The sequence below is a fragment of the Listeria cornellensis FSL F6-0969 genome, from assembly GCF_000525855.1.
Taxonomy (GTDB): domain Bacteria; phylum Bacillota; class Bacilli; order Lactobacillales; family Listeriaceae; genus Listeria_A; species Listeria_A cornellensis.
Map to the genome: position 1 here is coordinate 1 of NZ_AODE01000042.1, position 57,671 is coordinate 57,671.

The following is a 57,671-nucleotide window of genomic DNA, read 5'->3' on the forward strand; positions in this document are numbered from 1 at the left end:
CTAGAGCACGCGACAGGAGATATTGTGACATTCGGCGATGATGATTGTTGGTATGCTCACGACACCTTCCAGCATGTGGTAGAAGCCTTTCAGAGGGGGAAAGAAGTTATTAGCTTGACAATGTATGATCCAGAACAGCAGAAATTTGGTCGAGCGCAAAAAATAAAGACTAGTCGTTATTTAACAAAACGCGAGCTAATGAGCCGTTCTTCGATTGAAGTTTTTGTGAAGCGGGCGTGTTTGGAGAAGAATGAGGCTGGTCCAGCTATCCGTTTTGATGAAGCGTTTGGGCTCGGTGCAACCTATGTCTCTGGTGAGGAAAATATCTTTTTGGTCGATTTGTTTCGGCAGGGATATCGGACGTATTTTCACCCGGAATGGTTGGTGTATCATGCTGTACAACCAAGAATAACAAGACTCACCAAAGCGCAAATATTGAGTAAAGGCCCGCTATTCAAGCGAATGTACAGTACACCGATAGCATTTTTACTCGTATCGCTATTTTATATCAAAAAGAAGCAAAAAAACTTATTCTGGGAAGTCCTAAAAGCAACGTGGGCTTACCAACCAAGAGGTGAACGTTAACGTGTATCAATGGATTTATAAACAAGGCGTTAAGCGGCGTAACCCACTGTTACCAGCAGCGGAACAATTTCTACAGGAAACCGACACATGGTCGCGAGTAGAACTGGAAGTCTATCAGTTGGAAAAATTACAAGAACTTGTACACTGGGCCTATGAAAACTCCGCTTATTACAAAAAACTGTTCGACGAGACTGGTATTCATCCCGACGATATTAAAACATTAGAAGACCTCAAAATAATTCCCCCGATTACAAAAAAGATATTACTAGAAGAAAATGAAGCTATTCACGCAATGGCTGATTTTGACCGTTTAATCTTTTCAGAAACATCTGGCAGTACGGGATCACCGCTCATCTTTTACCGCAATTTAGAGTGGGATGCGAGACACCGCGCGGCAATTCATCGTGGTTATGATTGGTATGGCATTAAACCCTGGCATCGTAATGGCTATTTCTGGGGCTACAATCTCGACGTGAAGAAGCACTGGAAATTAAAAATGATGGACAAATTGGTGAACCGATTCCGCATTTTTTCCTATGAAACGAAGGATATCAATGCTTTTATAAAAAAATTAGAACGAGCCGATTACCTAGAAGGGTATTCCTCGATGATTTACCACATCGCACAGAAAATTGAACGAGAAAAACTACCAATACGTGCAGATCTAAAAATGATTAAGGGTACTTCTGAGAAAATTTTTGACTCATACCAGCCGACAGTAGAAAAAGTGTTTGGGCGTAAAATTATTAGTGAGTATGGCGCAACCGAGACAGGAATTATCGCATTCGAATGCCCAGATGGGAATATGCATATGACGATGGAAAACGTTATTGTAGAGGTGATCGACGGAGAAATTTACGTGACGAATCTGTTTTCTAAATCATTTCCGATTATCCGGTACGCACTAGGTGATTATGTCGAATTAGATACAGAAACCCAGTGTTCTTGCGGACGCGAGCATACGATTGTGAAATCAGTCATTGGACGCATTGGCAAAGAAATTGTGGGCGAGCAAGAAACGTATCCGAGTTTCATCTTTTATTACATTTTCAAAAACCTTGTGATGGATGGCGGAGAAGCGATCGCTTATCAAGTATTGCAACATAAGAAAGGACACCTTGAGTTTCGAATTGAACCTCATTTGAGTGAGCAGACACGAAGACGCTTAGAAGCTGAGATCGTGAAATATTTTACGACAGACGTGACCTATGAGATAAGCGAAGGCGCCACATTTTATCGTGATGGCGGAAAATTAAAAGACTTTGTTTCGTTCATAGAAACAGTGTAGGAAAGGAGCGCGTCATGACAGCGGCAAAAGTATCAATTATTATTCCAATTTATAACATTGAAAAATACGTGGAGCGTTGCCTGGATTCAATTCTAGCACAGAGTTATCAAAACTTTGAGGTACTTGCTGTAGATGATGGCTCAACAGATCATAGTGGGATGCTATTGAAACGTTACGTGGACCAAGATACACGTGTTTCAATCATCCAAAAGCCGAATGGCGGACAAGCTAGCGCTAGAAACTTGGCACTGACACAAGCAAGTGGTGATTACATTTTGATGATTGACGGTGACGATTATATTTTGCCAAATCTGCTTGAAAAATGTGTCGCAGAATTAGAAAAAGGTGCCGATATGGTCGTATTTGATTATCTATCGCTTGATAAAAAGAAGCAGAAACACTACGTGAGTGTTGGAAGTTCACCGATTACAGCAAGCACTGCACCGTGGAATAAAATGTATGCCGCACATCTATGGAAAGACACCTTTTTCCCAGAAGGTTATTGGTACGAAGATTTAGGTGTGGTTCCCTTTCTACTTTTAAAATCTCAAAAAACTTGCAAAATTAACGAAGCATTCTATGTATACGATCAATCACGAGAAGATTCCCAGACGAATACAATTAGCTTAGCGCGCTACCTCGATATTTTAGCTGTTCTTGACTACTTGAAACAACAAGTTGGAAGGTTGCCAGAAGCGCATACAACTATGATTTCTGGCATGTATTTGGAGCAATTGGGCTACGTGATGACATTAAATAAAAGTCGAAATATCCAAAATAAAAAAGAACGGCAGGCATTTCTAAAAAAAAATGCAGCAAGAGCTAGAAAAAGCATGCCCCAACTGGTACAGCATCACACATAAACCAGAAAATGCAAAATTGAAAATCATGCGTCGAATGGCAATGCGCTCTTATTTTAAAGGTCATTTCTCGCTAGGGGACATGTTTTATATATGGCCGAAAAAACTAAAAGAGATCGGAGCTAGAGAATGAAATTAATCATGAACTGCTTGCTTGCCTTATTCCGTTTATTCCCGGTAAAGAATATCATGCTTCTCGAAAGTATGTCTGGATTTCAAGATAACTCAAAAGCACTTTTTGAAGAGATGATGCTGCAGAAAATAAACGAGAAATACAAAATGATTTGGTTTGTAGCCGATCTAGATATGGTAAAAAATCAAGACTATCCAAATGTTCGCTTTATGAAAAAATCAGGCATCACAAGAAAATCATTGCGATACCTCTATTACAACTGCGTCGCGAAATACTGTTTTTATACACATGAAGTACTAGGATATCGTACAGATGATAAGCAAATCCGCTTTTTCCTCACACACGGTACACCTTTAAAGGACAGTCGCGGATGCTTTGGGCCAACAGAAAATCACACGTACATTTTGGCCACGTCTGATTTTGCAGCGGAACTACGCGCAACATCATTGCTTGGCGGTGCCGAGAAAATGCAAGTGCTAGGCTTCCCGCGCAATGACAAGATGTTTCGCGAAGACACAGGGACAGAAAAATTCCTCGCGAAGAATGAATATAAGAAGCTAATTGTCTGGTTACCAACGTTTAAACATATAAATAACAGTGATCGTGTTGATTTTGCAAGAGATAGCGACCAAGATATATCACTGATGAGCCCCACTTTTTTCAAGACATTAAATGAAAAATTAGCAGCGACAGAGACACTGCTAATCATCAAATTCCATCCAAATCAAGACCTTCGATTCGTGTCCTTCTACGATTTATCGCATATTGTCACGCTATCCAACCAGAAAATGCTGCAAGAACGCATCGATTTATATGCCTTGCTCGGAAAGTCGGATGCGCTAATCACGGATTTCTCCTCGGTCTATTTTGACTACTTACTGCTGAATAAACCGATTGGATTTGAACTGGCAGACATGAATAACTACAACTCAGGGCGCGGTTTTCTCGTCGATGAACCGCTAGACTATATGCCTGGTGCTAAAATTTATGACGAAACAGGATTCTTACAATTCATCCATCAAATTGCGCGAAACGAAGACGATCACGTACTCGAACGCGCCAAGTTATGCACGAAAATGAATCACCATCACGATAATAAATCAGCTAAACGAATCTTGAAATTCTTGAAATTGGACGGTGAGCACACATGAAAAAATATAAACTAGGCTATACATCCGGTGTTTTCGATCTTTTCCACATCGGTCACCTCAACATTTTAAAAAAAAGCGAAAGCGCAGTGTGACCACTTAATCGTAGCGGTGAGCACAGATGAACTCGTTCAGAGCTATAAAAATAAAACACCAGTCATCCCGCACGCCGAACGAATGGAAATCGTAAAATCTATCACGTTCGTCGATGAAGTTGTGGCACAAACGAACCGCGATAAAGTCGCCGCGATGGAAAAACACCAATTTGATGTTATGTTTGTTGGTTCCGATTGGAAAGGCAACGTATTATTCACCGAAACCGAACGAATTTTTAACGAAAATGGTGTCGAGGTCGTCTATTTTCCCTACACGAGCAACACGTCTTCCACTTTGCTAACCGAAGTTCTCACTAAAATAGCCCAGCCAAATTAAAACATGGAGATGAGTTAAAATACATGAGTAGTAAATATAAAAAATTATTTCAAAATACCGTCCTGTTCTCGATTGGGAGTATGGGAAGCAAGTTTATCAGTTTACTACTTGTCGTGGTTTTCACTCATCATTTAAACCCACAAGAATATGGTGAAGTAGAACTTATATCGGTCATTATCAACCTCTGTTTACCATTTGTAACACTCTCAATTTATGATGCTGTTTTGCGATTTGTGATGAAAGACAACGAGAATAAAGGGAGCGTTTTGCTGAATGGGCTTGCGATATGCGCCGTCGTTGGGCTCACTTTTATAGCCGGAAGTGTGGTCGGTATTTTCTTTTTCGGATTAGAAATAAATACACTCGTGATTGCCGCGATTATTTTTGCCCAGTCAATTAACCTTGTGTTTGCCCAATATGCACGCGGGACAGGCCGCATCAAATTGTATGTCGTCAACGGGTTGCTTACAGCTATTCTGATTTTCGGCATCGTTAGCGTTTTGCTGGTTTACTTCCATGTAGGCATCATGGGTTATTTTATCGGTATGGTGATTTCTTTCTCCATCAGTAACGTCATTCTGTTTTGCTTCAGTGGAAACATCGCTGAAACGCTTGCAAAAGCACCATGGGATCGCGAGTTGATGAAACGCATGCTACTGTATAGTCTGCCACTTATCCCGAATACCCTCATGTTTTGGGTTATGGATACGTCCGACCGCCTGCTGATTCAATCTTTCCTCGGGCTTGCTGCAAATGGCTACTACGCTGTTGCTAATAAAATTCCAGTCATTCTAAATACACTCAGTTCCATTTTTATGCAAGCTTGGCAACTAACGGCGATTGAAGAAGGCGAGCAAAAAGATCGAGATCGTTTTTATTCGAGTGTGTTCAACGCGCTTTCCTCCTTCATGATCATCATCAGCGCCTTGATTCTATGCGTTTTAAAATGGGGGTTTGGCATCGGGCTTGGAAGCGAATTTTACGAAGCGTGGAAGTTTGTTCCAATTCAATTGTTTGCCGTTATTTTCGCCAGTTTTTCAAGTTTCCTCGGTGTGATTTACGCGGTACAAATGAGAACCAATCAAGTATTCATCACATCTTTTGTTGGGGGGGCACTAAACATCGGGCTCAATCTCTTGCTCATCCCACGAATCGGTCTATACGGCGCGGCAATTGCGACTACCATTAGTTTTCTCTCTGTCTGGATTGTGCGCTTACTACAAACGAGAAAATACGTCAAAATACGCATCAATTTCCTAACCCTTATTTCCGCATTAGCCGTACTCGCAATTCAAGCGCTATTCTTATATCAAACCAGAGTTCCAGACCTACTTACAAACACACTAGCCGTGAGCGCGATATTCCTAATCAATCTCCGAAATATCCAATTTATGATGCAAAATTTATTAACAAAAAAAACGAAGAAAGAGTGATGTAGCATGAGTTTAAAAACAGTTTTAGTGACAGGTGGCGCAGGTTTTATTGGAGGACATTTGGTCGAACGATTACTGGAAAAATATCATGTCGTCGTGATGGACAACCTAAGCACAGGAAAAATATCCAATTTACCACAACATCCCCAGTTAGATTTTGTATTTGGCGATGTCAGTAAGGAAGAAGATGTTACGCGTGTTTTTGAAGCCTCTACCTTCACCTACGTATACCATTTAGCAGCCATTGCGAGCGTTGCCGCATCCATCGAGAAGCCGTTAGAGACCCATCAAACGAATATGGACGGGACAATCCATCTACTAAACGCCGCCAAAAAACAAACCGATACTATTCAAAAATTTGTTTTCGCATCATCGGCTGCAGTGTATGGTAGTGAACCAACCCTTCCAAAACGAGAAAACTCGGTCATTGCGCCTATCACACCGTACGGCATTGATAAACTAGCCTCTGAAAGCTATGTTATCTCCTACAGTCACCTATTCGGGCTCAAAACAAGTGCGGCTCGATTCTTCAACGTTTACGGACCACGACAAAACCCAGCATCACCCTATTCAGGAGTTCTTTCCATTTTGACAAATTGCATCCAGCGAGTGGTGGCAGGGGATGAAACAGCAACATTTACTTTATACGGCGATGGCTCACAAGTCCGCGATTTTGTGTACGTAGACGATATTGTGAACGGCTTGATTTTACTAGCAGAATCAGTAGAAAGCGAATCCGAAGTATTTAATATTGCCTCCGATGAAAGCCATACACTCCTTGAAGTCATCGCGATGTATGAAGCTATTGTAGACAAAAAGCTCCCGTTAACGTATAAAAATGCAAGAGCAGGGGATATTCATAAATCCTACGCTGATATCAACAAAATAAAAGCGATCGGTTACAAGCCAACAAACACATTAAAAATGGGATTGAGCAAGTATAATCAGCATGAAATGGAGCAAGCTAAACAACCTATTGGTATGTCTTAAATTGACAAATAGAATAAATCAAATAATAAAAAGGCCCCTCGGTAGAAATTAGTGATTTCACTAAAATACTACCGCAGGGGTATTTGCACGAATGCTATCAATTATTTGATAGAGTAAATTTTATAGACCCATTATGTGTTTTGCAGCGCCAGTTAAGATTTGACCATCGCTTGTTTTGTACTCCATAATCACACCGTCACCTTTTTGGAATTCGGCTTTGGAAATTATATACTTTTGTGTTCCAGCTTCTGTCGGAGCTCCTATTACGCCGATTGTTTTTATGATTTGACCACGTTGATTCATGATTTCTAAATGCATTGTTGCATCTTTGTAAACCTCAGTTAGTGCGTAAGTGATAATATAGTTTTCACCAGAGGCAGTAAATTTTAGAGTGGTAAATGCGTTAGAAAAATCAGGGAGTTCTGGTGTTTCTGGCTCTAGCGGAATACTTGGCACAGTTGAAGGCTCTGTCTTGGGGTTAATAATATGCTGAGCTAGACCTGTTAAAACTTGACCATCTTTTGTTCTGTACTCTACAATGATACCATCATTTTTTTGGAATTCAGCTTTTGAAATCGTATATTTCTGTGTTCCAGTTTCTGTTGGAGCACCAATTTCACCGATTGTTTTTATAATTTGACCACGTTGATTCATGATTTCTAAATGCACTGTTGCACCTTCATAAATCTTGTTTAGTGTGTACGTCACAATATAGTCATCATCCAACGTGGTAACGTTTAAGTCTAATGCGCTAGAGAAATCAGGTAGGGCTGGTGTTTCTGGAATACTTGGCAATACAGGTTGGGGGGTTAATAATATGCATAGCTAAACCTGATAGTTTATTTTTTCCCTCTCTATATTCAACAATAATACCATCACCTTTTTTAAACGCTGATTGAGCGATTACAAATGTGTATGTTCCCTTTTTTTTGAGGCTTGTTAATTGCACCAATCGATTTTATCTGCTGTCCTCTTTGATTTATAATATTCAGGTGGACTGTTCCTGAAGGGGTAACATTTGCGAGCGTGTAACTAACTACATAGTTGTCACCACTTGTGGCAATATCTAAATCTGTTAAATAAGATAATTGAGATGCTTCTACCTTCGTGCTTGTAGAATCAATTGTCCCAAGTAATGGTGCTGCTGAAAATGCAAACACAGTGGCACCTGCTGCTAAACTTAATTGTAACTTTTTTTTAATCGACATATAAAAAACTCCTTCTATCATTTTATTATGTACGTGAGAATAAATAACGCATATATTGCCTCACTTATTCTCATGTACTCTAACTAGTATAAGTTAGATTTTTCAAGAACATGTTCTCTATTTTGTCGTTTACACATAAAAAGGGTTACATATTGGTGAATATGTTGCTGATTTTCGCTTCATTTGATCAATAGAATAGCAAGACAAAAAAGCATACGGTTCGTAATCCCGATCATTGGGAAAATGAATCGTATGCTTTTCGTGTATTCAACCTTTCTTATCCGACAACAACAACGCCAACCGCAACTTAAGCGAAAAATCTGCATGTGTAATCGGATGATCCAGGAACGCCGCACATTTCGCAATTCTGTACTTCACCGTATTCCGATGAATATAAAGCTGTTTCGCCGTCTCCGTAATCTCACACTGACAACTCAAATACACCTGCAACGTCCGCCGTAACTCCTGATGCATCTCATTTTGCGGGTAGGCCAGCGTCTTCAAGGTAAACAAACAAAAAATGCTGAATCTGCTCCACCGGAATAAACTGCATCAACTCCATAATACCCTTCGACTCATAAAAATGCACAAACGAGTGGTAGTGGTCCTTCTCACTTTGCCGATACGTATCCACAGCCTCCATGTAAGAATAGTGAATCGAAGCCGTCTCATACACCTCGTTCCCCGCCGCAAACGAAATCGAAATCGGGAACAGCCGATCAAGCGCCATCTGAATCGCCACCAATCGCTCCTTCAACTCCGCCTCGTGTTGCTGCAACAAAATAATAAACTTATCCTCCGTCGGGTGCGGAAATATCAACGCATTCTCAAAATTCCGATGCAATTCTCGCTCCAACCACTCATACGTCAGCGAATAAATCTCTTCCTGCAACGTCAAATTCTTCAGCGCCATCGAACTCTCATCAATCCCCGCCACCAAACACCGATAATAATCCGATGGCAACAACCCATAACCTTTACCATAATCCAGCAAGTTCCGCGTATATTCCGCGTCATCCTCACCTTTTTGCAACAACTTCGTGAAAAACTTCCCGCGCAAAGTCCGGTTACTTTCCGCCAATTTCTGATTCTTATAAATCGTAAACGAAATAATCGTGTTCGCCTGCTCAATCGCGAGCTGCGAGAACGGATAGGGGATCTGATCTGCCTTCAAAATAACTAGAAAATAAGGATAATACGTCGTCACTTTCACCGGAAAAACCGAAATTAATAACGTATCATTTTCCAGCAAAAACGTCATTTCACTCGAAAGCTCCGGCGTCTTTTTCAATTTCTCATGAATATCATCCAGCGTCGTCGCATAACTCGGCTGTTTAAAATGCTGTGTGCTCGCCACAACCTCCAAAAACGGATTAATCAACACCACCGGCCGTTTCAAAATTCCACCCAAATTCTGAATCAGCGACTGTAGCGATGCGCCCTTAATCATCATTTTCGAAAACTTCTGCTGAATATCAATCGCATAATGGAATTTCTCCGTCTGATGATCCCAAATATAAGACAACAACTGGTGCGAAATCGTTCCCAGCGTCACCGTGAGTGGAATCCGCAAAATCGGAAACTTCAACCGGTTCGCCGTCGCGATTACCATCGGATCTAATTTATCAATAAAGCGCCCCAACTTAATCCCGAGCCCTGCAGCCGGCAAACGATGCAAATCTTCAATCAATTTACAAAGCGCTTCCGGATCATTCTGAAAAGCCATCGCAGTTGTGAGCAAAAACGTATTTTTAGGTAAATAAGCAACAATATCAGGCGTCTCCGAAATCTCAATTGTATCGACCATATTTTCCAAGTCGGCCTCCGCATTGATCACTTCAATATTAGAAAACCTTGGCGTTAGTAACAGTTCAGACATCGTTGTCATTGTAAAAACCCCTTCCATTGGCAGGACGAACAAGCATCGGGCCACACCAAAGTTTAGTTCCCTCAATTGTACTATAGAAAGGCTCCGTTTGTCGTTAAAAAATATTGTTTACTATGGACAAAACACAACATCCTTTTCGTGCTAGTTGGCTAATGTTTCCCATTTAGAATTATCTTAAAATAAAAGCAGAAGCATAGCTATTGTGGCGGTCGGTCAATGGAGAGTGTATGATGAATTCCCAAGTAATGTTGTGAATAAATATACATAAACGACCAGCTGCTCTTTTTTAATAACGAAGGAGGAACATAATATGGTAAAAGAACTACAAGCATCGATCCGAACAATCATGACTCCAGGCCCAGTAGAGGCTGAACCACGCGTATTAAGAGCAATGAGCACGCCAATTTTAGGGCAGTACGATCCAGAGTTTTTCGAGATGATGAACGACGTAACGAACCTTTTAAAAAATGCCATTCCAAACAGAAAACGAGTGGGCGCTCGCCGTTGATGGCACAGCCCGCGCAGGACTTGAAGCAGCCGTTTGTGGCATCATCGAACCTGGCGACAAAGTACTCGTACCATCATTTGGCCGTTTTGGCTATTTGATGGCGGAACTCGCGCAACGTGCAGGAGCGCAAGTCAAAATCGTTGAGCAAGAATGGGGCTCGATTTTTGACCCGAAAACGGTTATTAACGAAATCAAAGCTTACAATCCAAAAATGCTAATCATGGTTCACGGCGAAACGTCCACAGGTCAAATGCAAGACTTAAAGGAAATCGGGTTATTCTGTAAGGAAAACGATGTCCTATTCATGGTTGATGCGGTCGCAACTTTCACCGGCGCTGACTTCCAAACAGACGCGTGGGGAGTAGACATCGCCGTTGCCGGAACGCAGAAATGTCTCAGCGTCCCAACAGGAATGGCACCAGTCACTTACAACGCAAAAGTCGAGAAAATCCTCGCATCCCGTTATCAAGTCGAACTTGGCCTAACAAAAGACGTCCGAAATGACCGTTTTATTTCAAGCAACTACCTAGACCTTAGCCAAATTCAACAATACTGGGGACCAAAACATATCAATCATCATACTGAAATGACATCGATGATTTATGCGCTACGTGAAGGTTTACGAATCGTTCACGAAGAAGGCCTGGAAAACCGTTTTGCCCGTCATCGTAAGCACGAAAAAGCGATGATGACTGGTCTAAACGCGATGGGCTTAACGCTGTTCGGCGATATGTCTAGCAAAATGCCGACCGTAACCTGCGTGAATATCCCAGAAGGCCTTGACGGAGAAGCCGTTCGCGCGACACTACTCCACCATTACGGCGTCGAAATCGCTAGCTCATTCGGTTCCCTTGCTGGCAAGATTTGGCGCATCGGAAACATGGGCTTCAGTAGCCGCAAAGAGAACGTCCTGCATACACTGAACGCATTAGAAGCCTCCATCACATTCCATGGTGGCAAAATCGCAAAAGGCGAAGCAGCACAAGCCGCGTTAAAATTTTATAGCGAGAATTGAATAATGTGAAGAATCCCTTACTTGAGAGAGTGGGGATTTTTTTGCGTTGTGGTCATATGCTGCATATACATGATTTAGACATATTTTAAATGAGTGTATAAGGTCGTTCAACTCAAGAGCATTGGTAAATAAAATCACATTGTAAATAAAAGAGAGTTTTACAGACTATATATCCAATATCAGCCATTTTTGCTATTGTGTAGCGAATTCCACTCTAATATAATTGGAAATAGATAGAAAAATAGCATAGAGGAGTGAAGGTATGAACAAAAATCACAAATGGCTTAAAATCACAATGTGCAGTTTGACGTTGTCGTTGGTTGCCACACCACTTTCCGTTTTTGGAGCAGAGAAGGAAGCACAAACTGGAGAAGTTCTAAACACAACTGAATCTAAAAAAGTAAACGCAGAGAAGTTAACAACCCCCCGACCCATCCGAAAAAAAAGTCTTTTCGAGAATGGTTTCCTGCTGATTTTGATCTTGCTCTTGCGGCTGCCCAAGCACTAGATTCCTATACGACATGGGATGTGAGCTACGAGGAGTTATGTACTATCACTGGGTTACATATTTTGACAGACGGTAATATAGATTTTGAAGGGATTGAGAATTTACCTAATTTGGAGTCGATTGATTTTAGTGGAAGTACAGGTATCACTGATCTGAGTTCTTTAGAGAAAATACCAGGGTTATACGGTTTGGATTTAGATGGCTGTGGGATAACTTCACTCGATTTTTTGAAGTATCTTCCTAAATTAGAATATCTCAATATCGGAAATAATGCCATTCAAGATCTAAGCCTTTTAAAAGAAGTACCAGAACTAATTTTTTTGGATTTTCAAAATATCCAAACAACTGATTTTTCACCGATAGGAGATTTGACGAAATTATCTTGGCTATTGGGTGATAAAAATCAAATGACAACGCTGGATTTTATGAAAGGATTATCGCAATTAGAGTATGTCTCATTGAATCGAAATAAGATTGAAGATTTGACCCCGTTGAAAGGGCATGTGAAATTGGATTACCTTCTGTTGGAGGATAATCAGATAACAGATGTGACACCTCTGAGCGACTTGCCGAAGTTACGAAATTTGAATCTATTAAGGAATCAAATAACAGACATAATGCCCTTAGCGGCACTGGCATCACTGGAAAGACTAGAGGTAGGGCTAAACCAGATTACATCTGTAGGCTCGCTAACAAGTCTCAATAAGCTGAAATACTTAGGTGTTGGTGCAAATAAACTCACTGATGCTAGTTTCGTCAATGTATTGCCAGATAATGTGGAAATATGGGTGCAGAATAATGAGATTACAAATATAAGTAATGTAGCTCGGTTTGCAGAACGGCAGAATTTGAATATACAAAGTCAATATATAACACTCTCTACGCAGTACTCGAACCAAGAGGGGATGCTGAAAGTTCATAATCCAATTATAGATGACAGGAACATGAGTGTAACCAATATCAAACCATGGTCTCACCCTAATGTTCCAAGTTATTATGATGCCATGAAGAATCAAGTGGTTTTTAATGAGTTAACGGGAGCAGAGAAAGTCGATTTCTCTTTTGTTGATAGCACGGGGCGCTTTTCGGGAACGGTATTTGTATCTTATACATTTGTTTCGAATCAGACAGTTACTTTTGATTCCGATGAAGCGTCATCACAAACGCCAACTCAGAGTATATTTCCAGGAGAAAGTGTGGTAGAACCAACGAATCCGACAAAATTAGGGTATGATTTTTTAGGTTGGTTTGTGGGGGAAGGCGTTTCTTCACGATTATGGAATTTCCAACAAGATACGATGCCAAATGAATCACTAATTTTGCATTCAAACTGGAAGAAATCTGTTTATACAGTAACCTATGAAGGAAATGGAGCAGATCCGACGAGCAAATTGCCAGAAGTAACGCCGTTCAGTATAGGTGATTCTCCTGTGATGATTGCGACTGGAGAGGATATCCAACGAAAAGGGTATACATTTATTGCATGGAATACGGCGGCCGATGGTTCAGGAACTAACTATTTGCAAGGAGAAAGCTATGATACCTTAGAAAATTTGGTGTTATATGCGACATGGGAGAAGGAAATACCAAGCATTATTGTGCCCCCAGTGAAGCCAATAACTCCAATAAATCCTCCATTTCCAGGAAGTCCTGTGACTCCTATTGTACCGATTACAGTGAAACCAATAGAGGCGGATTCGGAAAAACCTAGTACGCCTAGTACAACAGCAGGTCCCGACATATCCAAATCATCAGAAAGCACGACAGTTAAATTACCATTTACAGGTGATAGTAGAAATTTATTTATGTGGTATTCAGGAATATTGAGTGTCTTAGGTGCTATGGTATATCTAGCACGAAGAAGGAAAAATTAGGTGAGTTCAGTACAGCCGTTAAGGCGGCTGTGCTCTCAAATAAAGTAGGAAGAAGAAATGAAAGAGCAAAAAATAAGAGAATGAGATGGAGGAAGAAGAAATGGCAATTAAAGAAATGATTGAACTGATTAATCGTGACAACTACGTGGAAGGATATGCTACCGATAATCAACAATTATGGAATACGCGCATGCAAGCGTTGGAAGCAACAGGAGAGGATATTCTTATCGAGGTATTACCAGGAACCTACTTTGTTAAAGGGTCACTTCGCCTCATTTCTAAAGCAACGATTCAAACGACAATGGATTCTAAGCTTAACCCAACTAAAGAAAAAGCAATATTTGTTTTTGGTTTAGGTACAGATGGAGAAGCTGGGTTTAGTAATTTACCAACGTCGAAGAATCCGAATTATCTACATGATGTATGCTTACAAGATGTTAGGTTGGAATTCATGATAACAGCAGGAAATCTAGGTGTCAGTTTGTTGCTCGACTACACCCAAGCCAATTTCCTAGCATCCCCATCACTACTATCCATAACTGGACCATACATGGGAAAATATATGCCATACAAAGGAATGCAAAATATCACTGTTCGTAACGTAGAAGTAGATGGGAAAAACGTTGGGAAAAACGGGTTTGATTTCGGCGGTATTGATAATTTACGTGTGATCGATTGTAATATAAGGAACATAGGCTATTTAAGTGGGATTTCTTTGGAGTTTTGTCACGATGTTATTCTTGAAGGGAATCAGACGACCAATACAGGGCGTGCCGGTATCCAAATATATCGAGGTAATGAAAAAGTGAGCGTGATAAACAACAAAGTGACCGATTGGATGCAGCGTTATGGTGTCTATCACTATTACTCTGTCAATGATCCTAAAAAAAGCACAGAGATGTTCGATGGTGGTATTGATAGTTATGGACCGAATAATACAGAACTAGTCATTACAGGAAATCACGTTACGGTAGGGTGGGATGAAACCGAACGTGTGAACAATGCTGTTCCGAAAGAAAATCCGTGTAATCCTAATATTATTGCGCTACACGGCAATACATCGGTTAATCCGGTAGATGTAAGCACAAGGAAGAACAGGCCGTTACCAACAACCCCGCACACCTTGTATCTACCCTACCGACTCAGCGGTGCCAGCAATGTTCGACTACAAGGAAATACAGCGAGAGTTCGAAGTGTGCATATTTTTGGTTTCCTTTTTGCCGCACAGCGCGAAGTATCTGTAGACTCAACGGAGAAGGCTATCGGAGAAGTATCTGATGTCGTTGTGACAGAAAACATGCTCGAATTAGAAGGTGAAATTCGTCTTCCATTACGTGCTATCACAGTAAAAAAGCGTAACAACATAGAGCGTAATGATGATGGAACAAGTGTGACTCATACGCGAGGCATTGGTTTAGAAATTTTGGATAACGATTTCCATATGAAAGGGATTATAAACGGGAGTGGACAAACCGGTGTGGTGAGCGCATTCACAACGAAACCACGCTTTATGACGATTCGATTAGGGGAAGAAAATGGGCGTACTGTTATATCAGAAGAGGTCGTTTTGCATAATAATCGGATTTATCATCAGCCGCTGGAAGGTTACTATCCGGAGAAATGGGCGCAACCTGATTTGTTGCTTGTGGCGAGCCCAGAGAACATTGGAGATGTTGTCATTAAGCATGTGGCGGTTAACAATAATAAATTAACCACGCATAAAAAAGAAGCCGCTTTCGAAACTGTTTTGAATGAACGAATTGAGGTGCTGCATAAATCATTATTTGTAGAAAAAGTTGTTTACGATGATGTAACACCAAGTCAAGATTATCAAAGTCAGTGTTTTCTGCCCGTTTGTACAGTAGAGTTACATAAGGGAAATGTAAAAATAGATGAAACTACCGTCAATAGTCAAGGTGCTTTTCTTTTTTCGAATATGGTCACTAAAATGACAGAGAGAACAGCGACATATTCTTTTGTTGGAAAGGACATTCGTGGGAACCAAGTGGAACAAGTCGCGATTACGTTCCTGTCAGATGTATCTATCACAACGGATATGGATTATACAATTCATGACACGCAGATCACTGGAACCTATGGTATGGAAATCTATGCGATTAAGTTACAAATTGCGGGCATGACAAAAAATGCGATGTTAGATGGAACAGGGCGTTATATGCTTTCTGTGGATGATATGATGATTAGCCCTGGGGATATGCTGGAACTAGTTGGATTTGATCGCCAAGGTGTAGAGCGTTATCGATTACATGTACGTGTACTAGAGGCACCACTCGATTACACGTTGACAGGAAGTGATTATACATTAGGGACGGACCAGATTACGGGCACGTTTGGGCGAGACATCCGAGTGGTTTCTGCGTTGATTAGGGATACCGAGGTACCCGTCACGATTACAGGGATTAATACATTTCAAATCACGGGACTTGCTGCTAAAAATATCTGTTGGGAGGATACATTTATCCTTCGAGGAAAAGGTGTGGACGAGGAAATATGTCAGGAAATAGAGATCCAATATCTAGATTATGGTTTGACGGTTGTGCCGTATGTGATCGCCTACCCTGAAAACGCTTTAACGGGAACGTACGGTCATTCTATTGCGGGAATATCGTTATGGATCGAAGGGCAAGAAATGTTAGATATACCGTTAGATGGGGCTGGGAACTACACGTTAAAAGATATAAGACTACTTTTGACTAGTGTGTCTAAAGAGGTAGAAATCGTTGGTAGAAATGAGTGGGGGCAAGAGGCAAGTCGCATACCAGTTGTTATGAGTACTCTTTTTCAAGTGACGGCGCAAGACTATACGATTGGAGAAACTGTAACGTTCGCTGGGACATACAGTGATAGTGTTTTTAAAGTTCGGTTATGGGTGAATGGTGAGGTTGTCGAGCAAGCAGCAACAGATGGAAATGGAAATTATAGCTTTGCGAAAGCATCGACTTATATTAAAGCGGTGAATGATGTCGTGGAAATTGTTGGTGTAAACAAGGTGTACCAAGAAAGAGTTCGGCTGTTAGTACGTGTGAATGCACCGAAAGATTACAGTTTAACGACTACCTCTTTTGTCATTAATCAAAGCAAGATATTGACAGGAACTTTTGGTAAAGATATTCAGGGGGTACGTCTGTGTGTGAATGGAGTGAACAAGACCAGTGCGACGCTTAGTAATGATGGAAGTTATCGTTTTGAGAACGCTGCGCAGATGATAACAAATGCAACACTGAAAGTTGAAGTACAGGGTGTGGATGGCGCGTTTGTGGAGCGCAAACGAGTGTCTGTTGCGGTAACGGTATGGAAGGATTATGCTTTGAAAGTAGAAGCTTACCCTGTAGATTATCCGCAATTGTTGGGCACGTACGGTAAAGATATTGTAACGGTGCAATTGTGGGTCAATGGTGTAAATAAAGGACAGGCGACGAATATAGCGAACCAGGTCGGAAAATATAGTTTTATGGAGATGCGGAAATATGGTATTATAGCAACGAGTAAAGTAGAGGTAAGAGGGTTAGACGCGACTAAGAAAGTACAAATTATAACTCCAGTTGTCTTAAAGCCAGCCTTACAAGCAGTATTGACCGCGCCAACGAATTATAAATTAGGAACGAAAGAAATTGCAGGGACGTGTGGGAAAGATATAGCTTATGTGCGCTTTTCTGTGAATGGCGTGGTTAAGCAACAAGCGACGATTGATCGCGTAACGAATAAATTTAAAGTGACCTATGCGAATAATTTCATTTCCGCGACAACTAATAAAGTGGAGATTATTGGGTTGGACAAGGCGTATGTAGAAATGCGTCGAGTGTCAATACCAGTAATAAAATAAGACAGTTAAAAAAAATAAAGGCCTAGTAATTTCACAATACCGAACAAAAATAGAAACGTCGATTGATTATCTAAAAATCAATCGACGTTTCTATTTTTTAATCTAGTGCATCCAAAAGTAACATCAATATAATAAAACACATGCCGGCAATTAGGACTATTTTAAACGGAGAAATTTGCTTGGAGGCGGGCTTCTCTGTTTTTGTTTCTACTTGAACTTGAGGCGGCTCTGGTTGTGACAGGGCTTTCTGGATAACTGGTTGCTGCACACGCTTAGGAACCACAACAGCCCCTTGCACATACTGCTCAATAATATCATTTGGGTCGCCTAGCAAAGCAATAGCATCGACCTCGGATATTCCGTTCTCCAAACTTATTGCAATGTGTTCATCCAAATCTTTGATAATGCTGGCTCGCTCATCTTCCGGTAATGAACGCAGACCGTGATGTAACGTTTCAAAAAAAATCTGATCTATTCATTTGGATTGATCTCCTTTCGTAAAGCTGCAATACTTGCCGTGAATTCATCCCATTCTTGCAATGTCTCTTTCAAAAAAACGCGCCCTTGATGCGTGATATGATAATACTTCCGCTGCGGCCCAGTTGGCGATTCGACCGTATATGTCGCACAATAACCTTCTTTCACAAGTCGGCGTAAAAGGGGGTATAGTGTACTCTCAGTAATCGGAATATGTTTCTTTATTTGTTGCGTCAGATCGTAGCCATAAAAATCATCCGTCTGTAAAATGAAAAGGACACACATATCCAGCGCACCTTTTCGAAACTGTGTTGTTACGCTCATATTCATCCCCCAATAAAAATTTTTTTCCAACGCTATTATATGTGATAAGTATAGCAACTTTGCGACTTAATAGCAATACTCGTGTTATCTACTATGTAACGAGTGTAATGTTAAGTGTTGACAAAACAATGTGCTTGTATTATGCTGTTTACAGGTACTATGCAATGCATAATAGTATACTTCGTGATTTTCAAAGGAGAATAAAAATGAATAAAATAGCAAAAGTAACAATCGCAGCCGGAATGGCAGTAATGGTAGGATTTTCAGGATTTGGAGCAAGTGAAGCAGCGGCAGCGGTAAAAGCTAAGCCAAAAACAACGGTGAAAGCCAAGCCAAAAGCAGCGGTAAAAGCCAAGCCAACAGCTAAAAACCTTTATAAGAAAGTAGAAGTATCGATTGATTATGGTCGTCAAGAATTAGATTTTGAATTCGAAGTGAAATCTAATGGTCGCGTGGAAGTAGAATTCGAAAATGATTTCACACGAAAAAAAATTGCGCGGAACAGCTGCACAAGCAGAAATCGATAAAGCATTCGCAACGTATAATGTGACAGGCAAAACACGTACACAAATCGTGAACCATATTCTGAAAACATACAAATTGTCAACACGTTATCAAGAATTTGATTTTGAAGCGAAATTAAAGAACAATAAACGTGTAGCATTTGAGATTGAAAGATAAGCAACTGAGATAATACAAAATAGGAGAATAATCGAGGTTTAAATGCATTAAACTTGGATTATTCTCCTATTCTCATTTAATTATTGAACAGTTTCTTTCACGTTTTGAAGAACGAACGCGCCTTCATGTGTATCGCGAACACCGTTTGCCTTATCATAAATCACCGAACCACGAAGTACGGTTGCAACGACTTGTGCGCCGATTGTGCGACCAATATATGGGCTGACCTTGTGACGATACTCCAAGTCTTCTGCTACAAGTGTATATGGCGCGTTTGGTTGGATTAGTGCGAAATCGGCGTCTTTTCCAATCGCGATATGGCCTTTGTTCGCTAACTTGTAAAGGTCAGCCGGATTCGAGGCGATTAGTTTCGCGAACTGTGTCAGCTCCATGCCCCGCTTTTGTACGGCTTCATCGAACATAATGTCGACGTTATTTTGCAAGCCAGAAATTCCGCCCCAAGCGGTGAATGCATTTCCAATTTTCATATCGGGTGGGCAAGGCGAGTGATCCGAAGTAACGAAATCAATTTCACCTGCAAAAAGTTTCTCCCAAAGACGATCTTGATTCGCTTTATCGCGCAGTGGTGGGGCGCATTTCGCAGTAGTACCAATCGTTTCAAACTGCTCTTCGTCAATCGCGAAGTAGTGCGTACAAGATTCGCAGGTCACTTTTTGGCCTTCATTGCGCGCACGAGTGACTTCTTCCACGCCCTCTGGTGTACTCAAATGGCAAATATGGATTTGGCAGCCGGCGATTTTAGCAAGATAAATGGCGCGGCGTACGGCTTCCACTTCTGTGAAAACAGGGCGTGATGCAACATAATCTTTCGCGGATGTTTTGCCTTCTGCTTGGGCGACTTTGCCTAATTCATCGCAGATTAGCGCATTTTCAGCGTGGATTGCTAGAATTTTGTCCATTTTAGCAATTTTTTGCATGCCGGCGAAGAAGGAATAATCATCGACGTTACGGAAATCATTATCGACACCATCAAAGCCGCACGTTGCAAGGAAGCATTTATAAGCCACGACACCATCTTCATTTAGCTCGTTCAGACGATCTAAGTTATGTGGAACCAGCCCACCAAAAAGCGCTACATCGACGCTAAGTTTGCCTTTTGCCGCATCAAATTTAAGATTTAGAGATTCGCGGTCAATCGTAGCTGGTAATTGGTTAAGTGGCATTTCGATGAACGAAGTCACGCCACCTTTTGCAGCTGCTTTCGTCCCTGTTTCATAGCCTTCCCACTCGGTACGACCAGGCTCAGAAATGTGCACGTGCGCGTCAACCATACCTGGTGAAACAACGAGTCCACTTGCATCCATGACTTCTTTTGCCTCGCCTAAATCCGCGCCAATTGCCACGATTTTTCCGTTCGTTACCGCCACATCTGTCACTACCGCTTCCGTGTCTAAAATCACTTTTCCATTTTTGATAATTAAATCATAACTCATTTCCTTCAACTCCTATTTTTTTTAATATGAACTTCTGTATTTTCGTCATAAAACGAGGGATTTTGCTTGCGATGAAGCGAGGCAAACAGGGCATAAGCGCCAAAAGCTACAATCACACCGACGAACCATGAAAGTCTGGAAACTGGCTCCAAAACCGGGATGAATTTGCCACTAAGCGATATAATAACGGCAACAATCGTCACCACAAACGCGAGTGAATTAAAGCCGTTCTTATAGTACGAAAATTGACCTGGTTCTGTGTAGAGGCTATCCAAATTAATTTGTCGGCGCATAATAATAAAATAATGTGCTAGCATCACGCCGATAACCGGGCCAAGAATCCCGCCGATAATATCGAGGAATAAATAAATACTCGCTTGATTCTCCATCAATTTCCACGGACAAATCAAGACACTAATAATACTTGCAATCATAACGCCGTGCTTATACGTCAACTTCTTCGGAAAAATCGCAGCAATCTGATATCCTGCCGGAATAATATTCCCCGTCGCATTCGTCGAAATCGTCGTCATCAGAATAACCAAGACGGCGAAAATCGATGCAAACAAGCTATCCCATTTTTGCACAATATCAAGCACATTCCAAGTCTCCGTCCCGTAATGAATGCTCGCGCCCGCCAAAATACAAACACTGGCCACGGCGAATAAAACATAAGCTACCGCGAGACCAAACGTTTGCCCAGTCGCTTGCGCTTTAAAACTTTTCGCGTTTTGCGTGAAATCCGATGCGCTAACAGCAGGCGCCGCCCAAACCGCGACAACGGCATTAATCACGACAAGAAATAGGAAAATCGAGTTTCCGCCAGTTTGGACGTTAGCCGGCACGTAATTCACAATATTGCCGAAGCCCGCTAAATAAATCGCCCAAATCGCCATCCCGCCAAACACGATATAAATACACGGGTTAAGAATCGCGGTAAATTTGTTCAAAACACCGCCCCCGCCAAATCCAATCGCCACGTTGACCGCCCAGAAAAGTAAGAAAGCAATCAAACCAGGAATCGTAATCCCCAAAATATTGATGCTCCCGCCAATCTCCAAAAAACCAGGCCAAATTTTACCGATTAAGATCAAAAAGGCGAGCGACCCCGCATAGCACTGCAGACCAAACCACATAATCGCCGCGACACATCCCCTTAAAATACCTGGGAAGAGCGCGCCACGAACCCCATAAGAAGCTCGCAAAATCATCGCGAAAGGTACACCGTATTTTGATCCAGCGGCCCCGTTTAAAACCATGACCGCGGCGATAATAAAGGCGCTTACAATAATTGCTGCCATGATACTAACCGTTGACAATCCGAGTATTAGAAACCCGCCGACTGCTACATAGTTAGGAACGTTATGTACAGAACCCATCCACAATGTGAAATAGTTAAACGTACCCCATGTCCGTTTGTTCTCTGTTTTAGGCAGTAGATCATCGCTATACCCGCGAGATCGATATTTCTCTAGTTGCGCATTATCCACCTGAACCATACCATTTTTTCCTCCTTTATTTATAAAATAATGCTTAAAAATAAGCGAAAAACCATACTGAGTTTGCAAAAGAAAGCGCTTTAAATTATCAACTCTAAGAAACCGTTTTCTCCTAATATGTTAAATATAGCACGCCCTGAAACGTATTTCCTTAGGCGTTTTACATAAACTTTTGAAAAGGTTTGTCTGTTTCGGACAAAGTGAAAAACTGCACAAAATAAGGCGTTAACGGTAGGGAATTTCGTGAATAAATGCTAGAATGAAAGAATAGGAAAAGCTGCTTAATTATGAGGAGAGTGAGAATAGTGGCTAATTATATTAACGAGAAACGTCGCCAAATTGACTTTGATCCGTATACATTGCCCATCATCGCCTTACCCGAAGTGATCGCGACGTCTTTTGATCCGATTGGAAAAACGCCGATTATGATTCGCATTGCCGATAAAGATAAAGCGTTTGCACCGATAAAAGATCCTGGAAAATATCAAGGGATTCTAGAAATTCAGTTCAATGATATTAATGAAGAAGACGATTATTGGGGACTCAGCAAGAAAGAATCCGATGAAATGCTTCTTTTTAATAAGAAACATGCCGCAATTATTCACGATTTTGTCGATCAATTTAATGATATTAGCCAAATCGTGGTGCATTGCAATGCTGGTGTGAGTAGAAGTAGCGCGGTCGCGATGCAGCTTGCGGAGTACACAAATGACCTAGATACGTACGCCAAGCTACGCGAAATCAAGCGTTATCTCCCAAATACGCGTGTCCTCGCCATCATGCGCGGTGAAGAATTTTAACGTAATTTTTTTGGCAAAATTTGCGCCATAACCTTGTTCGTCATGTTATAATGTAGAGAAATGATTGGAGGGGTTTTTTTCGTGGGACGACAAGCTGATCTGCAGTTGATGCAACCAATCGCGATGCAACTGTTCATCAAAAGTATTCTGACAGACCGATTGGCGCATGGTTATTTGCTAGAAGGCGCGCGTGGAACTGGTAAGAAACGCACCGCTAAATGGCTTTCCCAGACCCGTTTTTGCTTGGAAAAAAGTGATGACGAGTTGGCTTGTGGGACGTGCAATAACTGCCTGCGAATCGAAAACGATAACCACCCTGACGTTCATTGGCTAGAACCAGATGGCAACAGTATCAAAATTGATCAAGTACGGGAATTGAAGCAGGAACTGTCTAAGCGCGGTATGGAGTCGGATAGCAAGGTTTTGATTATCGACAGCGCGGATAAAATGACGGTGCAATCTGCCAATTCTTTGCTTAAATTTATAGAAGAACCGGATGGCGGGATGTTGATTTTATTCCTGACCGCGAATCCACAACAAATCTTGCCAACGATTCAGTCGCGGCTACAACCGGTGAGCTTTCGTGCTTTGCCGTTCGAGGCCTTCGTTAGCGATTTGATAGCGCAAGGTATTTTAGAGCAGAAGGCCCGTGTGTTGGCGAGTGTCGCTGGAAATGCGGAACAGGCAGTGGCTTGGAACGAGGACGAATGGTTTGCCGAAGCGCGCAACGTGACGGTGAAGCTTTATGAAGGATTGCATCATCAAGGTGTGGATCCCATTTTGCTTATTCAAGAATCATGGATGCCCGTTTTCAAAGATAAAACACAGCTGCATTTAGGCCTAGAGTTGTTGCTATTGCTCTATCGCGACCGTTTGCATTTATCGCTAAACGACGACTATCGTCCAATCTGCATGGAGCAAGCATCGATGTTAAAGCAGGATATATTGCGGAAGTCACTCACGGATACGACTGCTGAAATGGAAATCATACTTGGAGCTAAGCGCAAACTAGATTCCAATATGAATACCCAACTATTGATGGAGCAACTCGTACTCAAAATTCAAGGGAGGTAGTCCAATTGCCAAAAGTTGTAGGCGTTCGTTTTAAGGAAGCCGGTAAAATATATTATTTTTCGCCTGAGAAACTCAAAATTGTCGAGGGGCAAGGCGTTATTGTCGAAAATGCACAAGGAATTGAGTTCGGAAAAGCGGTTATCGCACCGCGCGAAGTCGATGAAGAGGATGTTGTTATGCCTCTAAAACGAGTGTTACGTGTTGCGACAGACGCAGATTATAAATGTGTCGAAGAAAATGCGGCCTCTTGTCAGCGCGCATTTTTACTCTGTGACGAGAAAATTCATGAACACAAAATCGAGATGAATCTAGTAGACGTCGATTATACATTTGATCGCAATAAAATCATCTTTTACTTTACCGCAGAAGGGCGCGTCGATTTTCGTGAACTCGTGAAAGACTTGGCGTCGATTTTCCGGACGCGGATTGAATTACGTCAAATCGGTGTCCGTGATGAAGCGAAGTTGCTTGGCGGAATTGGCCCGTGTGGCCGGATGCTGTGCTGTTCGACCTTTTTGGGTGATTTTGAACCAGTTTCGATTAAGATGGCAAAAGATCAGAATTTATCGCTAAATCCGACGAAGATTTCCGGCCTTTGTGGTCGTTTAATGTGTTGTTTGAAATATGAGAACGATGAATACGAAACGGCGAAGAAAGAAATGCCTGATGTTGGTCAACACGTTGTCACACCTAATGGTAAGGCGCGTGTCGTTGGTATTAATTTACTCGGCCGAATTATGCAAGTCAGATTACCAGATCAAGACGCGGTTATTGAATATGCATTAGAAGAATTACGTCCCTTTAATGCTTTTTCAAAAGAACCCGCGAAGTCCTGAGGTGAGCCCATATGGATAAAAAAGCACTTTTTGATTCAGTCAGTAATATGGAGGAACAAATCGGCGAGTTATATCAACAACTTGGCGATTTGAAGCAAAATCTAGGCGATATGTTGGAAGAAAATAACCGGTTGAACTTAGAAAACGAACATTTGCGTCGCCGTTTGGAAGAACTCGATGGCAAGCAACATGTGAGCACGATACCCGCCGAAAAAGAGTTGGGCGCAATGGCCCCAGCCCGAAAAGAAGCGATGCGCCAGATGATTGAAGTTGGCGAAGGATACGATAATTTAGTCAAACTGTATAAAGAAGGTTTCCATATTTGCAATGTGCATTTTGGGAGCCCGCGCGGAAACGATGAAGATTGTCTTTTCTGCATGTCGTTATTGAATAAGAAATAAAACGCGGCTTTCTCTTTGATAGAGAGAGCCATTTTTTTAGGAGAGATTTGGATGTTAGTTGGAGATGAGAGGCTAGATCATTTATTAGCGGAGAATTTGCGAATTATTCAGAGTCCATCTGTATTTTCTTTTTCGCTAGATGCGGTATTGCTCGCACGATTTAGCTACATACCATATCAAAAAGGTGGACGCATCATCGATTTGTGCAGCGGAAATGGGATTATCCCCTTGTTGATTAGCTCGCGAACAAAAGTGCCGATTATTGGTGTAGAGATTCAGGAACGACTGGCGGATATGGCTCGGCGTAGCATCGCATATAACGGACTTGAAGACCAGATTGAAATGTTGCAACAAGATTTGCGTGAGGTTGTGCCGATTCTTGGAAAAGAGAAGAATAGCTTTGTGATGTGTAATCCGCCTTACTTTGCGCTAGAATCAACCAGCATCAAAAATGAAAATGAGCATTTGCGAATTGCGCGTCATGAAGTGCATTGTACCTTGCGCGATACGATTCAGGTCTCGGCGGATTTGCTGAAACAAGGTGGCAAGGCGAGCTTTGTTCATCGTCCAGAGCGACTGCTGGAAATCATTGATATCATGCGGGAATATGGTTTGGAGCCGAAACGAGTACAGTTTGTGCATCCGCGCGTCGAACGAGAAGCGAACACGATTCTAATCGAGGGCATTAAAGGTGCGAAGCCAGGCGTGAAATATTTACCACCAATCATCGTTCAGAGTGCAGATGGCGAATATACAGCGCAAGTAAGGGAGTTGCTTTATGGCGAAGAGTGACACGCATTATTTCTATGTATTGGAATGCAAAGATGGCTCCTATTACGGCGGCTACACGACCGATGTGGCGCGCCGTGAAGCCGAACATAACGCCGGGATTCGCTGCAAATATACTCGAAATCGTCGCCCAGTTCGGGTCATTCATTCCGAATGTTTCGAGACGCGATCTGAGGCGACGAAAGCCGAAGCTGCTTTTAAAAAACTAATACGAAAAGATAAGGATCAATATTTACGAGAAAAGAAGGAGGGTGACACGATATGAAAAGCCAGAAAAGCTTTGCTGAAACAGGTGACGCGAAAGGCACGTTATATTTAGTCCCAACGCCGATTGGCAACTTAGAAGACATGACGATGCGCGCGATTCGAATTTTGAAAGAAGCGGATTTAATCGCCGCGGAAGACACGCGAAACACGATTAAGCTGCTCAACCATTTCGACATACATACAAAAATGGTGAGCTATCACGAGCATAACAAAACGAGCCGCCAAGATGAGCTTATCGAAAAATTGGAGGCAGGAACAACGATTGCCGTCGTGAGTGATGCCGGGATGCCGTCGATATCTGATCCGGGCTATGAACTTGTAGGTGCCGCGATTGAAGCAGGAATCACCGTTGTACCACTACCAGGCGCGAACGCAGCACTGACCGCACTCATCGCATCCGGCCTCGCGCCCCAACCATTTTTCTTTTATGGTTTCCTACCACGAAGCAACAAAGACCGTGAAGAAGCATTGAGTCAGTTAAATCGCCGCGAAGAAACGTGGATCATTTATGAATCCCCGCATCGCCTGAAAGAAGTTTTAAAAGCGATGAACAAAATACTCGGAAGTACCCGCAAAATCGTATTATGCCGCGAATTAACGAAGAAGTACGAAGAATTTTTAAGAGGAACGGTGGAAGAAGCGCTAGAATGGGCAAAAGAAACCGAAATACGTGGTGAATTTTGCGTCATCGTAGAAGGAAATGAAGAAGCACCAAGCGAAGAGGGAGAAGTCTGGTGGGCGACAATGCCAATCAAGGAGCACGTCGAAAAAAATTATGGCTGAAGAATCGGTTTCTTCCAAAGAAGCAATCAAGCAAGTCATGAAAACCCGCCAACTTCCAAAACGTGAAGTTTACCAAGCATATCACGAATTATAACAAACTAGATCCGTCACTGCGCGGGTCTTTTTTTTGTTATAATGACTGTAATAGAAAAAGGAGGAATTCCAAATGACGAAACTACCCAATATCGGCAAACCAGCAACAAACGCATTGCAACTATTGGACATAACGACACTCGAACAAGTCGCGGCACACGGCGAAAAAAACGCTATTAAAAAGACACGGCGTCGGACCAGAAGCAATTAGAATTTTAAAAGAAGCGCTGGCGGATCAAGGCTTAGCATTCAATGAAACATCAACAGAAAGCACAACGTCTGGCGTAAAATTCGCGGTATTCTGCGAGTTCAACTGCGACAATGCACCGAAAAAACGCGTCATCCGAGACTATCTTATCGCATCCGCGTCAGGCGACAGAACCGCACTCGAAAACGTATTAGAAGCATCGTTCGTGTGGACAGTACCAGGCGAGTTCCAAATCAAAGGCCGAGATGAATTCATCGCGGAACTAATCGCGAACCTCCAAGAAGTCAGCACACTCGAAGTCCAATCCCTGCTAAGCCACGGCAAAGAAGGCTCCGCCCACGGAACTGTCACAAACAAAAAAGGCAAACACGTCTACTTCTCCGACATCTTCACCTTCCAAAGCAACAAACCAGACGCCAAAATCTCCAAACTAACCTCATTCGTGGTGATAGAAAAGTAGGCTATGACTTATAAGTCTTTAAGTTTTTATCTTTATCTTTTTGCGTATCATCTACATCCTGCTTTAAACAAATCGAGCGAAAGCGTTTGCATTGCGCCGGTTCGGTGGAAGCCGGAAGCGGAGCGTACTGGCGTACGTGAGAACCGGAAGTCCGCCGAACTGGCGCAATGCGAACGCTTGCCGCCGATTTACTCATAAGTAGGCTCCAACCCTAAGGAACGAATACTCACTGCGTTCGTACTCATATTGAGGCTCTAATTCAGCAAAGTACGCTTCATAAGAGCCAAAACAACAAAAAAGCATCCTATTTGAGGCTAGCACGCTTTCAAATAGGATGCTTTCTTTAATTGTAGTCTTAGATATCATCGCCGAATTGACGACGGATGTCAGCTACTAATTTCTCAGCTCCATCACGACTAAGTGTTAATTTACCGTCAACAACTTGCTTGTTTTGATCGGAAAATTCACCAGTGATGTCACAAAGGTTGCTAGCTGTATATTTCTTTAGGATAATTTCATCTTCATTGATGTAAATTTCTAAAGCATCTTTAACAGCAACGCCTAGGTTACGACGAATTTCAACTGGGATTACGATACGTCCTAGTTCGTCAATTTTTCTTACCATACCTGTAGATTTCATATTCTTACCTCCTAACTCTGTGGTCTACTATCTATAATACCAAGAATTTCCTAGAAAAGCTAGACGAAATTATCATTTAATGCAAAAAAAATGATTATTGTTTTTTTAACAGGGTATAAACCTAGTTAGGGCGCTATTTATGGGAATAATGTTCTACAATTGCAAATTTTGCTTCTTTAGCTAAATTGTATGAGTTTACAGATTTGAGAGGAGTTTTTTTATGGATATTTTAATTGCGCTTATTCCAGCAGTGATGTGGGGGATAATGCCACTTATTGTTTCAAAAATTGGCGGCAAACCGTATCAACAAACGTTAGGGGTAACATTTGGTGCGCTTATTTTTGCGATTGGTATGTATTTTTATTCCACGCCGCAATTTACCATTACCATTTTATTAGTGAGTTTTGTATCGGGTATTTTCTGGACAGTCGGGCAACTGAATCAATTTCGAGCATTTACTCATATTGGTGTTTCCAAAGCGATGCCGTTATCAACAGGGATGCAACTCGTTGGAACTTCACTGTTTGGTGTGTTCGTATTCCAAGAATGGGGCACGACTGCGAAACTTGTACTTGGTTTTTCAGCATTAGCTTTTATTATTATCGGGATTTCCCTGACATCGTATCAGCAGCATAAATCGAAGGGCAGCAATATGAAGCAAGGCATGGTCGCACTGATTATTTCTTCGCTGGGCTATGTTGCCTATGTTGTTATCTTAAAAGCATTCGACATCAGCGGCTGGGAAGCGATTCTGCCACAGGCTGTTGGGATGGTTGTTGCGGCCGTAGCATTTTCGTTTAAAGATCGCAAAACCTTCTTTTTAAAAGAAACTTGGCTTAGCATTCTTCCAGGTTTGATTTGGAGCATCGGAAACTTGGCGTTACTCATTTCCAACACGGTGATCGGTGTCGCTATCAGTTTTTCCCTTTCACAAATGGGTGTTGTTATTTCAACGCTAGGCGGAATTCTCCTTCTAGGCGAGAAAAAGACGAAACGCGAACTTATATTAGTCATCATCGGAATTATCTTAGTTAGCGCTGGAGGTTTCATGATAGGTCTCACCAAATAGGGAAGTTTGGCAGTGCGGGATTAAATTCTGTGCTGCCTTTTTCAAATTTTTCGGGCTTGCGGTATTTTGTTTTGCGTATAAAATGATATAATAGAAGGTAATTGTGAATTTAACACCGGAAAAACTGATTTTCGGCGGAGGAATGGGAGAGGATTAGATTGCCAAAAGAGAATAATACATTTTATATTACGACTCCGATTTATTATCCAAGTGGAAAGGCTCATATTGGGCATGCTTATACAACCGTTGCGGGAGACGCAATGGCGCGTTACAAACGTTTACGAGGATTTGACGTTTTCTATTTAACGGGAACAGATGAACACGGCCAAAAAATTCAGCAAAAAGCGGAAGAACAAAATATTTCACCGCAAAGTTATGTGGATGATATCGCGGCAGGATTCCAAGATTTGTGGAAGAAACTCGATATTACTAACACAGATTTTATTCGGACAACAGAACCGCGTCATAAAGACGGCGTCGCAAAAATTTTTTCAACAGTTGCTAGATCAAGGCGATATTTATCTTGGGCAATATGAAGGTTGGTATTCGGTTTCAGATGAAGAATATTTCACGGAAACACAGCTAGAAGAAGTATACCGCAACGAAAATGGTAAAGTTATTGGCGGAAAAGCACCGAGTGGCAATGAAGTCGAGCTTGTAAAAGAAGAATCGTATTTCTTCCGCATGAGTAAATACGCGGATCGTTTGCTGGCTTACTATAATGACAACCCAGAATTTATCTTACCAGAATCACGCAAAAACGAGATGATTAATAATTTTATCAAACCAGGCTTAGAAGATTTGGCAGTTTCCAGAACAACTTTTGATTGGGGAATTAAGGTTCCAGGAGACGCGAAACATGTTGTTTATGTGTGGATTGATGCGCTTTCTAACTACATAACCGCGCTTGGCTATGGTTCAGAAGACGACGCGAATTTCAATAAATACTGGCCGGCAGACGTGCATATCATCGGAAAAGAGATTGTGCGCTTCCATACGATTTATTGGCCGATTATTCTGATGGCGCTTGATTTGCCGTTACCGAAGAAAATTTTCGGACACGGTTGGATTTTAATGAAAGACGGCAAAATGTCGAAATCTAAAGGGAACGTTGTCGATCCATACATGCTGATTGACCGTTACGGCTTGGATGCGTTGCGCTATTACCTATTGCGCGAGGTTCCATTCGGCTCTGACGGCTTGTTTACACCAGAAGATTTCGTCGATCGCGTAAACTACGATTTAGCAAACGACTTAGGTAATCTATTAAACCGAACTGTCGCGATGATAAATAAATATTTTGACGGTGAAATTCCAGCTTATCAAGGCAATGTAACGCCTTTTGATGGTGAATTAGAGGTTTTTAAAGATAATGTTTTGAAAGAATATGAAACAAATATGGAGACGATGCAATTCTCAGTGGTACTTTCCCAGCTATGGACATTTGTAAGCCGCACGAATAAATACATTGATGAAACGGCGCCATGGGTTCTAGCGAAAGAGGAAGCGAACCGCGACGAACTGGCAAGCGTCATGACCCACCTAGCTGAGAATTTACGAATCATCGCTGTCATGCTGAAACCATTCTTAACGCAATGTCCAGAAGGCATTTTCACGCAACTAGGCGTCACGGATGAAGCCTTAAAAGACTGGGCCTCAATTACAGGTTATGGCAAAATTCCAGCGGGCACAAAAGTAGTCGCAAAAGGAACACCGATTTTCCCACGCTTAGATGCGGCGGAAGAAGTGGCTTATATCCAAGACCAAATGAAAGCAACAATCGCAGCACCAGTAGCAGAAGAGCCAACTATTGTCGCGCTTGAAACACCAGAAATTGGTATTGAAGACTTCGACAAAATCGATCTCCGCGTCGGTGAAGTCAAGCAAGTCGAGAAAGTCAAAAAAGCCGATAAACTGCTCTGCTTCCAATTAGACCTAGGTGAAGGCAAACTACGCCAAGTCCTATCAGGCATCGCAGAATTCTACGAACCAGAAGAACTCCTTGGCAAAAAAGTAATTGTCGTAGCGAACTTAAAACCAGTCAAATTACGCGGTTTAATGAGCGAAGGCATGATCCTATCTGGCGAAAAAGATGGCAAATTACAAATCATAGAAGCAAGCAGCGCTCTTCCAAACGGTGCAAAAGTGAAATAATAACAGTGAGGTGGGTTTCCTAGGAACTCATCTCACTTTAATTTTATTTCCTATTTTACGCTTTTTCTTTATTTTAAACTACGTTATGTGTTAAGATTGATTTAAAAATAAAGGTAGGGAGTGCTGTATATGGATCAATATGTTTTCTCTAAAGATGTGAATCAAGCGATTGTTGATGGTGTTCTGCAAGGGTATAAAAGTTACTTAGATGAACGACGTGCAAAAAAGACCGAGCTACATGTGAGTGGTGCATACGCTTGGGTAAAAGGGAATCATATTGATCATTATGTGGCTGATAAAGTTGCCGATGCAGGCTTTGAATGGAAGTTAGATAAAGCTGGATATGCGTGGGAGTTTCTAAAATTCGATGGTCAGTTGAAGGAAGACCGCTTTGTTTTGATTATAAAAAGCGTGAAAAGTCTTGCCAAAAGTTTACCTATCAAAAAGAAGAGCAAAGAAAATTATCTATCCGAGCTGGCCGCAATTAACGGAACTTTTAAAATGAAGGATTCTGTTGAGCGAACAGAGCAATTATCCTTGTTTTTCGCAGCCGAGGCTAATCTGGAGACTGTTCAATCCTTGGTATCTGACTACAGGCTTTTTTATGCCATTATTTATGAAGTAGACGAAGCTAAAATGGTCTCGAGAATCGCGCTGACACTCCCACTTCAAAAAGGTCAGATTATCGAAGTAGAGGATTTGACGCCATATATCGCGAGTAGCTCCATTGAAATTAGTGCGGAGGACCTCAAAGTCGTGCGGGGAGAAACCGAAGCGGAAGAAGAAATTGCAAGTGAATATGATGGATATGAGTATATTATTCCAGCAAAAGAAATAAAAAATTAAGAGGTGGCACCATGTTTTCAGGTGAAAAATTAAAAGATATTCGAATTTTAAATGGCTTTTCACGATCGGAACTAGCTAGCATGTTGGATGTTTCGGAGCAAGCGATATGGCAATATGAGACGGGGGCGACATTGCCTAATCTCAACAATATCAACCAGTTAAAGCAACTATTCAACGTGAAAGCGAAGTATTTTTATAGCCCGAATAGGTTAACGTATAATGTGGATGAGGCTACGATTGCTTATCGAAATGGCGACAGAGAATATCGATCAAAAACCGTGACAGAAGCGATGTTTTTAAATTTCACCAGTGCTATGATTAGCGATGTGGAACAATATGTAGAAGCCCCTCCTAATAATTTGAAGAAATGGATAGTCACAAGTTTAGGGACGAATCGTGAAAGCAGTATTGAAGAGCTTGCAATGAAGGTTAGAAGCCAGCTAGGACTTGAAAACAATAAAGATTTACTGTACGTACTAGAGAAAAACGGTGCTGTAATCCTTGAAAAAAACTTAGGAAAAGAAACCGATGCGTACAGCACATGGACGGATACACCGTTCATCGTTCTAAGTCGAGAAAAAAAAATCATCGGTTAGGCGTAATTTCGATTTGGCGCATGAATTAGGACATTTATTAATGCATCACAAACTAGATATTAATAATCTAGATAAGAAAAGCTATCAAACGGTAGAGCAGGAAGCAAACTATTTTGCAAGCTGTTTTCTCTTGCCAAAGGAGCTATTCCTCGCTGATTTTCAGGCAATTCCTAAACAAACGAATCCAGATGCGTATGTTGAAATGAAAGAGAAGTGGTGCGTGTCTATCCAAACGATGGAGTATCGTGCCTATAAGCTTGGACAGCTAACTTACGAACAGAATCGCTACTTCTTTGCCAGCCTGAACCGTAAAGGATATAGAACAAAGGAGCCGCTAGACGATCAGATAAAAATTATTAAACCAGGAAAAATCAAGGCTCTGTTTCATTTTGTATTTACGAATCAACTGGCAACACTAGAGGGAATGTTGCAGAAATGGCATGTAGAAATATCATTTTTGAGCCAGTTATTTTGCATTGAAGCCTCATTTTTCGAATTTTATTTAGCAAATAAACAAGTACCAGCAACATACGATTTTATTAAAAAGGCAGATTAAGCGACTAAAAACCGACTTTCTTCTATAGTAATACTACACAATAATGAAACACAAAAAGTAATTATACTATTATATAGAAGAAAGTCGAAATTATGCAAGTTGAAAATAAAGAAATGAGGGATAAAAATGCTTTTTGATACACATGTGCACTTAAACGATGATGCATTTAATGAAGATCTTGAAGAGGTTATCGCGCGTGCCAAGGAAAAAGATGTTTCACGCATGGCAGTTGTTGGTTTTAATGAAGAAACAATTAATCGCGGGTTAGAACTTGCCGATAAATATGATTTTATTTACCTCATTGTCGGATGGCACCCAACAGATGCTATCACCTTTACTCCAGAAAAACTAGAATGGCTACGCGAACTAGCCGAAAATCCAAAAGTTGTCGCGCTTGGCGAAATGGGCTTGGATTATCATTGGGATACGTCGCCAAAAGAAACTCAGTTTGAGGTCTTCCGTCAGCAAATTAGATTAGCAAGAGAAGTACAGCTTCCAATCGTGATTCATAATCGGGAAGCAACGGAAGATGTGGTTCGTATTTTGCAAGAAGAAAATGCGTCAGAAGTTGGCGGAATCATGCATTGTTTTGGCGAAACGGTAGAGGTAATGGAAGCGTGTTTAGCAATGAATTTCTACATCTCATTCGGTGGCACAGTTACCTTTAAAAACGCAAAATTACCAAAAATTGCAGCAGAATCAGTACCTCTAGACAAGATTTTAATCGAAACTGACGCGCCATATCTCGCTCCGCATCCAAATCGCGGCAAAAGAAATGAACCAAGTTACGTCAAGCTTGTTGCCGAAAAGGTCGCAGAATTAAAAGAATTGAAATATGAGGAAATCGCCCGCTACACAACAGAAAATGCAAATCGCCTATTCAAATTAAGTTGATTTTTGTCATCAAACTGTAACAATACCTGAACTTTGTAACGGAATCTTAAGCAAGCGAAAAATAAAGTTTAAGAAATCTTTAAGAACCCGCGCTATTATGCCTACGACTAGAGACTGACTCTACTGAAATATAACTGACACATTGGACATAAAATGTAATGAAAAAAGTTTTGCAATGGCTCTATGCCAACGATAAACGAGTTGTATTTGGCCTAGACATCTTTTTTTGATAATTCGTTGACAGTTCTTTCGTCCCCCGTATATAATCACAACAGAAGTTAGAAAGGGGAGAAATACATGACCATGGAAACTAGCAGTAACGCAAGCCAGAAATCAAAATGGCGTTTACCAATAATGATTGGCGCGTTTGTTATTGTCATAGCATTGGTTTTTTATTTCGTTTTCGAGGGAACTAAAAACGATATCACGATTGTAAAAGCAGGCGAGGTTACAAAGGTTAGCACGCACGCAAAAACAGTTGGAGAAGTATTAAATGACGAAGGTGTAAAAATTGGAAAACACGACGAACTGTCTTATTCCAAAAATACAGCTGTAAAAGACGGAATGAAGATTGCTTACATTCCAGCGAAGCAAGTGACAATTAATGACGAAGGTAAAGAAGCAAATGTGTGGACAACAAAAGATACAGTTGCTGAAGTGCTGAAGGATGAAAATATTACGACACGTCCGCAAGATGCTTTAAACGTTGCATTGAATGACAAGGTAGCAACAAACATGGAAGTTAAAATCGACCGTGCTGTAGCTCTAGCTATTCAAAATGGTGCGAAAAAAAGAAGTAACGTGGACAACAAAAGATACAGTAGCAGATTTATTAGCAGAGAAAAAGATTAAGTTAGATGCTCACGATAAAGTATTGCCAGCAAAAACGGCGAAACTTGCTTCAAATATGACGGTTGTTGTTACATATGTAGACAAGAAAACCGACGAAAAGAAATCCAAAGTAGCTTTCAAAACAGTAGTAAAAGAAGATGCTTCTCTTGAAAAAGGAGAAGAAAAAATAGTACAAGCAGGGAAAGCTGGCGAGAAAATAGCCAAGTACGACGTTGTTATCGAGAACGGTAAAGAAAAACAACGCAAACTCCTTGCAGAACAAGTAACAGCAAAACCAGAAGATAAAATCGTTGTTCGTGGTACAAAAGAAGAGCCAGTGGTCACTGCAATCAGCAATGCCCCAGCTAAATCTTCTAAAAAAGCTACAACATCGAGTTCATCATCTTCTAAAAACAGTAGCGCTTCAAAAGTAAGTAGCAAGCCATCATCAGGTGGTAAAACGTTCACGATGGAATCAACAGCTTATTCAGGTGGCGGTACAACAGCGACAGGTATCAACCTAACAGCAAACCCAGGTCTAAAAGTAGTTGCCGTAGATCCAAGTGTGATTCCACTGGGCTCTAGAGTCTATGTGTCAGGTTACGGAGAAGCAATTGCAGGAGACACTGGTGGCGCAATTAACGGTAATGTTGTAGACGTTTATTTTGCAGACGAAAGCCAATGTTACACGTGGGGACGTCGTCAAGTCACTGTAACCATTTTAGATTAAGAATTCATACAAAGCAGGAAGCATGCCAGAAGTGGTGTTCTTCCTGCTTTTTTTGCGGGTTCTGCTTTTTCGAATTTTATGGTATGATAGAAGAACTGATTAAGAGAAGGGACGTTTTGTATGGAGAAGTTAGTGATTCATGAAGTCATTGTTGTTGAGGGGCGAGACGATACAACCGCAATACACCGCGCAGTAGATGCAGACACGATCGAAACGAACGGTTCGGCTCTATCCGCTATGACCATTGAAAAAATTCGCCATGCAAAAGAAAAACGCGGCGTGATTATACTAACCGATCCCGATTTCCCAGGTGAGAAAATACGAAAGCAAATTGATGCAGCAGTTCCAGGATGCCATCACGCTTTCATCAGACGCAGTGACGCGTTGCCGAAATATGGCCGCGGTTTGGGCGTTGAACATGCCACACCAGCAATTATTCGCGATGCTTTAGAACACTTCCATACAAGCGATGAACGCGTCCAGACGAGCGATATAGACTACGACCGGCTTGTGATGCTCGGTTTGATGGGTGGAGCAGGCGCTAAAGCAAAACGACAAAAGCTAGGAGAAATCCTTAAGATAGGTTATACCAATGGCAAACAATTGCAAGCAAGACTACGCATGTTTGGCATTACGAGTGAACAATTCGAAGCCGCATGGGGCGAAGTAGTGCAGGAGGAGACGAATGAGTAAAGATATCGCAACACCAGGCCGTACAAAAGAAATTCTGAAAAAATATGATTTTCTATTCAAGAAAAGTCTAGGCCAAAACTTCTTGATTGACAGCAATATTTTGCGACGAATCACGGAGACGGCGGAACTGGATAAGGAAACGGATGTTATTGAGATTGGACCAGGTATCGGGGCGCTTACCGAACATCTAGCGCGCACATCGAAGCGAGTATTGGCTTTTGAGATTGACCAACGCTTGATGGCTATTTTGCCAGATACGCTCGCAGCTTACGACAATGTAGAGGTCGTGAACGAAGACATTTTGAAAGTGGATGTTGGGGCGATGATTACGGAAAAACTTCCTGATCGAACGAACCCAGTGAAAGTGGTCGCGAACTTGCCATATTATGTAACAACGCCGATTATTTTGCAATTGCTTCATGAGGACTTGCCGGTGTCCAGCATGACTTTTATGTTGCAGAAGGAAGTCGCAGATCGTATTTCAGCAAAACCGAGTACGAAGGCGTATGGGAGCTTGTCGATTGCGATACAGTACTACATGGAGCCGAACTTTCCTTTATCGTGCCAAAAACGGTATTTATGCCTCAGCCTAACGTAGACTCAGCGATTATCCATCTGAAACGACGCTCGGAACCACCAGCACAAGTGAATGATGAAACCTTCTTTTTCGACATTACGCGTTCGGCCTTTGCCCAGCGACGCAAAACATTATGGAACAATTTAGTGAACCGATTCCCGGAATTGAAACCACAAAAAGAAGAATTGGAAGCGGAACTTGCTGCGATTGGCATTGATGTAAAACGACGCGGGGAAACGCTTAACATCCCTGAATTTGCGACTTTAAGTAATTTTCTTGACAATTTCATGAGAAAATAGCGAAAAAATGATAAAAAGACGACCTTAGTGGTTGACACAGAGGCATTTCGCTGTTAAAATATTGTTTGTTGATTTTCGGCCCTCGATGTGGTATACTGGAATTTAGTGAGGTGGGGGTACAAAATGTCAAAAACTATTGCAAGCATCAAACAAAATCTTGAATCCAGACTTGGTACAAGACTAACTTTGAAAGCTAACGGCGGACGTAAGAAAACAATCGAGCGTTGTGGCGTTTTAGCTGAAACTTATCCAGCTGTTTTTGTTGTTGAATTAGATCAAGACGAGAACAATTTTGAAAGAGTATCCTATAGTTATACAGACATTTTAACAGACACTGTGGAATTAGACTTTACCGACGATGTAAGTAAAGAATTAGCACTTTAATCACTAATATCTCAAGACCAGCTCCTAACTCGAGCTGGTTTTTTGATGTTTATGGTGTTGAGCATATGACAGATGAATCGGCGACAAGCGCTCGCAACGCAGTGATTCTCTGGACTTCCGGTTCTCACGTACGCCAGTACGCTCCGCTTCCGGCTTCCAGAGAATCACTGCGTTGCAACCGCTTTCGCTCGATTTGTGTAAAGCAGAATGTACGTCTTACGCAAAAATAAAATGAAGATCAATGCTTTTTAATCACATCTTGAGTAAACTTCGAAATGGGTTTAGTCTTCATGTTTTTACAGTATGCTCAGAAGTCTTTTTGAGTTTGGAGTACATATTTGGGCTTTGCTATGGTAGAATAAACAAAGAAGATTTGAGGAGCTGTGACCAAACTTGAAGTCAGGCGAAATTACTAACTTATTACTTTGGGTTGAACGATGGATGTTCCCTAAGAAAGGCTGTAGAAATGATGAAAATAAATGTGAAAGCACCTGCGAAAATTAATTTGTCATTGGATGCGCTATATAAGAGAAAAGATAATTATCATGAGCTTGAAATGGTGATGACCACGATTGACTTGGCGGATCGTCTGCAGTTAGTTTTGTTGGAGAAGGATGTCATCAAATTAGATGTGAAGGCGCATTTTATTCCGGATGATAGGCGGAATCTGGTGTATCAGGCGGCTGCGCTTTTGAAGGAACGGTTTTCAGTGAAGCAAGGTGTTGCGATAACACTTGATAAGAGTATTCCAGTTGCGGCTGGGCTTGCGGGTGGTAGTAGTGACGCCGCGGCTGCATTAAAAGGCTTGAACCAACTTTGGGATTTGAAGTTGACGCTTGAGGAACTTGCGGACTTAGGTGCTGAACTGGGATCAGATATTCCGTTTTGTTTGTATGGTGGGACGGCACTTGCGACTGGGCGCGGTGAAATTATTGAGCCGCTTCCGATGATGCCGAATTGCTGGATTGTGTTAGCGAAACCTTCGATTAGTGTTTCAACGCCGGGCGTTTACCGGGACTTGCGTGTCGGCGAAGTGGATCATCCGAACACAGCTGGTATGGTGCAGGCGGTTCGAGACGGTAGTTTTGAAGGGATTTGTGATAATATTGGGAACGTGCTGGAGACGGTGACGCTTGCCAAACATCCAGAAGTGAAGCGAATCAAAGAGAAGATGCTAGAATTTGGTGCAGATACGGCGTTAATGAGCGGTAGTGGGCCGACAGTGTTCGCTCTTGTAAAACAGTACTCTCGAGCAAAACGCGTTTATAACGGCTTGCGTGGCTTTTGTGAGGAAGTATATTTAGTTAGACCTTGGCAAGAAGAAAAATGATAAAGGAGTCGTGAAGTGATGAAAGTTATTTTTAATGCGGATGATTTTGGTTTGTCAAAAGGCGTTGTTTACGGAATTTTGGAAGCGTATAAACATGGTGTTGTAAAATCGACCACGATGCTTGCGAATTCGCCTGCGTTTGATTTGGGTGCTGAGGTTGCGAAGGAAAATCCAGGACTTGATATTGGGGTACATTTGACGCTGACGTTTGGTAGCCCGCTTTTGAAAGATGTACCTAGTCTGACTGCTGAGTCGGGGAAATTCTTGGCGCAAGACATGCTGAGAAGCTCTGCGGATAAGATTGATTTTGATGAAGTAGAGCGTGAATTCACAGCGCAAATCGAAAAAATTCTCGCAGCTGGTATTACCATATCCCATTTTGATACGCATCATTTAATCGAGCCAATCGTCTTACCTGTCATGCAAAAATTAGCGAAAAAATTACAATGTTGGCTTGCGTCGTTCTGTGCACGAGGCGGATTATACGGGCATTCCGACAACGGATCGTTTTTCTGATCAATTTTATGCAGACGGGATTACGGCGGACGTTGTCAAACAAGTCGTGAAGGCGCACGAGCATGATACGGAGACGTTAGAATTCATGTGCCATCCAGCGTTTATTGATGAAACGATGCTCAGCTTGACTTCTTATTCCGATTACCGAATCAAAGAGCTGACTTTCCTAACATCAGATGAGGTGCAGGAAGCGTTGAAATCTGTTGGAGCGGAAGTAGTTAGCTTTAAAGAAGTCATGAAATAAGAGGAATCGGGGGTTCGGTAAGTTACGTGTCAGGCTATGACTATCTTTTCCTCTAGAAAGCCTTTATAATAATGTTAAACACGTACAAAAAGGGCGAAATAGATTCTAATGTTTGGAAAAAGCTATTTTTAAAAAGAGGAGAAGAAGCAATATGAAAATTCGGCGTAGTGAACGTTTGATTGATATGACACAGTTTTTACTGAGCCATCCACGAAAACTTGTACCACTGACTTTATTTGCTGGGCGTTATAGTTCTGCGAAATCATCTATTAGTGAAGATTTAGTTATTATAAAGAAAACATTTGAAGATAGAGGTATAGGTACACTTGAGACTGTCCCAGGGGCTGCTGGTGGTGTGAAATACATTTCGATTGCGGATAATGCGGATGTCTTAGATTTCGTTCAAACGCTCTGTAATCGCATCGCTGAACCTAACCGTCTGCTTCCAGGTGGTTACTTATATTTATCAGATTTACTTGGTGAACCAGTGACGTTAAGCCAGATTGGCAAAATTTTAGCGACGAAATTTAATAAGCAAAAAATAGACGCGATTATGACGGTGGCAACAAAAGGGATTCCGATTGCGCAAGCCGTGGCGGAACATCTCAATGTCCCATTTGTCATTGTGCGTCGTGATAGTAAGGTCACAGAAGGTTCGACGGTAAGCATTAACTACGTTTCAGGCTCGAGTAAGCGTATCGAGAAAATGGAACTTTCGAAACGCAGTCTTCCGGAAGGATCGAACGTTGTTATTGTGGATGATTTCATGAAAGCGGGCGGAACGATTAACGGGATGAAGAACTTGCTAGAAGAGTTCAATGCCAAATTAGTCGGTATCGGTGTTTTGGTAGAGTCAGAATATGCGGAAGAGCGACTAGTAGACGATTATGTTTCCTTGGTGAAAATTAAGAATGTAGATGTCAAAGAAAAGCAAATCGAAGTGGTAGAAGGTAATTATTTTAACTACCCTAATCAATAAATGACGACTAGAATCTGGAGCAGCGAGTTATGCTGTTTTTGGAATTCTAGTTTTTTATATGAATGGAATATGAACAGATAAATACGACCTCCGCATGACTGGTTTTGATTTTATCTATGCTACAATAAGAACTTGTAGAAGGAACATGAACATTTCGTTAGGAGAATATTTATGTTTATGAACTTTTTATAGCATCGCTTGCCTACATACTGGGAGCTGACAAACAATTACTTAATTTGGAAGGAGCAACACACATGAAGAAATGGGTTAAATGGTTGATTGCAATCGTGATTATCGCGGCAATCGTAGTGGGAGCAGTATTATTTTTAGGATCTAAATCAGGATCAGATACAACAGCGACGAAGGACCTTGTGACGTCGAAAGTGAAACAAGGGGACATGAAGATCAATGCAACAGCAACGGGGGCCATTGTTCCGCAAAATCAACAAGCGCCTGATTATAAAGAATTAGAGTTACAAGTACAAATGGACGAACTAGATGTACCGAACGTGAAAAAAAAATCAAGAAGCTAAGATCTCCGTTACGGCAGTCCCTGACAAAACATATACAGGTAAAGTGAAGGAAATCGCAGAACAAGGAACTGTGATGAACGGCGTATCTTCTTTCTTAGTAACGATTTCGATTGATGATACAACGGATTTGAAATCAGGTATGACAGCAGATGCTTCTATTCTAGTAAATGAAAAAGCAGACGCACTATACGTTCCAATTGAAGCTGTTCAGAAGAATGATGACGGCAAATATTACGTACTCGTTCCTAAAAAAGGGAAAAATGAGACGACAAAAGAAGTAAAACAATATGTAACGACTGGGCTTCACAACGAAGATAATATGGAGATCACGAAAGGTCTAGAAAAAGGCGATGAAGTCATTTTGCCAACGAAATCGAACTCATCCCAACAACCAGGATTTTAAAAACTAGACCAAACAAGGAGGTGATCGCGTGACTAGTCCACTTATTGATATGAGAAATTTAACGAAAACATATACACTTGGCGGCGAGACATTTAAAGCATTGGACAATGTAACGCTTGCCGTTGAACAAGGCGAATTTTTAGCGATTGTCGGACCTTCTGGCTCTGGTAAGTCAACCTTGATGAACATGATTGGTTGCTTAGATGTGCCAGACTCTGGTGAATATCATTTAGATGGTGTCGATGTGGCAACGCTAAACGATAACAAACTGTCCGCTATTCGTAATAAAAAAATCGGATTTATTTTTCAACAGTTTAATTTATTGACGAAATTGTCGGCGCTTGAGAACGTCGAATTACCGTTGATCTATGGAGGTATGGGTGTCACGAAACGAGAAGAAATCGCGCTAGATTGTCTTCGCAAAGTAGGGCTGACAGATAAGAAACGTAATTTACCAACACAATTGTCTGGTGGGCAGCAACAGCGTGTCGCGATTGCACGTGCGCTTGCGGCTAACCCGCAAATTTTGCTAGCTGATGAGCCAACAGGAGCGCTTGATTCCAAAACGGGGAAAGAAGTTATGGGCATCTTGCAAGAATTGAATCAGGCTGGCAACACAATCGTAATGATTACACATGATCTTGATATTGCGAATTACGGAACGAGAACAATTCGAATTCAAGACGGTCAACTTTTCAATGAGGGGGTAGCAAAATGATCCGCCAAAGTATGAAAATGGCCTGGAAGCAGTTAAAAACAAGTAAGATGCGTTCCTTTCTGACGATGCTAGGAATTATTATCGGGGTATCCTCGGTTATTTTGTTAGTATCGCTTGGTAAAGGTGTGACGGACCAAGTCAACAGCCAAATGGGAGACCTAGGCTCAAACTTGGTGACAGTGATGAATACATCGACGAATCCTAACGATAAATTTACGTACGATGATGTCCTGAAATATAAAAATATCGATGGCGTCAAAAGTGTTTCCCCAGAGCTCTCGGGACAAGTCAAGGCAACCTTTGATTATAAATCCAAAGACTTGAAGCTTATCGGCACAAATGAGCAATATAAAGATGCTCGTGGATTGAAGCTAGATAAAGGACGCTTTTTACTGCCAATCGATGTCGAATATGGACAAAAAATTGCAGTAATCGGACCAAATGTAGCTAGTGATTTATTCGGTTTTTCAGATCCAATAGGAGAATATATCCGAGTGAATGGCATGCCGTATAAAGTGGTCGGTGTTTTAAAAGAAAAAGGCGCGTCAATGATGGGGTCAAGTGATGATCAAGTATTCGTACCTTTGACTGCAGCACAAAGGATGTTAAAAGATACCAATGTCCGGACCTTTTATGTAGAAACAGATACAGCAGAGGATGTCGATCGCGTTGTTAATACGTTAGAGTCGCGCTTATCTATTCATTTTGATTATAATGCGGCGGATTCAGCAAGTGGTGAATCGGCACCGTATCAAGTCATTAATCAGCAAGAAATCTTAAACGCATTTGATACGATTAGTTCGACACTTACAACAGCACTTGGAGCAATCGCGGGTATTTCCCTTGTTGTCGGCGGTATCGGAATTATGAATATCATGCTAGTTTCTGTATCTGAACGTACAAGAGAAATTGGTATCCGTAAAGCACTAGGTGCAAAAAAACGAGATATCCTTACGCAGTTCTTAATCGAATCTATCGTTATTAGTGTTGTTGGTGGTTTGGTAGGGATTGCTATCGGTGTATCCGGAGCCCTTGCATTTGGCTCGATTGCAGGCATACCATCAGGAATTACTGCGTCAACAATCATTGGTTCTTTCCTATTCTCCATGCTTATCGGTGTTGTTTTTGGTATTACACCAGCAAATAAAGCATCGAAATTACGCCCAATTGACGCGTTACGATCAGAATAATGACTATAAAAAAGAGGATTTATGTATAATAATCCTCTTTTTTTATTATTCAGTTGCTTATCTACATGTCTAAAAGTTCTTTGTTTGATGTAAATAATCAAATTTACGTCACAAATAGGGCTGTCATATATTTTTAATCTGTTTGTCATAATTGTGATGAAAAGGATTGTAAAAAGCGATTTTTACAACATGTTATAACATCTATTTATTATTAAGAAAGCTTACATATCAGTATTTAAAGAAGAAAAATAAACGGCATTACTAGTTGTCATAATTCAGATAGATTTGTAAAAAAAAATTAAAAAAAAGATGTGCAAAAATGGATCGAATAAACGAGTAATACACCATTTTTTGTATACTAAAAAATAGGGTATTTTTATTTTTTTTGCCACGAAACGTTCTAAAATAAAAGTAATAATGCATGCCGAATAATGAAGACAAACGTTGTACCAGTACATGTGTATACGTATTTTTTAAAGCGTAACATTTTATGGTATACAATTATATATTTATAAAAAACAATTCATTTTTGTCAATAAAAAATGCGCTATAAACAGCATTTTTATACGCGAAGTCACAAAGTTGTCAAATTTAGCTTTTTTTTATTATGATGTTGTTAGAGAAAAATTCTGGGCTTTCCTTTTTGGGAACAAGGAGTGATTGAAGGATTGCTTTTTGTATGGGAGAAATGTCGAGGGAACAATTCTCTAGTGTTATCTTTATGATGTTGCGTGTGTGTTGGATCAACAAGTAGCATGTCAACAAGAGCTAAGGTGGTGAAGAAAATGGAAATTACAGATGTGAGATTACGTCGAGTTGAGACTGATGGAAGAATGAAAGCTATTTCTTCAATTACTATTGACGGTGAATTCGTAGTACATGATATTCGCGTGATTGATGGTAATGATGGATTGTTTGTAGCAATGCCGAGTAAACGTACTCCAGATGGAGAGTTTCGTGACATCGCTCACCCAATTAATTCAGATACTCGTGCTAAAATTCAGGACGCTGTCTTAGTTGCTTATGCAGAAGCTGATGAAGTTGTCAGTGAAGTAGAAGAAGCAGCACCAGAAGCGGAAGAAGGAAATGAAGACTAAACACTACTTTTTATAGGAAATGGGTAAATGCTTGTTGTAAAAAGCGTATCTAAAGGGAATCCAAGTTTGTCCCAATGTAACAAGATGAAATAACCCGAAGAAACTATGAGAAGACAAAATGGGATAAGGAGTGACTAATAATGCAAGTAACTGATGTGAGATTACGTCGTGTAGAAACTGATGGAAGAATGAGAGCTATCGCTTCCATAACTTTAGATGAGGAATTTGTTGTTCATGATATTCGTGTTATTGACGGCAACAACGGTTTATTCGTGGCAATGCCGAGTAAACGTGGCGTTGACGGTGAGTTCCGTGATATCGCCCATCCAATCAATTCTGATACTCGTGGGAAAATCCAAGAGGTTGTACTTGCTGAATATGTTCGTGTAGGCGAAGAAGAATCAAGTGCCGTATCAGAAGACGTAGCGGTTGAAGAAGAAGTAACTGCTGAATAAATAATAATATAAATCCAAACAACCAGCCTAGCGCTGGTTGTTTTTTTTGACGAGATTGCTTGAAATGCATGTTATTTCGAAATAATTCCAACAATGCGAGCGCTTGCCGAGGATTTATTCATAGTAAGCATAAGATTAGGTTCTATTTACACCTTGAAAAAAAGCGGTTTTTACGGTATTATCATTATGAAGAATAGTGGATAATTGGAGGGTCTTGTCAATGATGAAAAGATATGCGGTTGTTTTAGCGGCTGGGCAAGGTACAAGAATGAAGTCGAAGCTTTATAAGGTTTTGCATCCTGTATGTGGAAAGCCGATGGTAGAACATGTAGTAGACCAAATCAGTCAGCTTGATCCTGATGAAGTCGTGACGATTGTTGGACACGGCGCGGAACAAGTGCAGACCCATTTGAAAGATAGAAGTGTGTTTGCTTTGCAAGAAGAGCAACTAGGGACTGCTCACGCGGTGTTACAGGCGAAGAGCGTACTAGGTGACAAAGAAGGTGTAACGCTTGTTGTGTGTGGCGATACGCCGCTTATTCAGGGTCATACGATGGAAGACTTATTGAAGTACCATCAAGAAAAACGTGCCAAAGCAACAATTTTAACAACTGTTTTAGATAATCCAATGGGATATGGACGGATTATCCGTGACGACCTAGGAATCGTAGAGAAAATTGTTGAGCAAAAAGATGCATCTGAAAAAGAGCAGCGTGTGAATGAAATCAACACGGGAACCTATTGTTTTGACAACCAAGCGTTATTTGAAGCGTTAGCAAAAGTATCCAATGAAAATGCGCAAGGTGAGTATTATTTGCCAGACGTTATCAAAATTTTAAAAGATGAAGATGAGGTTGTTGCGGCCTATCGCATGGAAAATGCGAAAGAATCGCTTGGCGTGAACGATCGCGTAGCTTTAGCAGAGGCGCAAGAGATTATGCGTCACCGAATCAATGAGAAGCACATGCGTAATGGTGTAACGCTGATTGATCCGACGAACACGTATATCGATGTCGATGTTGAAATCGGTCAAGATACGATTGTTGGACCAAATGTTTCGATTCACGGTAAAACGGTTATCGGGGCTGATTGCGAAATTACAGGGGCGAGTGTGCTTGATAATGCAATTCTAGGTGAGCGCGTCCAAGTGAAACATTCCTCTATCTATGACAGCAAAGTCGGCGATGATGTCCAAGTAGGACCTTACTCGCATTTGCGTCCTGAATCAGAAATCAGTGAAGGCGTGAAAATCGGTAACTTTGTGGAAACGAAGAAAGCGACGATCGGTAAAAATACGAAAATCCCGCATTTTATCTATATGGGTGACGCAGAAATCGGCGAGAATGTCAACATCGGTTGTGGTTCTATCGCGGTGAATTATGATGGCAAAAATAAAGCCAAAACAATTATCGGCGATGACGTCTTTATTGGTTGCAACTCCAACTTAGTAGCACCGGTGAACATTGGCAATCGCGCCTTTGTAGCAGCAGGCACAACGGTTACAAAAGATGTACCAGAAGACGCCCTTGCAATTTCCCGCGTGAAACAAGAAAATAAAGAAGGATACGCTAAGAAACTGAATTTTGGTAAGTAGTCATTTGTAATGGGGTTGTACATCGGTTCGCTGATAATGCAACCCTAACCATTCAAAAATTATATAAAATCTATGTGGAGGCTGATTATGTCTAACGATTATTTTGATCCAAAGTTAAAAATTTTCTCTTTAAATTCCAACCCAGCACTGGCGGCGGAAATCGCGGAAGTAGCAGGAATTAATTTAGGGAAGTCCAGCGTGACCCATTTTAGTGATGGCGAAATTCAGATTAATATTGAAGAGAGTATCCGTGGTTGTCACGTCTATGTTGTGCAGTCCACTGGTTTTCCAGTTAACCAAAATCTGATGGAACTTTTGATCATGATTGATGCACTTAAGAGAGCTTCAGCAAAAACAATTAACATTGTGATGCCATATTACGGTTATGCTCGTCAAGACCGTAAAGCGCGTAGTCGTGAGCCGATCACGGCAAAACTTGTAGCCAACCTCATTGAAAAAGCAGGAGCTACACGTATGATTACACTAGATCTTCATGCACCACAAATTCAAGGTTTCTTTGATATCCCAATTGATCACTTGAACGCGGTTCGTTTGCTATCAAACTATTTCAGTTCGCATCATATCGACGAAGATTTAGTTGTTGTTTCTCCAGATCATGGTGGCGTAACAAGAGCTCGTAAGATGGCTGATCGCTTGAAAGCACCAATTGCAATCATTGACAAACGTCGTCCACGTCCAAATGTGGCGGAAGTCATGAATATCGTTGGTAATGTAGATGGTAAAGTGGCTATTTTAATTGATGATATTATTGATACAGCAGGTACGATCACGCTTGCAGCCAATGCTTTAATCGAGAGTGGTGCAACGAAAGTATACGCTTGTTGTTCGCACCCAGTCTTGTCTGGCCCAGCGATCGAACGTATTAATAATTCAGCGATTGAGAAATTGATCGTGACTAATTCACTCGTTTTACCAGAGGATAAATGGATTGATAAAATCGAACAATTATCTGTAGGACCGTTACTTGGCGAAGCAATCGTTCGCGTACACAAGAACGAGTCAGTAAGCCCATTATTTGATTAAAACAGAAAATACATAGCGCAGGCCTCCTTCCTAGGATGTCTGCGTTTTTGTTTAGGAAAGTATAAAGCGCCTCCCAACTTTTCCTATCTTGAAGATATTATGTTATAATGAGGAATGTAATAGTCTATCATTTGATAAATTTCGCCATGGCTAGAAACAAGGTCAGGCGCGGATTGTTACATGGGAAATAAAGCATTCAATTATCTCATAAAGAAAGACATTTTTCAGTTGCAACATAAGGGTTATTTCTCAAAAAATATAAGGTATCGCCAATGGAGCGATTTTAGAAATGGGAGGACTGGTTAAAGATGGCCGAAAAGAAAATTCTAGTTGTAGATGATGAAAAGCCGATAGCTGATATTGTGAAATTTAATTTAAATAAAGAAGGATTTGACGTATATTGCGCGTATGATGGTGATGAAGCCATTGATTTAGTGGAGGAAATTCAGCCTGATTTGATTTTACTTGATATCATGTTGCCTGGTCGCGACGGTATTGAAGTATGTCGCGAGGTTCGTAAAAAATATGACATGCCAATTATTATGGTGACAGCAAAAGACTCCGAGATTGATAAGGTGTTAGGTCTTGAGCTGGGCGCGGACGATTACGTGACGAAACCGTTTAGTAATCGTGAGTTAATCGCACGTGTGAAAGCGAATTTGCGTCGTCATAGTACAGCTGGAAGTGCCGCTGCAGAAGAGGAAGAAAACAGTGAATTGGAAATTGGTTCGCTTATTATTCATCCGGATGCGTATGTTGCTTCTAAGCGTGGCGAGACGATTGAACTGACTCACCGCGAGTTCGAATTGCTACATTATTTGGCGAAGCATATGGGACAAGTTATGACTCGGGAGCATTTATTGCAAACGGTTTGGGGTTATGACTATTTTGGTGATGTACGGACGGTCGATGTGACGGTACGCCGTTTACGTGAGAAAATTGAAGATAATCCAAGTCATCCAGCATGGCTTGTAACACGACGGGGAGTAGGCTACTATTTACGTAACCCTGAACAGGAGTAAAAATTATGCGGAGAATGAAGTTTTTTCAGTCGGTCCAATTTAGATTTGTCATGATTTATTTATTGCTTATTTTAGTAGCAATGCAAGTAATTGGGGCTTATTTTGTGCGAGAATTGCAGGATCAATTGGAGAAGAACTTTAAAACAGCGATTACTAATAGTGTGAATTTATTGGAGTATAATGTTCGTGAAGAAATGTTGAAATATACGAACGATGACCAGACGAAACTCGAGAGTGACATCCAAAGCATGTTGCTCGATTTCGTTCGTGGTAGTAATGATTTTGAGAATGTGCTAGTCGTAGATAATAAGATGAAAATCATTGGGACATCAGATGTGGACAATCAGGGTATTGTTGGCCAGGTCTCGACGAATAAGATGATTAAAAACACGATAAATAGTGGGAATGGCGAAAATAAAATCTTCATGGGGAAAAATCCAAAACGGCAAATTTGGGTGGATGTTACCCCGATTACTTCAAAAGGAGAGGTTATTGGCGCCATCTATTTGGCTACGGATATTGAGTCGGTTTATGAGCAGGTGGATAGTATTACGAGTATTTTTATCACAGGGACGCTACTTGCGATGATTATTACGGCGATTCTTGGTATTTTACTATCGCGAACGATTACGAAGCCGATTACGGATATGAAACGGCAGGCTTTTGCGATGGCTCGAGGGAACTATACGCGAAAAGTAAAAGTGTATGGCATGGATGAAATCGGACAATTGGCGGAATCGTTTAATGCGCTCACGAAACGGGTGCAGGAAGCGCAGGCCATGACGGAAGGGGAACGGCGAAAGTTGTCGTCGGTACTTTCTTACATGACGGATGGTGTGATTGCAACGGATCGCCGCGGGAAGGTCATTTTGATTAATACGCCAGCTGAGAAAATGCTGAAAATGGCGCATGAGAGTGCGAATGGGAAGCCAATTATTGACGTGCTTGGCGTGTCAGAGGACTATTCCTTTGATGATTTGATGGAGTTGGAAGAGCCGCTTACGATGGATCGCAGTACGTTTGAGGAGCCGTATATTTTACGGGCAAACTTGTCGGTGATTCAGCGGGAAACTGGGTTTGTGAACGGGATTATTGCCGTTTTGCATGATATTACGGACCAGGAAAAAGTGGATCAGGAACGTCGCGATTTTGTATCAAATGTGTCGCATGAGCTTCGGACGCCGCTTACGAGTATGCGCAGTTATTTAGAGGCGCTAAGTGATGGTGCATGGCGTGATGAAGAGATTGCCCCACGTTTTCTTGAGGTGACGCAGAGCGAGACGGAGCGAATGATTCGATTGGTGAATGATCTGCTGAAATTATCAAGAATGGACAGTGGACGCACGAATTTGGATAAGAATTTTGTGAATTTTAATGACTTTTTTAATCATATTATTGACCGTTTTGAAATGATGAAAAAGGATGGTATTACGTTTAAGCGTCAGTTCACGCGTGAGCCGGTTATTATTGAAATTGATGAGGATAAAATTATGCAGGTGATGGATAATATTATCTCGAATGCGAATAAATATTCACCAGATGGTGGCCGGATTACGTTCTACTTGTGGAAGCGGGGCGAAGAGATTGAGGTTAGCATCAGTGATGAAGGTATGGGGATTCCAGAGGAGGATTTGACGAAAGTGTTTGATCGTTTCTTCCGTGTGGACAAGGCGAGGTCGCGGGAAATGGGCGGAACTGGTCTGGGGCTTGCGATTGCGCGTGATGTTATTACAGCGCACGGCGGCGAAATCTGGGCAGAGCGTAATCGCGGGAAAGGTACAACCATCTCGTTTACGTTGCCATACAATGACTTACCGGAGGATGATTGGGAATGAAGGGTACAAAAATAAGAGGAATAATCCTCACTGTGCTTGTAGTTATCAGTATTTTCCTAAGCTACAGCCTCTGGAAAGTGCAACCAGATTATGAAGTGATCGATAATGAAACGGTGAAAAAGGAACAGATTGCGAAGTTACGCCAGCCAGAACAGGTTTTTAGGCCGACGATGGTGTATTATCATCAGAATGACAACAACCATTACATGACCCAAAATGTAACGATGATTAACGCGCTTGTGAAGGCTGGTACGACGTTCGATTTTTCTGAATTGGTACGGACGGATAAAATGACGGCGAGTTACCAAGGGATGATGCATCAGAAGAATTCGATGGAACTAGTTTTCCCGAATGCTGTACCGCTTTCGATTTATAGTCAGGTTTTTAGATTGAAGGGCGATAATTTTGACTTGAATTCGTTTAATCGGATTACGTTTAATTTGACTAAGTCGGAGAATGGTTTGTTCTCTGTATATTTTGGAAATGACTCGAATGAGCAGATTTATCAGGGCTCGATTCAGCAGGAGCAGGTTGATATGTTGAAGCAGGTTTTGACAGAGCAGAAAACGGTAATGGCTTCTGTGAATGAGTTGTATAAGAATAAGCAATATTTGTTCCTTAGTGATGAGCCGGTGAAGTTGCAACAGCAGCAATATGTGATTGAAACGATTGATATTGGATTGTTTAAAAAATGCGTTGTTTGGCGATGGGAGCAAGGTGAAGGGGCAGGATAACTCGTTTACAAATGGTTCGAGTTCGATGACGGTGAATCCGGAAGAAAAGGTGCTCACGTATGTGGATCCGGCGCAAGAACGTCGTGATACATCGCAGCTTAGCAGTGCGATGAAGTCGGAACAGATTCAGTCGAGTTTTAATTTTGTGAATGATCATTGGGGCTGGACGGGGAATTATTATTATTCTGGTTATGCAGCGGATAGCTCGGCAACCGCGTTTTCGCTGTTCGTGCAGGGGTTGCCTGTATTTAACGATGATGGTATGTCTCAGATTCTGGTGACGGAGGGGACAGAAGGTGTGTATAAATACCAGCGCCCGTTCTTCAAACTAGGTGCACAAATTACGACGGAGTCAAAAGAAGTGACGTTGCCGAGTTCGGTGAGCGTTTATGAAAACCTAATTAAGACGGTGGATCCAGATGATATTCAGATGATTGTTCCTGGGTATGTGATGGGCTACGAACAAAATAATAACAGTTATAATCGTGTTGTGGAACTGAAGCCTGCTTGGTTTTATAAATATAACGGTACGTGGACGCCTGTAGTGGGAGGCGAATCGTAATGGATTGGAAAAAAACAGAAACGATTTTTATTATCGCCTTCTTGATTTTGGATATTTTCTTATTGGTGTTGTTTATTGATTCTAGAATGTCTTCTTCGCCAACACCGCTCGTGAGTCAGACGCTGGAAGAAAAGCTGAAATCGGAAAATATTACGTATGGTAAAATTCCGTCTAATCCGGAGAAAGGTTCTTATTTATCAACGGAGCCGCTCGCTTTTACGCAGAAGGATATCAATGATTCGAAGGGGCAGAAGATTTCGGTTTTGAATGCGAATCAGCGTATTTATTCTTTGCTGAACAAGCCTGTAAAGATTGATCCGGATAAGTATGGCGCGGATTTGATGCCATTTTTGAAGAGTGATGTTTTTGAAGGGGATCGGTATACGTACTGGAGTTATGATTCCGAGAGGCGCGAGATGACCTTTAATCAGAAAATTGATGGGCGGCCTGTGTTGTTTAATACGAATGGACAGATTGTGTTTAATTTGAACAAGGATAATGAGGTTATTTCGTATCAGCAAACGATGCTTGGTGATACGCAGATGTTCGATGAAAAGGACGATGTGATTTCGGGAACGGATGCATTGGAGGTACTCCATCAGCATGGCGATTTGAAGCAGAATAGTAAGATTGTGAATACGACGCTTGGTTATTATAATTTGGTGAGTTTGCCGAGTTCGGATGTGTACTTGCCTGTGTGGGCTTTTGAGGTGAAGCATGATAAGCAGACGACATTTTTCCTTGTGAATGGCTTGGAGGGGTCTGTGATTAATACGAACGATGCGCAGACGAAGCAGGAAGTTCCGAATGCGGAAAGTGACGTTACTCGGAAAGCGCGATAGTAGAATGAAAATTGGGAGAGCTTTGGAAAATATGAGGTTTCTCCTTTTTTCGTGCAATTGTGTTTTTTTTCGTTGTACAATAAGATTATGGAATTTTTAAGGGGGCTAGAAAGAGATGTTTGCAAAGGAAGTCAAGACAGCGAATCAGGCGACGGATCAGCTCCGTTTTAGTATATTGGCAAGTGGTAGCTCAGGAAATGCGACGTTGATTGAGACGGCGGATCAGACGATTTTGGTGGATTGTGGCTTGAGTGGTAAGAAAATCGAGCATTTGTTCAGCGAAGTTGGGCGGAGCGTGACGGATGTGGACGCAATTTTGGTGACGCACGAGCATGTGGATCATATTAAAGGGCTTGGTGTGCTGGCGCGGCGTTATGAGGTACCTGTTTATGCGAATGCAAAGACGTGGGCTGCGATGGAAACCTCGATTGGCGAAATTAATTTGGCGCAAAAGTTTCAGTTTGATATGGAAACGGTGAAATCATTCGGCAGTTTGCAAGTGGAATCGTTCGGGGTTTCGCATGATGCGGCGGAACCGATGTTTTACATTTTTCACAGTGGCAAGAAAAAGTTCGTCATGATTACGGATACGGGCTATGTCAGTGACCGCATGAAGGGACACATTGCGAATGCGGATGCATATCTTTTTGAGAGCAATCATGATGTGGAGATGTTGCGAATGGGGCGTTATCCTTGGAATGTGAAGCGTCGTATTTTGGGCGATGAGGGTCACGTTTCGAATGAGGATGCTGGCATTGCGATGAGTGAAGTGATTGGTGACGCGACAAAACGGATTTATCTTGGACATTTGAGCAAAGATAATAATATGAAGGATTTGGCGAGAATGGCCGTTTCACAAACATTGGCTGGTGAGGGAATCATTATTGGTGAGCAAGTTGATCTTTTTGATACAGATCCTGAGATTCCGACACCGATTTTTACGATTTAATGTGAGTTGTTGCAAAAAATTTAATAAAATTTCATAGTTTTTTCATAATTAGGGTATAGAATAGCTATATGGATACGTCTACAATTTGGAAAGGGATGAATTATGCATGGATGAGAAAAACAAAGACTTGGAAACACATAACGATGAACTAGCAAGTGGGGCTTCTCCTGAGAAGTTACCGGAGTCACAATCTTACGAAAAACCTGAACCAACTGGGGATGCGGCGGTACATACGTCACTTGAGCCGCAAGTTGCGCGTGATATCCCTGTCGAAGCTGTACATTCAGCAGAAGGTGTAACGCCAGAAGGTGAGCCTTTTGCTACAGCGACGAAAGAGGAAGCAGAGGCAAGTTCGACACATGCTTTCTTTGATGCTTCGGCTAGTGATGCAGAAGTGACACCAACACCGACGAATAGTGGTGGTGGGAATAATGTTGTTCCACCGGTACCTCCAACGCGAACTGGCGAAGGCGGAAATGGTAGCGAGCCGCCGAAAAAAGAAGGTAAGAAGAAAACAATGCTAGCGGTCTTTTTAACTGGGCTTCTGGGTGTCTTGATTGGTGCTTTGATCGTACTTGGTTTCTCGTGGGGTGCGCTTCATGACGATAACAACACGACTTCAAACACGACATCTACTGGCAGTGGTGACACGAAGAAAGTAACGGTTGAAAACACGACAAGCACGACCAAAGCGCTTGAAAAAGTACAGGATTCTGTTGTGAGTGTTTTGAATTACCAAGCCGGAACATCGATTAGTACAGATGCTACAGCGGAAGAGGAAGCTTCTTCTGGATCTGGTGTTGTGTATAAGAAATCGAATGGCAAAGCATATATCGTGACGAATAATCACGTGGTAGAAGGCGCTAATAAACTTGAAGTTAAGTTTTCAAATGGTAAGAAATCAGAAGCTAAACTTGTCGGAACGGACAAATGGAACGACTTGGCGGTTCTTGAGATTAGTGATAAAAATGTGACGAAGATTGCTGAGTTTGGTAATTCGGATTCGCTAAAAGTCGGCGAAACTGCGATTGCGATTGGTAGCCCGCTTGGAACAGAATTTGCTGGAACGGTAACAGAAGGTATTATTTCTGGGCTGAATCGTACGGTGCCTGTTGATACGAACGGCGATGGCACATCTGATTGGGAAGCGGAAGTTATTCAAACGGATGCAGCGATTAATCCTGGTAACAGTGGCGGAGCGCTCGTCAATATTGAAGGCCAAGTTATCGGTATTAACTCAATGAAGATTTCGACGGAAAATGTGGAAGGTATCGGTTTTGCAATTCCAATCAATACTGTTGAGCCAATTATTGAGCAGTTAGAGAAAAATGGGGAAGTGGAGCGTCCATCGCTTGGAGTGACATTGCGTGACGTTGACACGATTCCAGAAGTGCAACAACAGCAAGTATTGAAATTACCAGATGGCGTGGATTATGGTGCGATGGTACAACAAGTCGTTTCCGGTTCAGCTGCTGATAAAGCTGGTTTGAAAGAATATGATGTTATCGTTGAAATGAACGGTAAGAAAGTAACGAATTCGATGACATTACGCCAAATTTTATATTCGAACGATGTCAAAGTTGGCGATAAAATGGAAGTGAAGTATTATCGCGATGGTAAGAAGGAAACAACGACAGTGACACTTACTGCCGCTGCCTCCACCAACCAGTAACCCAAGAGGCGCAAGGACCGAGAAACGCTCATCTGCGTCGTTAAAGGCTCCGTTCCGGTGCTCTCTTGTACAGGTCGTACATTCCGCTCCGGTACTCGCCTTTGCCTAGCAGCTAAGCATTTCTCGGTTCTTGCTGATTTAGCGTTGAATGCGAGATTTCATAGGAAAACACGATTCTCTAAAACCAGGGAATCGTGTTTTTTTGCTATTGGGTGATTTGGTGACCAGCGTATTTTAGAGTTGTGATTGCGAGTTCTAGATTGGATTGCTTCATTAGGATGTAGTCGGTGTTGTAGGTGGAGACGGCGAAGATGCTGATTTCTTTTTCGGCGAGTGGAGTCGCTATTTTGTGTAGGATGCCGGTTAGGGAGAAGTCGAGGATTCCTTCGATTTTTAGGAGGAACCAGTCGGATTCTATGGATTGAGCTTCTGTCGCGTCAAAGTGCTCGGTTGGGATGATGATGGAGCATTCTTCATCGGTGTACGTGATGCTTTTGAATTGGGAGGCCTCGGTTTGGAACCATGTGGGTACTGGGAAGGCTGGCTGGAATTTGGCGATGGTGTAGTTGGTTTTGTCTAGTTTTAGTTTCATTGGGAAACATCTCCTTTTTGATAAGCGTATCATGATTTTTATTGGGTTGCAAAAAGTTTTGACAGACGGGGGTTCGGGTGGTAAAGTTAAGGGAGATTATAATTCTATCTGGTAGAGTAATTTGAGGGGTGATTTTGATTCGTAGTGATATTTTAAGAGGGCATGTGGACTCGATTATTTTGCGAATTTTGGCGGATGGGGATTCTTATGGTTATGAAATCTCGAAGCAAATTAGTGAACGGACCGGTGATCGCTTTCAAATTAAAGAGGCTACGCTGTATGCGGTGTTTCAGCGGTTGGAGAAGAAGCAGTTGATTGAGTCGTATTTCGGGGAACGCTCGCATGGTGGGAAGCGAAAATATTATATGATTACAAGTCTCGGCCGGGCTTATTTGAGTGAAATGGCGCGGGAATGGCGAGAGATTAAGGGTATTATGAACCTTTTTTTGGAGGAGATTGATTAGTGAATAGGATATCGGAATTTGTGGAGAAGCTATTTGAGAATGTACCGGAAAGCGATCAGGCGGCGCAAATTAAGGAAGAGATTACGTACAATTTAGCGGAAAAAGTGGCGGACTTGATGGAGGAAGGAAAATCGGAAGAGGACGCGGTGAATAAGGCGATTATTGAGTTTGGTGATATCGATGAGATTATCGCGGAACTCGAAGTGGCTAAGCCGAACACGAAGAAAAGACGCGCGCTGGCGAAGGTGAATTTAGGGTTTTCGATTTGGGGCGCGGTGCTGCTGATTATTTTATTTATCGTTGTGAACGTAATGTATTCGCCGGATGTTTTGTGGTGTATATTTCCTATTTTTGCGGTACTTTGGTGGCCGCTCGCGATGTTTTATTTTTGGTATCGACGGAAGGCTGAGGATAGGTAAGTAGTGAAGAAGATAGAGGTAGCTAGTTTTGTGACTGGTTGCCTTTTTTCGTTTGGAAAAATAAAGAACAGGGAATATTGGAAGTATTGTGAGGAGGGGATTATGGATGGGAAATGGCTATTTAGAGTTGTATTTGCAAGAGGCGATTCGGGAAAATAGAGTGGTCATTGTGTCGGAGCAGGAGCGTTTTATGGAGGATGTGATGGCGCATCCGCTTTTCAAGGAAATGTCGATGGAACCTCTTAGTGATAAAGGGTTAGCGAGTGTGGAATACGTTGTTTCGGATACCGCTATGCCGCGTTATTTTTTGAAAAAGTCTGGCCAAACGTATATTCATTTTTATCGCGG

Annotated in this window: 57 protein-coding genes and 7 pseudogenes (1 of these 64 running past the window's edge); 53 read left to right on the plus strand and 11 right to left on the minus strand. The window is 41.7% G+C overall.

All coding sequences use genetic code 11. From position 1 onward, the window contains the following. The 8 genes from PCORN_RS15040 to PCORN_RS15070 all read left to right on the plus strand — a co-directional run. Window positions 1–585, plus strand: a 585-nt coding sequence (locus PCORN_RS15040) for a glycosyltransferase (RefSeq protein ID WP_051999528.1), incomplete at its 5' end; no start/stop codon positions are given. A 1-nt stretch (window position 586) separates the two neighbouring features. Further along, complete coding sequence (locus PCORN_RS15045) at window positions 587–1,873, plus strand: phenylacetate--CoA ligase family protein (protein WP_051999529.1); 1,287 nt, start codon at window positions 587–589, stop codon at window positions 1,871–1,873. Window positions 1,874–1,887: 14 nt separating this feature from the next. Continuing rightward, complete coding sequence (locus PCORN_RS15050) at window positions 1,888–2,736, plus strand: glycosyltransferase family 2 protein (protein WP_051999530.1); 849 nt, start codon at window positions 1,888–1,890, stop codon at window positions 2,734–2,736. A gap of 126 nt (window positions 2,737–2,862) precedes the next feature. Further along, window positions 2,863–4,017, plus strand: coding sequence for a CDP-glycerol glycerophosphotransferase family protein (locus tag PCORN_RS15055; protein WP_036082107.1), 1,155 nt, complete (start codon window positions 2,863–2,865; stop codon window positions 4,015–4,017). Further along, entirely contained in the window at window positions 4,014–4,109 is a 96-nt protein-coding gene (locus tag PCORN_RS20950) for a hypothetical protein (protein ID WP_277620217.1), read from the plus strand. Before PCORN_RS15055 ends, PCORN_RS20950 begins: the two co-directional genes overlap by 4 nt. 16 nt (window positions 4,110–4,125) lie before the next feature. After that, window positions 4,126–4,446: an FAD synthase family protein gene (locus PCORN_RS15060; protein WP_277620218.1), complete on the plus strand. Its 321-nt coding sequence runs from the start codon at window positions 4,126–4,128 to the stop codon at window positions 4,444–4,446. Between the two features lie 23 nt (window positions 4,447–4,469). Next, entirely contained in the window at window positions 4,470–5,879 is a 1,410-nt protein-coding gene (locus PCORN_RS15065; protein WP_051999531.1) for a lipopolysaccharide biosynthesis protein, read from the plus strand. 6 nt (window positions 5,880–5,885) lie between these two features. After that, entirely contained in the window at window positions 5,886–6,869 is a 984-nt protein-coding gene (locus PCORN_RS15070; RefSeq protein WP_036082109.1) for a GDP-mannose 4,6-dehydratase, read from the plus strand. Between the two features lie 120 nt (window positions 6,870–6,989). Here the strand turns inward: PCORN_RS15070 and PCORN_RS15075 are convergent, their stop codons facing one another. The 4 genes from PCORN_RS15075 to PCORN_RS15085 form a co-directional block, all read right to left on the minus strand. Further along, window positions 6,990–7,538: a hypothetical protein gene (locus PCORN_RS15075; protein WP_149024384.1), complete on the minus strand. Its 549-nt coding sequence runs from the start codon at window positions 7,536–7,538 to the stop codon at window positions 6,990–6,992. A 215-nt stretch (window positions 7,539–7,753) separates the two neighbouring features. Then, window positions 7,754–8,077, minus strand: a complete 324-nt coding sequence (locus PCORN_RS15080; RefSeq protein WP_036082113.1) for a hypothetical protein — start codon at window positions 8,075–8,077, stop codon at window positions 7,754–7,756. Between the two features lie 267 nt (window positions 8,078–8,344). After that, entirely contained in the window at window positions 8,345–8,551 is a 207-nt protein-coding gene (locus PCORN_RS19850) for a helix-turn-helix domain-containing protein (protein ID WP_206537455.1), read from the minus strand. 1 nt (window position 8,552) lies between these two features. Then, window positions 8,553–9,965: a PucR family transcriptional regulator ligand-binding domain-containing protein gene (locus tag PCORN_RS15085; protein ID WP_206537456.1), complete on the minus strand. Its 1,413-nt coding sequence runs from the start codon at window positions 9,963–9,965 to the stop codon at window positions 8,553–8,555. Window positions 9,966–10,275: 310 nt separating this feature from the next. Here PCORN_RS15085 and PCORN_RS15090 point away from each other — a divergent pair. From PCORN_RS15090 to PCORN_RS15105, 4 genes and pseudogenes are all read left to right on the plus strand, one after another. Continuing rightward, window positions 10,276–11,488: pseudogene (locus tag PCORN_RS15090) on the plus strand (pyridoxal-phosphate-dependent aminotransferase family protein). Between the two features lie 262 nt (window positions 11,489–11,750). Further along, window positions 11,751–11,996 (plus strand): hypothetical protein, encoded by a 246-nt coding sequence (locus tag PCORN_RS15095; protein WP_036082115.1) that lies wholly within the window; start codon window positions 11,751–11,753, stop codon window positions 11,994–11,996. A 62-nt stretch (window positions 11,997–12,058) separates the two neighbouring features. Continuing rightward, window positions 12,059–13,870, plus strand: coding sequence for a leucine-rich repeat domain-containing protein (locus tag PCORN_RS15100; RefSeq protein ID WP_036082117.1), 1,812 nt, complete (start codon window positions 12,059–12,061; stop codon window positions 13,868–13,870). A 100-nt stretch (window positions 13,871–13,970) separates the two neighbouring features. Then, entirely contained in the window at window positions 13,971–17,714 is a 3,744-nt protein-coding gene (locus PCORN_RS15105; RefSeq protein WP_159102617.1) for a right-handed parallel beta-helix repeat-containing protein, read from the plus strand. Between the two features lie 97 nt (window positions 17,715–17,811). On the opposite strand, the gene PCORN_RS15110 is transcribed toward PCORN_RS15105, so the two are convergent. Further along, complete coding sequence (locus tag PCORN_RS15110; protein ID WP_077913940.1) at window positions 17,812–18,189, minus strand: HAAS signaling domain-containing protein; 378 nt, start codon at window positions 18,187–18,189, stop codon at window positions 17,812–17,814. After that, complete coding sequence (locus PCORN_RS15115; RefSeq protein ID WP_036082122.1) at window positions 18,186–18,515, minus strand: PadR family transcriptional regulator; 330 nt, start codon at window positions 18,513–18,515, stop codon at window positions 18,186–18,188. The genes PCORN_RS15110 and PCORN_RS15115 overlap by 4 nt, the downstream gene beginning before the upstream one ends. A 206-nt stretch (window positions 18,516–18,721) precedes the next feature. Here PCORN_RS15115 and PCORN_RS15120 point away from each other — a divergent pair, with 206 nt between their 5' ends. Together PCORN_RS15120 and PCORN_RS15125 are read left to right on the plus strand one after the other, a co-directional pair. Then, window positions 18,722–19,042, plus strand: coding sequence for a hypothetical protein (locus tag PCORN_RS15120; RefSeq protein WP_036082125.1), 321 nt, complete (start codon window positions 18,722–18,724; stop codon window positions 19,040–19,042). Next, window positions 19,008–19,196: a hypothetical protein gene (locus tag PCORN_RS15125; RefSeq protein ID WP_036082127.1), complete on the plus strand. Its 189-nt coding sequence runs from the start codon at window positions 19,008–19,010 to the stop codon at window positions 19,194–19,196. Before PCORN_RS15120 ends, PCORN_RS15125 begins: the two co-directional genes overlap by 35 nt. An 80-nt stretch (window positions 19,197–19,276) precedes the next feature. On the opposite strand, the gene allB is transcribed toward PCORN_RS15125, so the two are convergent. Next, on the minus strand, window positions 19,277–20,650 hold the full coding sequence (gene allB, locus PCORN_RS15130; RefSeq protein WP_036082129.1) for an allantoinase AllB: 1,374 nt from the start codon (window positions 20,648–20,650) through the stop codon (window positions 19,277–19,279). A 5-nt stretch (window positions 20,651–20,655) separates the two neighbouring features. After that, window positions 20,656–22,149: an allantoin transporter gene (locus PCORN_RS15135; RefSeq protein WP_036082131.1), complete on the minus strand. Its 1,494-nt coding sequence runs from the start codon at window positions 22,147–22,149 to the stop codon at window positions 20,656–20,658. Window positions 22,150–22,454: 305 nt separating this feature from the next. Here PCORN_RS15135 and PCORN_RS15140 point away from each other — a divergent pair, with 305 nt between their 5' ends. The 9 genes and pseudogenes from PCORN_RS15140 (at window position 22,455) to PCORN_RS20505 (ending at window position 27,860) form a co-directional block, all read left to right on the plus strand. Next, window positions 22,455–22,949 (plus strand): dual specificity protein phosphatase family protein, encoded by a 495-nt coding sequence (locus PCORN_RS15140; protein WP_036082133.1) that lies wholly within the window; start codon window positions 22,455–22,457, stop codon window positions 22,947–22,949. Window positions 22,950–23,030: 81 nt separating this feature from the next. Then, complete coding sequence (gene holB, locus PCORN_RS15145; protein ID WP_036082135.1) at window positions 23,031–24,023, plus strand: DNA polymerase III subunit delta'; 993 nt, start codon at window positions 23,031–23,033, stop codon at window positions 24,021–24,023. 5 nt (window positions 24,024–24,028) lie between these two features. Beyond that, window positions 24,029–24,859 carry a PSP1 domain-containing protein gene (locus tag PCORN_RS15150; RefSeq protein ID WP_036082137.1) on the plus strand — a complete coding sequence of 277 codons (831 nt, stop codon included), beginning with the start codon at window positions 24,029–24,031 and terminating at the stop codon, window positions 24,857–24,859. A gap of 11 nt (window positions 24,860–24,870) precedes the next feature. Further along, on the plus strand, window positions 24,871–25,260 hold the full coding sequence (yabA, locus tag PCORN_RS15155) for a DNA replication initiation control protein YabA (RefSeq protein ID WP_036082139.1): 390 nt from the start codon (window positions 24,871–24,873) through the stop codon (window positions 25,258–25,260). A 51-nt stretch (window positions 25,261–25,311) separates the two neighbouring features. Further along, the gene (locus tag PCORN_RS15160; RefSeq protein WP_036082141.1) at window positions 25,312–26,052 is read left to right on the plus strand and encodes a tRNA1(Val) (adenine(37)-N6)-methyltransferase; all 741 of its coding nucleotides are present in this window, start codon (window positions 25,312–25,314) and stop codon (window positions 26,050–26,052) included. After that, window positions 26,039–26,314 carry a GIY-YIG nuclease family protein gene (locus PCORN_RS15165; protein ID WP_036082143.1) on the plus strand — a complete coding sequence of 92 codons (276 nt, stop codon included), beginning with the start codon at window positions 26,039–26,041 and terminating at the stop codon, window positions 26,312–26,314. The genes PCORN_RS15160 and PCORN_RS15165 overlap by 14 nt, the downstream gene beginning before the upstream one ends. After that, window positions 26,311–27,193, plus strand: a pseudogene (rsmI, locus tag PCORN_RS15170) (16S rRNA (cytidine(1402)-2'-O)-methyltransferase). Before PCORN_RS15165 ends, rsmI begins: the two are co-directional and overlap by 4 nt. Window positions 27,194–27,265: 72 nt before the next feature. Then, the gene (locus tag PCORN_RS20500) at window positions 27,266–27,403 is read left to right on the plus strand and encodes a hypothetical protein (protein ID WP_241433206.1); all 138 of its coding nucleotides are present in this window, start codon (window positions 27,266–27,268) and stop codon (window positions 27,401–27,403) included. 202 nt (window positions 27,404–27,605) lie between these two features. Beyond that, a complete protein-coding gene (locus PCORN_RS20505; protein WP_241433207.1) occupies window positions 27,606–27,860 on the plus strand; it encodes a hypothetical protein in 255 nt (84 codons plus the stop codon). Window position 27,861: 1 nt separating this feature from the next. Here the strand turns inward: PCORN_RS20505 and PCORN_RS15180 are convergent, their stop codons facing one another. Together PCORN_RS15180 and PCORN_RS15185 are read right to left on the minus strand one after the other, a co-directional pair. After that, window positions 27,862–28,056: a hypothetical protein gene (locus PCORN_RS15180; RefSeq protein ID WP_036082145.1), complete on the minus strand. Its 195-nt coding sequence runs from the start codon at window positions 28,054–28,056 to the stop codon at window positions 27,862–27,864. Window positions 28,057–28,215: 159 nt separating this feature from the next. Beyond that, window positions 28,216–28,500, minus strand: coding sequence for an AbrB/MazE/SpoVT family DNA-binding domain-containing protein (locus PCORN_RS15185; RefSeq protein WP_036060638.1), 285 nt, complete (start codon window positions 28,498–28,500; stop codon window positions 28,216–28,218). 220 nt (window positions 28,501–28,720) lie between these two features. On the opposite strand from PCORN_RS15185, the gene PCORN_RS15190 reads away from it, so the two are divergent. The 27 genes and pseudogenes from PCORN_RS15190 (at window position 28,721) to PCORN_RS15310 (ending at window position 55,848) form a co-directional block, all read left to right on the plus strand. Continuing rightward, entirely contained in the window at window positions 28,721–29,569 is an 849-nt protein-coding gene (locus PCORN_RS15190; protein WP_036082147.1) for a GRP family sugar transporter, read from the plus strand. Between the two features lie 158 nt (window positions 29,570–29,727). Next, a pseudogene (gene metG, locus PCORN_RS15195) lies at window positions 29,728–31,723 on the plus strand (methionine--tRNA ligase). Window positions 31,724–31,852: 129 nt separating this feature from the next. Further along, complete coding sequence (locus PCORN_RS15200; protein ID WP_036082149.1) at window positions 31,853–32,569, plus strand: spr1630 family ClpXP-sensitive toxin; 717 nt, start codon at window positions 31,853–31,855, stop codon at window positions 32,567–32,569. Window positions 32,570–32,580: 11 nt separating this feature from the next. Beyond that, window positions 32,581–33,165, plus strand: a complete 585-nt coding sequence (locus tag PCORN_RS18735; protein WP_051999532.1) for a helix-turn-helix domain-containing protein — start codon at window positions 32,581–32,583, stop codon at window positions 33,163–33,165. Between the two features lie 13 nt (window positions 33,166–33,178). After that, on the plus strand, window positions 33,179–33,721 hold the full coding sequence (locus tag PCORN_RS18740) for an ImmA/IrrE family metallo-endopeptidase (RefSeq protein ID WP_051999533.1): 543 nt from the start codon (window positions 33,179–33,181) through the stop codon (window positions 33,719–33,721). A gap of 126 nt (window positions 33,722–33,847) precedes the next feature. Beyond that, window positions 33,848–34,615 carry a TatD family hydrolase gene (locus tag PCORN_RS15210; protein ID WP_036082151.1) on the plus strand — a complete coding sequence of 256 codons (768 nt, stop codon included), beginning with the start codon at window positions 33,848–33,850 and terminating at the stop codon, window positions 34,613–34,615. A gap of 297 nt (window positions 34,616–34,912) precedes the next feature. After that, window positions 34,913–36,176, plus strand: a pseudogene (locus tag PCORN_RS15215) (ubiquitin-like domain-containing protein). 120 nt (window positions 36,177–36,296) lie between these two features. After that, window positions 36,297–36,869: a ribonuclease M5 gene (rnmV, locus tag PCORN_RS15220; RefSeq protein ID WP_036082153.1), complete on the plus strand. Its 573-nt coding sequence runs from the start codon at window positions 36,297–36,299 to the stop codon at window positions 36,867–36,869. Beyond that, a pseudogene (gene rsmA / locus PCORN_RS15225) lies at window positions 36,862–37,745 on the plus strand (16S rRNA (adenine(1518)-N(6)/adenine(1519)-N(6))-dimethyltransferase RsmA). Before rnmV ends, rsmA begins: the two are co-directional and overlap by 8 nt. Before the next feature lie 123 nt (window positions 37,746–37,868). After that, window positions 37,869–38,129 (plus strand): biofilm formation stimulator Veg, encoded by a 261-nt coding sequence (gene veg, locus PCORN_RS15230; protein WP_036060632.1) that lies wholly within the window; start codon window positions 37,869–37,871, stop codon window positions 38,127–38,129. 469 nt (window positions 38,130–38,598) lie between these two features. Then, on the plus strand, window positions 38,599–39,459 hold the full coding sequence (gene ispE, locus PCORN_RS15235; RefSeq protein WP_036082184.1) for a 4-(cytidine 5'-diphospho)-2-C-methyl-D-erythritol kinase: 861 nt from the start codon (window positions 38,599–38,601) through the stop codon (window positions 39,457–39,459). Window positions 39,460–39,477: 18 nt separating this feature from the next. Continuing rightward, window positions 39,478–40,219: pseudogene (gene chbG, locus PCORN_RS15240) on the plus strand (chitin disaccharide deacetylase). A gap of 151 nt (window positions 40,220–40,370) precedes the next feature. Further along, window positions 40,371–41,198 carry a pur operon repressor gene (gene purR / locus PCORN_RS15245; RefSeq protein ID WP_036082155.1) on the plus strand — a complete coding sequence of 276 codons (828 nt, stop codon included), beginning with the start codon at window positions 40,371–40,373 and terminating at the stop codon, window positions 41,196–41,198. A 254-nt stretch (window positions 41,199–41,452) separates the two neighbouring features. Beyond that, window positions 41,453–42,134 (plus strand): annotated as a pseudogene (locus tag PCORN_RS15250) (efflux RND transporter periplasmic adaptor subunit). 28 nt (window positions 42,135–42,162) lie between these two features. Further along, complete coding sequence (locus PCORN_RS15255; protein ID WP_149024385.1) at window positions 42,163–42,852, plus strand: ABC transporter ATP-binding protein; 690 nt, start codon at window positions 42,163–42,165, stop codon at window positions 42,850–42,852. Further along, the gene (locus tag PCORN_RS15260; RefSeq protein WP_036082157.1) at window positions 42,849–44,042 is read left to right on the plus strand and encodes an ABC transporter permease; all 1,194 of its coding nucleotides are present in this window, start codon (window positions 42,849–42,851) and stop codon (window positions 44,040–44,042) included. The genes PCORN_RS15255 and PCORN_RS15260 overlap by 4 nt, the downstream gene beginning before the upstream one ends. A 785-nt stretch (window positions 44,043–44,827) precedes the next feature. Beyond that, window positions 44,828–45,139, plus strand: a complete 312-nt coding sequence (gene spoVG / locus PCORN_RS15265; RefSeq protein WP_036082159.1) for a septation regulator SpoVG — start codon at window positions 44,828–44,830, stop codon at window positions 45,137–45,139. Between the two features lie 140 nt (window positions 45,140–45,279). Next, window positions 45,280–45,594: a septation regulator SpoVG gene (gene spoVG / locus PCORN_RS15270; RefSeq protein ID WP_036061445.1), complete on the plus strand. Its 315-nt coding sequence runs from the start codon at window positions 45,280–45,282 to the stop codon at window positions 45,592–45,594. 220 nt (window positions 45,595–45,814) lie between these two features. After that, window positions 45,815–47,188, plus strand: a complete 1,374-nt coding sequence (gene glmU / locus PCORN_RS15275; RefSeq protein WP_036082161.1) for a bifunctional UDP-N-acetylglucosamine diphosphorylase/glucosamine-1-phosphate N-acetyltransferase GlmU — start codon at window positions 45,815–45,817, stop codon at window positions 47,186–47,188. Between the two features lie 87 nt (window positions 47,189–47,275). Beyond that, window positions 47,276–48,232, plus strand: coding sequence for a ribose-phosphate diphosphokinase (locus tag PCORN_RS15280; RefSeq protein ID WP_036082163.1), 957 nt, complete (start codon window positions 47,276–47,278; stop codon window positions 48,230–48,232). Window positions 48,233–48,540: 308 nt separating this feature from the next. Further along, on the plus strand, window positions 48,541–49,254 hold the full coding sequence (yycF, locus tag PCORN_RS15285; RefSeq protein WP_036082165.1) for a response regulator YycF: 714 nt from the start codon (window positions 48,541–48,543) through the stop codon (window positions 49,252–49,254). Between the two features lie 5 nt (window positions 49,255–49,259). Further along, complete coding sequence (gene walK / locus PCORN_RS15290) at window positions 49,260–51,089, plus strand: cell wall metabolism sensor histidine kinase WalK (protein WP_036082166.1); 1,830 nt, start codon at window positions 49,260–49,262, stop codon at window positions 51,087–51,089. After that, on the plus strand, window positions 51,086–51,823 hold the full coding sequence (gene yycH / locus PCORN_RS20960) for a two-component system activity regulator YycH (protein WP_051999534.1): 738 nt from the start codon (window positions 51,086–51,088) through the stop codon (window positions 51,821–51,823). Before walK ends, yycH (PCORN_RS20960) begins: the two co-directional genes overlap by 4 nt. Continuing rightward, complete coding sequence (yycH, locus tag PCORN_RS20965) at window positions 51,807–52,385, plus strand: two-component system activity regulator YycH (protein ID WP_159102618.1); 579 nt, start codon at window positions 51,807–51,809, stop codon at window positions 52,383–52,385. Before yycH (PCORN_RS20960) ends, yycH (PCORN_RS20965) begins: the two co-directional genes overlap by 17 nt. Beyond that, window positions 52,385–53,227, plus strand: a complete 843-nt coding sequence (locus PCORN_RS15300) for a two-component system regulatory protein YycI (protein ID WP_036082170.1) — start codon at window positions 52,385–52,387, stop codon at window positions 53,225–53,227. Before yycH (PCORN_RS20965) ends, PCORN_RS15300 begins: the two co-directional genes overlap by 1 nt. A 115-nt stretch (window positions 53,228–53,342) precedes the next feature. Next, entirely contained in the window at window positions 53,343–54,176 is an 834-nt protein-coding gene (locus PCORN_RS15305; protein ID WP_051999536.1) for an MBL fold metallo-hydrolase, read from the plus strand. A gap of 106 nt (window positions 54,177–54,282) precedes the next feature. Continuing rightward, the gene (locus PCORN_RS15310) at window positions 54,283–55,848 is read left to right on the plus strand and encodes a S1C family serine protease (protein WP_036082172.1); all 1,566 of its coding nucleotides are present in this window, start codon (window positions 54,283–54,285) and stop codon (window positions 55,846–55,848) included. Window positions 55,849–56,053: 205 nt separating this feature from the next. Here the strand turns inward: PCORN_RS15310 and PCORN_RS15315 are convergent, their stop codons facing one another. Beyond that, a complete protein-coding gene (locus PCORN_RS15315) occupies window positions 56,054–56,440 on the minus strand; it encodes an ACT domain-containing protein (RefSeq protein ID WP_036082174.1) in 387 nt (128 codons plus the stop codon). 134 nt (window positions 56,441–56,574) lie between these two features. Here PCORN_RS15315 and PCORN_RS15320 point away from each other — a divergent pair, with 134 nt between their 5' ends. The 3 genes from PCORN_RS15320 to PCORN_RS18755 form a co-directional block, all read left to right on the plus strand. Beyond that, a complete protein-coding gene (locus PCORN_RS15320) occupies window positions 56,575–56,904 on the plus strand; it encodes a PadR family transcriptional regulator (RefSeq protein WP_036082190.1) in 330 nt (109 codons plus the stop codon). Then, window positions 56,904–57,323, plus strand: coding sequence for a permease prefix domain 1-containing protein (locus tag PCORN_RS15325; RefSeq protein WP_036082176.1), 420 nt, complete (start codon window positions 56,904–56,906; stop codon window positions 57,321–57,323). The genes PCORN_RS15320 and PCORN_RS15325 overlap by 1 nt, the downstream gene beginning before the upstream one ends. A 106-nt stretch (window positions 57,324–57,429) precedes the next feature. After that, window positions 57,430–57,671, plus strand: partial view of a hypothetical protein gene (locus tag PCORN_RS18755; protein WP_051999537.1) — the beginning only. Its footprint extends 691 nt past the window's final position; 242 of the gene's 933 nt are visible here — the first part of the coding sequence; the start codon lies at window positions 57,430–57,432; its stop codon lies beyond the right edge, outside the window.

Coding starts and splice junctions, on each gene's coding strand:
- PCORN_RS15050 (WP_051999530.1), top strand. CDS start 1,888: ATGACAGCGGCAAAAGTATCAATTATTATTCCAATTTATAACATTGAA.
- PCORN_RS15055 (WP_036082107.1), top strand. CDS start 2,863: ATGAAATTAATCATGAACTGCTTGCTTGCCTTATTCCGTTTATTCCCG.
- PCORN_RS20950 (WP_277620217.1), top strand. CDS start 4,014: ATGAAAAAATATAAACTAGGCTATACATCCGGTGTTTTCGATCTTTTC.
- PCORN_RS15065 (WP_051999531.1), top strand. CDS start 4,470: ATGAGTAGTAAATATAAAAAATTATTTCAAAATACCGTCCTGTTCTCG.
- PCORN_RS15070 (WP_036082109.1), top strand. CDS start 5,886: ATGAGTTTAAAAACAGTTTTAGTGACAGGTGGCGCAGGTTTTATTGGA.
- PCORN_RS15080 (WP_036082113.1), bottom strand. CDS start 8,077: ATGTCGATTAAAAAAAAGTTACAATTAAGTTTAGCAGCAGGTGCCACT.
- PCORN_RS19850 (WP_206537455.1), bottom strand. CDS start 8,551: ATGCATCAGGAGTTACGGCGGACGTTGCAGGTGTATTTGAGTTGTCAG.
- PCORN_RS15085 (WP_206537456.1), bottom strand. CDS start 9,965: ATGACAACGATGTCTGAACTGTTACTAACGCCAAGGTTTTCTAATATT.
- PCORN_RS15095 (WP_036082115.1), top strand. CDS start 11,751: ATGAACAAAAATCACAAATGGCTTAAAATCACAATGTGCAGTTTGACG.
- PCORN_RS15105 (WP_159102617.1), top strand. CDS start 13,971: ATGGCAATTAAAGAAATGATTGAACTGATTAATCGTGACAACTACGTG.
- PCORN_RS15115 (WP_036082122.1), bottom strand. CDS start 18,515: ATGAGCGTAACAACACAGTTTCGAAAAGGTGCGCTGGATATGTGTGTC.
- PCORN_RS15120 (WP_036082125.1), top strand. CDS start 18,722: ATGAATAAAATAGCAAAAGTAACAATCGCAGCCGGAATGGCAGTAATG.
- allB (WP_036082129.1), bottom strand. CDS start 20,650: ATGAGTTATGATTTAATTATCAAAAATGGAAAAGTGATTTTAGACACG.
- PCORN_RS15135 (WP_036082131.1), bottom strand. CDS start 22,149: ATGGTTCAGGTGGATAATGCGCAACTAGAGAAATATCGATCTCGCGGG.
- yabA (WP_036082139.1), top strand. CDS start 24,871: ATGGATAAAAAAGCACTTTTTGATTCAGTCAGTAATATGGAGGAACAA.
- PCORN_RS15160 (WP_036082141.1), top strand. CDS start 25,312: ATGTTAGTTGGAGATGAGAGGCTAGATCATTTATTAGCGGAGAATTTG.
- PCORN_RS15165 (WP_036082143.1), top strand. CDS start 26,039: ATGGCGAAGAGTGACACGCATTATTTCTATGTATTGGAATGCAAAGAT.
- PCORN_RS20500 (WP_241433206.1), top strand. CDS start 27,266: ATGACGAAACTACCCAATATCGGCAAACCAGCAACAAACGCATTGCAA.
- PCORN_RS15180 (WP_036082145.1), bottom strand. CDS start 28,056: ATGAGTAAATCGGCGGCAAGCGTTCGCATTGCGCCAGTTCGGCGGACT.
- PCORN_RS15185 (WP_036060638.1), bottom strand. CDS start 28,500: ATGAAATCTACAGGTATGGTAAGAAAAATTGACGAACTAGGACGTATC.
- PCORN_RS15190 (WP_036082147.1), top strand. CDS start 28,721: ATGGATATTTTAATTGCGCTTATTCCAGCAGTGATGTGGGGGATAATG.
- PCORN_RS15200 (WP_036082149.1), top strand. CDS start 31,853: ATGGATCAATATGTTTTCTCTAAAGATGTGAATCAAGCGATTGTTGAT.
- PCORN_RS18735 (WP_051999532.1), top strand. CDS start 32,581: ATGTTTTCAGGTGAAAAATTAAAAGATATTCGAATTTTAAATGGCTTT.
- PCORN_RS15210 (WP_036082151.1), top strand. CDS start 33,848: ATGCTTTTTGATACACATGTGCACTTAAACGATGATGCATTTAATGAA.
- rnmV (WP_036082153.1), top strand. CDS start 36,297: ATGGAGAAGTTAGTGATTCATGAAGTCATTGTTGTTGAGGGGCGAGAC.
- veg (WP_036060632.1), top strand. CDS start 37,869: ATGTCAAAAACTATTGCAAGCATCAAACAAAATCTTGAATCCAGACTT.
- ispE (WP_036082184.1), top strand. CDS start 38,599: ATGAAAATAAATGTGAAAGCACCTGCGAAAATTAATTTGTCATTGGAT.
- purR (WP_036082155.1), top strand. CDS start 40,371: ATGAAAATTCGGCGTAGTGAACGTTTGATTGATATGACACAGTTTTTA.
- PCORN_RS15260 (WP_036082157.1), top strand. CDS start 42,849: ATGATCCGCCAAAGTATGAAAATGGCCTGGAAGCAGTTAAAAACAAGT.
- spoVG (WP_036082159.1), top strand. CDS start 44,828: ATGGAAATTACAGATGTGAGATTACGTCGAGTTGAGACTGATGGAAGA.
- spoVG (WP_036061445.1), top strand. CDS start 45,280: ATGCAAGTAACTGATGTGAGATTACGTCGTGTAGAAACTGATGGAAGA.
- glmU (WP_036082161.1), top strand. CDS start 45,815: ATGATGAAAAGATATGCGGTTGTTTTAGCGGCTGGGCAAGGTACAAGA.
- PCORN_RS15280 (WP_036082163.1), top strand. CDS start 47,276: ATGTCTAACGATTATTTTGATCCAAAGTTAAAAATTTTCTCTTTAAAT.
- yycF (WP_036082165.1), top strand. CDS start 48,541: ATGGCCGAAAAGAAAATTCTAGTTGTAGATGATGAAAAGCCGATAGCT.
- walK (WP_036082166.1), top strand. CDS start 49,260: ATGCGGAGAATGAAGTTTTTTCAGTCGGTCCAATTTAGATTTGTCATG.
- yycH (WP_051999534.1), top strand. CDS start 51,086: ATGAAGGGTACAAAAATAAGAGGAATAATCCTCACTGTGCTTGTAGTT.
- PCORN_RS15300 (WP_036082170.1), top strand. CDS start 52,385: ATGGATTGGAAAAAAACAGAAACGATTTTTATTATCGCCTTCTTGATT.
- PCORN_RS15305 (WP_051999536.1), top strand. CDS start 53,343: ATGTTTGCAAAGGAAGTCAAGACAGCGAATCAGGCGACGGATCAGCTC.
- PCORN_RS15310 (WP_036082172.1), top strand. CDS start 54,283: ATGGATGAGAAAAACAAAGACTTGGAAACACATAACGATGAACTAGCA.
- PCORN_RS15315 (WP_036082174.1), bottom strand. CDS start 56,440: ATGAAACTAAAACTAGACAAAACCAACTACACCATCGCCAAATTCCAG.